Origin of the sequence: Mesorhizobium norvegicum (assembly GCF_004919685.1) — a bacterium.
GTDB classification, from domain to species: domain Bacteria; phylum Pseudomonadota; class Alphaproteobacteria; order Rhizobiales; family Rhizobiaceae; genus Mesorhizobium; species Mesorhizobium norvegicum.
In genome coordinates, this window is record NZ_SMYZ01000086.1 from 57,520 (window position 1) to 103,564 (window position 46,045).

General features: G+C 58.5%; 35 protein-coding genes, 3 pseudogenes and 1 riboswitch (1 of these 39 cut by a window edge). Of the genes and pseudogenes, 29 read left to right on the plus strand and 9 right to left on the minus strand.

The window, feature by feature from the left end:
* The 15 genes from FCU66_RS32210 to FCU66_RS32280 all read left to right on the plus strand — a co-directional run.
* Nucleotides 1-579: the 3' end of an aldehyde dehydrogenase family protein gene (locus FCU66_RS32210; RefSeq protein ID WP_136617781.1), read on the plus strand. It extends 891 nt beyond the left edge of the window; 579 of the gene's 1,470 nt are visible here — the last part of the coding sequence; its start codon lies off the left edge, out of view; it ends in the stop codon at nt 577-579.
* A gap of 40 nt (nt 580-619) precedes the next feature.
* Nucleotides 620-1,828 (plus strand): sialidase family protein, encoded by a 1,209-nt coding sequence (locus tag FCU66_RS32215; RefSeq protein WP_168991854.1) that lies wholly within the window; start codon nt 620-622, stop codon nt 1,826-1,828.
* Between the two features lie 42 nt (nt 1,829-1,870).
* Nucleotides 1,871-3,022 carry an exo-alpha-sialidase gene (locus tag FCU66_RS32220; protein WP_168991853.1) on the plus strand — a complete coding sequence of 384 codons (1,152 nt, stop codon included), beginning with the start codon at nt 1,871-1,873 and terminating at the stop codon, nt 3,020-3,022.
* Nucleotides 3,009-4,124, plus strand: a complete 1,116-nt coding sequence (locus FCU66_RS32225) for an ABC transporter ATP-binding protein (protein WP_136617778.1) — start codon at nt 3,009-3,011, stop codon at nt 4,122-4,124. Before FCU66_RS32220 ends, FCU66_RS32225 begins: the two co-directional genes overlap by 14 nt.
* A gap of 112 nt (nt 4,125-4,236) precedes the next feature.
* Nucleotides 4,237-5,199, plus strand: coding sequence for a dihydrodipicolinate synthase family protein (locus FCU66_RS32230; protein WP_136617777.1), 963 nt, complete (start codon nt 4,237-4,239; stop codon nt 5,197-5,199).
* A gap of 63 nt (nt 5,200-5,262) precedes the next feature.
* Complete coding sequence (locus tag FCU66_RS32235) at nt 5,263-6,261, plus strand: ABC transporter substrate-binding protein (RefSeq protein WP_136617776.1); 999 nt, start codon at nt 5,263-5,265, stop codon at nt 6,259-6,261.
* 68 nt (nt 6,262-6,329) lie between these two features.
* A complete protein-coding gene (locus FCU66_RS32240; protein WP_136617775.1) occupies nt 6,330-7,097 on the plus strand; it encodes an ABC transporter ATP-binding protein in 768 nt (255 codons plus the stop codon).
* A 49-nt stretch (nt 7,098-7,146) separates the two neighbouring features.
* Complete coding sequence (locus FCU66_RS32245) at nt 7,147-7,890, plus strand: ABC transporter permease (protein WP_136617774.1); 744 nt, start codon at nt 7,147-7,149, stop codon at nt 7,888-7,890.
* Nucleotides 7,891-7,920: 30 nt separating this feature from the next.
* Nucleotides 7,921-9,426: an aldehyde dehydrogenase gene (locus FCU66_RS32250; RefSeq protein WP_136617773.1), complete on the plus strand. Its 1,506-nt coding sequence runs from the start codon at nt 7,921-7,923 to the stop codon at nt 9,424-9,426.
* Nucleotides 9,423-10,331 (plus strand): D-2-hydroxyacid dehydrogenase, encoded by a 909-nt coding sequence (locus FCU66_RS32255; protein ID WP_136617772.1) that lies wholly within the window; start codon nt 9,423-9,425, stop codon nt 10,329-10,331. The genes FCU66_RS32250 and FCU66_RS32255 overlap by 4 nt, the downstream gene beginning before the upstream one ends.
* Nucleotides 10,331-11,530: a mandelate racemase/muconate lactonizing enzyme family protein gene (locus FCU66_RS32260; RefSeq protein WP_136617771.1), complete on the plus strand. Its 1,200-nt coding sequence runs from the start codon at nt 10,331-10,333 to the stop codon at nt 11,528-11,530. The genes FCU66_RS32255 and FCU66_RS32260 overlap by 1 nt, the downstream gene beginning before the upstream one ends.
* A 249-nt stretch (nt 11,531-11,779) precedes the next feature.
* Nucleotides 11,780-11,992 (plus strand): hypothetical protein, encoded by a 213-nt coding sequence (locus tag FCU66_RS32265; protein ID WP_136617770.1) that lies wholly within the window; start codon nt 11,780-11,782, stop codon nt 11,990-11,992.
* Between the two features lie 453 nt (nt 11,993-12,445).
* On the plus strand, nt 12,446-12,952 hold the full coding sequence (locus FCU66_RS32270; protein ID WP_136617769.1) for a hypothetical protein: 507 nt from the start codon (nt 12,446-12,448) through the stop codon (nt 12,950-12,952).
* 289 nt (nt 12,953-13,241) lie between these two features.
* Nucleotides 13,242-15,368 (plus strand): putative bifunctional diguanylate cyclase/phosphodiesterase, encoded by a 2,127-nt coding sequence (locus FCU66_RS32275; RefSeq protein ID WP_168991852.1) that lies wholly within the window; start codon nt 13,242-13,244, stop codon nt 15,366-15,368.
* A gap of 292 nt (nt 15,369-15,660) precedes the next feature.
* A riboswitch (TPP riboswitch) is annotated at nt 15,661-15,774 on the minus strand.
* Nucleotides 15,775-16,067: 293 nt separating this feature from the next.
* The gene (locus FCU66_RS32280) at nt 16,068-18,932 is read left to right on the plus strand and encodes an EAL domain-containing protein (RefSeq protein WP_246094122.1); all 2,865 of its coding nucleotides are present in this window, start codon (nt 16,068-16,070) and stop codon (nt 18,930-18,932) included.
* Between the two features lie 1,067 nt (nt 18,933-19,999).
* Here the strand turns inward: FCU66_RS32280 and FCU66_RS41415 are convergent.
* From FCU66_RS41415 to FCU66_RS32295, 3 genes are all read right to left on the minus strand, one after another.
* Nucleotides 20,000-20,164: a hypothetical protein gene (locus tag FCU66_RS41415; protein WP_168991851.1), complete on the minus strand. Its 165-nt coding sequence runs from the start codon at nt 20,162-20,164 to the stop codon at nt 20,000-20,002.
* Nucleotides 20,165-20,309: 145 nt separating this feature from the next.
* Nucleotides 20,310-20,501 (minus strand): hypothetical protein, encoded by a 192-nt coding sequence (locus FCU66_RS32290; RefSeq protein ID WP_136617767.1) that lies wholly within the window; start codon nt 20,499-20,501, stop codon nt 20,310-20,312.
* A gap of 4 nt (nt 20,502-20,505) precedes the next feature.
* Nucleotides 20,506-20,679: a hypothetical protein gene (locus FCU66_RS32295; RefSeq protein ID WP_246094123.1), complete on the minus strand. Its 174-nt coding sequence runs from the start codon at nt 20,677-20,679 to the stop codon at nt 20,506-20,508.
* Between the two features lie 696 nt (nt 20,680-21,375).
* Here FCU66_RS32295 and FCU66_RS32300 point away from each other — a divergent pair.
* The 3 genes from FCU66_RS32300 to FCU66_RS32315 all read left to right on the plus strand — a co-directional run bounded on the left by FCU66_RS32300 (nt 21,376) and on the right by FCU66_RS32315 (nt 24,830).
* The gene (locus FCU66_RS32300; protein ID WP_136617765.1) at nt 21,376-21,597 is read left to right on the plus strand and encodes a hypothetical protein; all 222 of its coding nucleotides are present in this window, start codon (nt 21,376-21,378) and stop codon (nt 21,595-21,597) included.
* Nucleotides 21,598-22,214: 617 nt separating this feature from the next.
* Entirely contained in the window at nt 22,215-22,970 is a 756-nt protein-coding gene (locus FCU66_RS32310) for a GGDEF domain-containing protein (RefSeq protein WP_136617764.1), read from the plus strand.
* A gap of 324 nt (nt 22,971-23,294) precedes the next feature.
* A complete protein-coding gene (locus FCU66_RS32315; RefSeq protein ID WP_136617827.1) occupies nt 23,295-24,830 on the plus strand; it encodes an FAD-dependent oxidoreductase in 1,536 nt (511 codons plus the stop codon).
* Between the two features lie 654 nt (nt 24,831-25,484).
* On the opposite strand, the gene FCU66_RS32320 is transcribed toward FCU66_RS32315, so the two are convergent.
* Both FCU66_RS32320 and FCU66_RS32325 read right to left on the minus strand, forming a co-directional pair.
* A complete protein-coding gene (locus tag FCU66_RS32320) occupies nt 25,485-26,012 on the minus strand; it encodes a Ros/MucR family transcriptional regulator (protein ID WP_136617763.1) in 528 nt (175 codons plus the stop codon).
* 492 nt (nt 26,013-26,504) lie between these two features.
* Nucleotides 26,505-29,165 (minus strand): bifunctional diguanylate cyclase/phosphodiesterase, encoded by a 2,661-nt coding sequence (locus tag FCU66_RS32325; protein WP_136617762.1) that lies wholly within the window; start codon nt 29,163-29,165, stop codon nt 26,505-26,507.
* 485 nt (nt 29,166-29,650) lie between these two features.
* On the opposite strand from FCU66_RS32325, the pseudogene FCU66_RS32330 reads away from it, so the two are divergent.
* Together FCU66_RS32330 and FCU66_RS32335 are read left to right on the plus strand one after the other, a co-directional pair.
* Nucleotides 29,651-30,725: pseudogene (locus tag FCU66_RS32330) on the plus strand (dihydrolipoyl dehydrogenase family protein).
* Between the two features lie 264 nt (nt 30,726-30,989).
* Entirely contained in the window at nt 30,990-31,295 is a 306-nt protein-coding gene (locus FCU66_RS32335; protein WP_136617761.1) for a hypothetical protein, read from the plus strand.
* A 135-nt stretch (nt 31,296-31,430) separates the two neighbouring features.
* Here FCU66_RS32335 and FCU66_RS32340 read toward each other — a convergent pair whose 3' ends face one another.
* A complete protein-coding gene (locus FCU66_RS32340) occupies nt 31,431-32,006 on the minus strand; it encodes a cation transporter dimerization domain-containing protein (protein WP_246094124.1) in 576 nt (191 codons plus the stop codon).
* On the opposite strand from FCU66_RS32340, the gene FCU66_RS32345 reads away from it, so the two are divergent.
* The gene (locus FCU66_RS32345; RefSeq protein WP_342778230.1) at nt 31,950-32,510 is read left to right on the plus strand and encodes a DUF4172 domain-containing protein; all 561 of its coding nucleotides are present in this window, start codon (nt 31,950-31,952) and stop codon (nt 32,508-32,510) included. The genes FCU66_RS32340 and FCU66_RS32345 overlap by 57 nt on opposite strands.
* 158 nt (nt 32,511-32,668) lie before the next feature.
* On the plus strand, nt 32,669-33,469 hold the full coding sequence (locus FCU66_RS32350) for a GGDEF domain-containing protein (RefSeq protein ID WP_136617759.1): 801 nt from the start codon (nt 32,669-32,671) through the stop codon (nt 33,467-33,469).
* Nucleotides 33,470-33,555: 86 nt separating this feature from the next.
* On the opposite strand, the gene FCU66_RS32355 is transcribed toward FCU66_RS32350, so the two are convergent.
* The 3 genes and pseudogenes from FCU66_RS32355 to FCU66_RS42345 all read right to left on the minus strand — a co-directional run.
* Nucleotides 33,556-33,753: a hypothetical protein gene (locus FCU66_RS32355; protein WP_246094125.1), complete on the minus strand. Its 198-nt coding sequence runs from the start codon at nt 33,751-33,753 to the stop codon at nt 33,556-33,558.
* 494 nt (nt 33,754-34,247) lie between these two features.
* On the minus strand, nt 34,248-34,460 hold the full coding sequence (locus FCU66_RS32360) for a hypothetical protein (RefSeq protein ID WP_136617758.1): 213 nt from the start codon (nt 34,458-34,460) through the stop codon (nt 34,248-34,250).
* A 417-nt stretch (nt 34,461-34,877) separates the two neighbouring features.
* Nucleotides 34,878-35,017: pseudogene (locus FCU66_RS42345) on the minus strand (helix-turn-helix domain-containing protein); the annotation flags it as partial.
* A gap of 467 nt (nt 35,018-35,484) precedes the next feature.
* On the opposite strand from FCU66_RS42345, the gene FCU66_RS32365 reads away from it, so the two are divergent.
* The 7 genes and pseudogenes from FCU66_RS32365 (at nt 35,485) to FCU66_RS32395 (ending at nt 45,862) form a co-directional block, all read left to right on the plus strand.
* Entirely contained in the window at nt 35,485-37,359 is a 1,875-nt protein-coding gene (locus FCU66_RS32365) for a bifunctional diguanylate cyclase/phosphodiesterase (protein WP_246094126.1), read from the plus strand.
* A gap of 434 nt (nt 37,360-37,793) precedes the next feature.
* A pseudogene (locus tag FCU66_RS32370) lies at nt 37,794-38,044 on the plus strand (IS21 family transposase); the annotation flags it as partial.
* An 878-nt stretch (nt 38,045-38,922) separates the two neighbouring features.
* Complete coding sequence (locus FCU66_RS32375) at nt 38,923-39,789, plus strand: class I SAM-dependent methyltransferase (RefSeq protein WP_136617756.1); 867 nt, start codon at nt 38,923-38,925, stop codon at nt 39,787-39,789.
* Between the two features lie 524 nt (nt 39,790-40,313).
* Nucleotides 40,314-42,965 (plus strand): bifunctional diguanylate cyclase/phosphodiesterase, encoded by a 2,652-nt coding sequence (locus FCU66_RS32380; RefSeq protein ID WP_425462879.1) that lies wholly within the window; start codon nt 40,314-40,316, stop codon nt 42,963-42,965.
* A 391-nt stretch (nt 42,966-43,356) separates the two neighbouring features.
* Entirely contained in the window at nt 43,357-44,313 is a 957-nt protein-coding gene (locus tag FCU66_RS32385) for an IS1595 family transposase (RefSeq protein WP_136617755.1), read from the plus strand.
* Between the two features lie 199 nt (nt 44,314-44,512).
* Complete coding sequence (locus tag FCU66_RS32390) at nt 44,513-45,217, plus strand: hypothetical protein (protein WP_136617754.1); 705 nt, start codon at nt 44,513-44,515, stop codon at nt 45,215-45,217.
* A 183-nt stretch (nt 45,218-45,400) separates the two neighbouring features.
* Entirely contained in the window at nt 45,401-45,862 is a 462-nt protein-coding gene (locus FCU66_RS32395) for a hypothetical protein (protein WP_136617753.1), read from the plus strand.
* The last annotated feature ends 183 nt before the right edge of the window (nt 45,863-46,045 follow it).

Below are 46,045 nucleotides of genomic sequence, written 5' to 3' on the forward strand. Positions count from 1 at the left end.
TCGTCGCGGTTCCTGCTGCATCGATCGATCCGCGAGGAATTCCTCGACCGGCTGGCGCAGGGCGCGGCCAGGCTTACCGTCGGCCGGGGCCTCGACAATTGCGATCTCGGACCGCTGGTTTCGAAGGAGCAGCATGCCAAGGTACGATCCTACATCGACGGGGGCCGCGCATCGGGAGCGACAGTGCGGCTCGGTGGCGGTCGTCCGAAAGGGCTCGAGACCGGCTATTTCGTCGAGCCGACCATTTTCGATGGCGTCGATCCGGCAAGCGCGCTGGCCCGCGAAGAGATCTTCGGTCCCGTCGCCGTGGCGCTGTCCTTCGATACCGCCGACGAGGCGCTCGCCATGACCAATGGCCTCGGCTTCGGGCTCGTCGCCGGCGTCTACAGCCGCGACATCTCGCGCGCCCTGACATTTGCCCGCGACGTCGAGGCCGGCTCGGTCTGGATCAATGGCTGGTTCATCGGCGGCGTCCAGGCGCCGACCGGCGGCATCAAGGACAGCGGGGTCGGCCGCGAGCGCGGATTGCCCGGCATCCGCAACTACCTCAGCATCAAAAACATCGGAATTCGGCTGTAGGCCGAAAAAACCAACACATCCCAAAAGAGGAAATCAGGGAATGACTGTTATGAAAGACGTTGAGCACTTCACGATCTTCAAGGACCCGGCGCATTGCGTCAACCAGATCGCGACGCGGCTTCTGAAGAACGGCGATATACTCGCCGTGTTCAACGAAGAGCGTTTCCCCTTCCATCACGACAGCGGCCAGACGCTGATGACCCGCTCCAAGGATGGCGGCAAGACCTGGAGCCCGCCAAAGGTCGTGCTGCCGTGGTCCGAAACGCAAGGCAATTGGGACTGCGGCATCTGCGAAACGCAGGATGGCACGCTCATCGTCAATCTGACCATCACCGGCTTCTTCAAGCGCGGCATCAAGCCCGAACAGCCGTCATGGAGCTCGCATCCCAACACCAAGGAATGGGGCGACTGGACCTGGGCCTACAAGACGCAGGCCTGGCTCGGCACCTTCGTCGTCAAGTCGAAGGACGGCGGCGAGACATGGACCCAGCCTATCCCCGTCAATGTCCGCCCGCTCAAGCATGGCGGCTGCCGCCTCGGCTGCTGGGAGTTGCCGAACGGCTCGCTGCTCATGGGCCTCTATGGTCGTATCCATGGCTATGAGGAAGAAGGCGAGGGCGAAAGCACACGTTCGGCGCTGATGCGCTCGGACGACGGCGGCGACAATTGGGAGTACTTCTCGACGCTGGGCTACGACCCGGCCAGCATCATCGACTATGAGGAGCCCGGCCTGGTCCGGCTCGCGGACGGCAGGCTGGTCTGTTTCATGCGCACGCATGTCAACCCGACCAGCGACGCCAAGAACATGGTGATGACAATCTCGGAGGATGACGGCTTCTCCTGGACGCCGCCGAAGTGGACCAACATCTGGGGCTATCCGCCGGAGATCATCGCTCTTCAGGATGGTCGCTATCTGATGGTCTACGGCTATCGCCGGCCGCCTTACGGCGTACGCGCGATCATCTCGGACAACGGCGTCACCTGGGATGTGAAGAGCGAGTTCGTCATCCGCGAAGGCGGCGTGCCCGGCCTAACCGTGACGGAGACGCCCGGATCTAGCCGCATGGCGCCGGCCTCAGGCAAGATCGAGGGCGGCGATGTCGACTGGAATCATCCCGGCGTCTATCAACACATCGGCTACCCAAGCGTCGTCCAGACGCAGGATGGCGCGATCGTCTGCTCGTACCATGAGTGGAGCGACGACCCGAAGCCGCTGCAATATGTCCGTTGCACGCGCTTCCGGATCTGAGCTCCGACGATGAAATCCGGCGCGGCAGCCTTGATACCTCGAATGGATCATCAGACGATCCATTGCGATCCGCATGCATACAGCGCGCATCCGCATCTCGCTGTTGCGGCCAACGACAATTGGCTGCTGGTATTCACGCAGTCGCGCCGCCGTGCCGGGATCCTGCATCCACCGCAGGACCCGCTCTACTGCAACATGCTGATGCGATCGGCGGACGAGGGGAGAAGCTGGTCGGCGCCTTCCGTCGTCCCTGGCTTCGGCTGGCAAGGCGTGGAATGCGCCGGGCTTACCCCGTTGCGCTCCGGTGTCGTGTTGCTGAATCAGTGGCGCTTCGACTGGCATACGCTTGCTCATGCGCAAGCCAACCTTGCACCTGACGCATATGCGGGGCCGGAAGAATTGATGGGAGCGGAGGCCATGGCGGCCGAGCTTCAGGATTGGACGCCCCAGAGGACAGCGCTTGTTGAACACTATCCCTGGGCGCGCGGCGGCGGGCAGACATGGGTTCATCGTTCGCTTGACGGCGGAAACACCTTCATCGCCTCGAAGCGCATCGACACGACGCCTTTCAGCGGCGGCTACGGTATGCGTGGCGGCATCGAGGTCGACAGCGAGATCATGTTGCCGCTTTGTGACGTGCCTAACTATGCCGCCGTCTTCACCGTGCGGTCAGGCGATGGCGGCCAGAGCTGGTCCGAGCCGCTCCTTGTCGCGGCGGGCGAGGGGCATGCCTTCGAGGAACCGGCACCCATCCTGCTGCGCGACGGCCGCATCGTCATGCTCTTGCGCGACAATGTCTCGCGCATCCTGCATGTCGTCAGTTCCAATGATGGAGGTGTCTCGTGGAGCGCCCCGTCGCCGACCGGGATCGAAGACTATCCGGCCGATATGGTGGAACTCGACGACGACCGCATCGCCTGTGTCGCCGGCAGGCGGCGCGCGCCTTTCGGCATTGCGCTCTACATCTCTCAAGACAAGGGAAACAGCTGGAATTCGGCCAGTCCCTACATGGTCCGCTCAGACCTTCCCAACCGGGATCTGGGCTATCCATCGCTGGCGCTGCGCGCCGATGGCAGCCTCTACGTTGTCTACTACGCGCAGGATTCCCAAGGCGTCACGGGCATCCATGCCAGCGTTCTCGTGCCCGACGCTGACGGCAGGCACCAGGAAGGACTTGCTTATGGCCAAGGTTGAGCTTTCGGGCGTCTCCAAGAAATACGGCGAGAAGATCATTATCCCCGGCGTCGATCTGACGATCGAGCATGGTGAATTCCTGGTCTTCATCGGGCCGTCGGGCTGCGGAAAATCGACGTTGCTTCGCATGATCTGCGGCCTGGAGCCGATCAGTGGCGGCACGGTTGCCATCGGCGGCAAGCCGATGCGCGGCGTGCCGCCGGCAAATCGCGGCGTGGCCATGGTGTTCCAGAGCTATGCGCTCTACCCGCATAAGACGGTCGCCGAGAACATGGCCTTCTCCCTGCTGATGCAAGGCATGCCGAAAGCCGAGCGCGACAGAAGGGTCGCCGCCGTCGCCGACACGCTTCAGCTTGGCCCGTTGCTGGGCCGGCTTCCCAAGGAGCTTTCCGGAGGACAGCGGCAGCGCGTGGCGATCGGCCGGGCGATCGTGCGTGAGCCCGAAGTGTTCCTGTTCGACGAGCCGCTGTCGAACCTCGATGCCGAACTTCGCGTCCAGATGCGGCTCGAACTCGCCAAGCTGCACAGAAGCCTTGGTGCCACGATGATCTACGTCACGCACGATCAGACCGAGGCGATGACGCTGGCCGACCGGATCGTGGTGTTGCGCGATGGCGTGATCGAGCAGTTTGGAACGCCGGCACAGATCTACGACGCGCCCTGCAACCGGTTCGTCGCCGGCTTCATGGGTTCGCCCAAGATGAGTTTTCTCGAGGCGTTCGTTGAGAGGCAGGAAGGCACGCGCCTGACGCTGCAGATCGCGGGAACGACCGGCGGCAGCGTGGAACTGGACCTGGCGCAGCCGATGGCGCTGTCAGGCAGCGTGACCGTTGGCATCCGGCCCGAGCATTTCAACACGCACCGTACGGCCGGTCCGCGGCTGCAGGCCGACGTCGAATTTGTCGAGCGGCTCGGCGGCGAGAGCTTCCTGCATGCGCCGACGCATCCGGCAGGCACGCTGATCATGCGCCAGGGCGATGAGGAAGCAAGAAGCGTCGGGACAGGAAAATGCGAGATCGGGGTTGATTGGCGCAAGGCGCATCTGTTTGCCCGGGACGGCAGAACGATACCGCTCACACGGGAACTCCAGGGGCGGGACTGATCCTGGCCCTGCGCTCAGCTTCGTCAACCCGACGGCGCGTGCGAAGGTCAACGCGAAACATACAGAGCCGCGGGCGACGGCGACGGTGCCGGCCTGCATGAGGGAGACGACTGTGGACTTTGAAAAATTGAAATCGCGTCTGGCGGGATGCTACGTAACAATACCAACGCCGTTCGAGGACAGCGCTGGCTTTCCGGTCGATCACCAGGCGATCAGGGTCTATGTCCGCTTCCTGATCGACAATGGCCTGAACACCGAATATGCCACGCTCCTGGCGGGCGGGGCGGCTGGCGACTTTTCGACGATGTCGTTCGAGGAGCGGATCGGCGTTGGCGAAACCGTTGTCCACGAAGCGCAGGGGCGCGTTCCCCTTGCCTTCGGCGGGCAATCGACCAGCACGCTGGAACTGGTGCGGTTGGCGCAAGCGGCGCAGTCGATGGGGTTCGACTTCCTGCAGGTGTCCTGCCCGTTCTATTTCACTCACACGGAAGCCGATTTCGAGGAGTTCGTCATGGCCGCGGCCAAGGCGGCGCCGAACATCGGCATCATCGTCTACAACACATTCTGGACCTCGACGAGCCTGTCGTTCGGCATGATCGATCGTCTGGCAAAGATCGAGAACGTGGTGGGCCTGAAATGGGCGACGCCGCGAACGGACGCGATGGAGTTTGAGGACGTCACCTCGAATTTTTCCAAACGCTTCACGATCATCGACAACAATCTGTTCTTTCCCTATTCGGCGATGCCGTCGCTGGGTGCGCAGGCGTTCGAGGTGCATCTGTGCAACTACTGGCCCGAATGGGGCATCAAGCTCATCGACGAAGTCAAGGCGGAGAACTACCCCGAGATCGCGCGGATGATGGTGGAAGAGGCCATGCCCTTCTACAAACTGTGGGTCGAGATCGAGAAAGGCTACACGAGCGGTGACGGCTATCTCGACAAATTGTGCATGGAACTGATCGGACTGCCTTCGAGCCGCTGCCGCCCGCCAACACGCGACATTCGTGAAAACTATCGTGCCAAGACGCTTGCCATGATGCGGGCCGCGGGCGTGCCGCGCCTCGTGGCCAAGTAGACAATGCAAGCCGACAATGCCGGGAACATAACAAGAAGCAACAAATCAACAGGAGCGACCGCTATGACCAATTTCAGGAATTTGATGTTTGGAGCCGTGGCAACCACCATGCTGCTCGTCGGCGCCGCCAAGGCGGCCGACGATGTGAAGCTGCGCCTCAACTGGATGTACTACGGCTCCCATGCCGGCTTCGCCCTCGGCAAGGTGAAGGGGTTCTACAAGGATGCCGGCATCAACCTCGACATCCGTTCAGGCAACGGTTCGGGCTCGGCGCACCGCCTGGTCGCCAATGGCGACAGCGACTTTTCCTATGGCTCGTGCGGATCGATGGTGAACCTTGCCTCGCAGGGCGCCGCGCTGATCTCGGTAGCGGTGATCGACGCCATGGGGGCGGATGCGGTACTGGTTCGCCCCGACGCGGGCATCACCAAGATTTCCGACCTCAAGGGCAAGAAGCTGCTCACCACATCCAATGCCGGCGTCAACACGTTCTTCCCGATCGTACTGTCCACGGCCGGCCTTTCGCCTTCCGACATCACACTCACCAATGTCCCCGACGGCGCGCTCGTGTCGAGTTATCTGCAAGGCGCCGGTGATACGGTGGGCATGCTTGGCGGCATCGACGACAAGCCGGCCGAGATCAAGAAGAACGGCGGCGCCGCTCCGGTGATCTTTCCTTATTCGAGCTATGGCGTGAACCAGATCGGATATTGCATCGTGGCGCGCAAGGAGATGGTCGCGAAAAACCCGGATCTCGTGAAACGCTTCGTGCAGGCGACCATCAAGTCCTACAAGGCGGCCGAGGCCAATCCGGATGCCGCGATCGCGGCGATCGGCGACATCGTCGGCGGAACGATGAACGAGGACGAGGGCAAGGCGCAGGCGCGCGCGGTGCTCGATGTGACGCTCAGCCTTCTCTATTCGGCCGCTAACAAGGACAAGACGCTTGGCTTGAACGTGCCGTCGGATTGGGAAAGCATGGTGACGCTGATGAAGAAGTACAATGACCTCGACGCCAAGGTCGAGGCCACGCAATTCTACACTAACGACTTCGTCAAGTAATTGGCGGGCCGGAGTGGCTTGCCGTCACTCCGGTCCTCACTTCCGGCCGGGACCAGATTGAACCGTCGATGAATCCGCTTATCGAACTTACAGGCGTGCAGAAGGTGTTCGGGGCAGGCCCCGGCGCCCTGCATGCCTTCGGGCCGGTCGACATGAAGATCGAGAAGGGCGAGTTCGTCTCGCTGCTCGGTCCGTCAGGCTGCGGAAAATCGACCCTCATGCTGATGATCGCCGGGTTGCTGGAGCCCTCCGGCGGACGCATCGAGATCGACGGGCGCATAGTCGCCGGGCCGCAGACCGACATCGGCATCATGTTTCAGGACAACACGTTGGTGCCATGGCGCACGGTGCGGGGCAACATCGAGCTGCAGCTGGAACTGCGAGGCCTGTCGCCAGCCGCCCACCGCGCAAGCGTGGACGAGTTGCTCGCTTCGGTCCACCTCGAGGATTTTCAACGACGCTACCCGCACGAACTGTCCGGCGGGATGCAGCAGCGCGCCGCGTTCTGCCAGGCATTGGTGCATCAGCCCGCAACCATGCTGCTAGACGAGCCGCTCGGCAAGCTCGACGCGATGACTCGGGAAGCAATCCGCACCGATCTGCAGGCGCTGTGGATACAGCGCCATCCGACCGTTGTGTTCGTCACCCACTCGATCGAGGAGGCTATCCAGCTCTCCACCCACGTCGCCATCATCACGCCGCGCCCCGGACGCGTCGAACGGATCATTTCCGTCGATCTGCCTTATCCGCGCGATTTCGAGGTCAAGAGCAGCCCGCAATTCATCGGCTACGTCCGGCAGGCACAGGAGATATTTCGCGGTTATGGCGTCCTCTGATCGACCCTCTCCACCGGAGCGCGCCGTCCGCTGGATTGCGCGGTCATGGATGTCGATCGCCTTCTTCGCGGCGTTCTTCCTGATCTGGGAATATTCCATCGTCTGGTTCGGAATCCCGCGCTACATCCTGACGCCCCCATCGGTGGTCGTCACCAAGGGCTGGGCGGATATTGACCGGCTGCTCTACTACACCTGGATCACCGGCGTGGAGGTCGTGCTGGGTTATGCGGTGGCGGTGATACTGGCGCTACCGCTCGGTCTCGCCATCGCATTCTCGTCCATCCTGCGCCGCACGATCTATCCGTTTGTCGTCTGCGTCGAAATGGTACCCAAGATCGCCTTCGCGCCGCTCTTCATCTCCTGGCTGGGTTTCGGCCTGCTGCCCAAGGTGATCATCGTCTTCCTGGTCTGTTTCTTTCCCATCGTGCTCAACGCCATTCTCGCGTTCAGTTCGCTCAGCGAGGAACTGTCGCGCTTCAGCGTCTCGACCGGCGCGAATGCATGGCGCACCTTCGTCAAGGTCCGGCTGCCGGCAGCGCTGCCGCAATGCTTCGTCGGCTTCAAATACGCCGCGATCAACGCGACAGTCGGCGCTGCCATCGCGGAGTTCATCGGCTCAGACCAGGGGCTCGGCTTCTACATCCAGATCGTCACCGGCAACATGCGTCCGGACCTTGCCTTTGCAGGCATTTTTTTCCTGACAATCCTCGGCCTGGCTTTGTTCGGCCTGGTCACGCTCGCCGAGCGCCTTCTCATTCCCTGGCACATTTCGCTGCGACGCCAGTCGCACTGACCTCTCAATGCATCCGACGGAGACATAGACGTGACCCTGACCAAAGACAGCGCCCACGCACTCGCTTCCAAGCTGGCCCCGAACGGCCTTGCGTTCATCGACGGCAAGTTCGCCGCGGCAGCGGACGGCGCGACTTTCGACACCATCAACCCGGCGACCGGCAAGGTCATCGCAGCTGTGGCGCACTGCGGCGGCACCGATGTCGACCGCGCCGTCAAGGCTGCCCGCAAATCCTTCGACGACGGCGTCTGGTCGCGCGGGGCTCCCGAGTTTCGCAAGGAAGCGCTGTTGCGGCTCGCCGACCTCGTACGCGCCAATGCCGACGAACTCGTCGTTCTCGAAAGCATCGACAGCGGCAAGACCATCACCGACTGCGCCAACGAGATCGGGCGAGAGGTTCCGAACTTCTTTCAGTGGTATGGCGAACTGGCCGACAAGTCTTTCGGCAAGGTCGCGCCGACCGGAGAGAATGCCTTGGCCCTCATCGTCAAGGAGCCTGCCGGCGTCGTCGGTCTCGTCCTGCCATGGAATTTCCCGCTGCTGATGGCAGCCTGGAAGATGGCGCCCGCGCTCGCTGCCGGCTGCTCCGTTCTGGTGAAGCCCGCCGAGCAGACGCCGTTGTCCGTCCTGCGCCTCGCCGAACTCGCGCAGGAAGCCGGCATTCCGGACGGCGTGCTCAACGTGTTGCCCGGTCTCGGCGAAACCACGGGTCAGGCGATCGGCCGTCATCCCGATATCGACATCGTTTCCTTTACCGGATCGACCGAGGTCGGCGGTTATTTCCTGCGCTACGCCGGCGAGAGCAATCTCAAGGTGATTGGCCTGGAGATGGGTGGCAAAAGCCCGTTCATCGTGCTGGATGATGCCGATCTTACTGACGATCTGATCGAGCATGCCGCGATGTCCGCCTTCTGGAATGGTGGCCAGAACTGTTCCGCGAACATGCGGCAGCTTGTCGACCGCAGTCTGGCCGAGGAGTTCGCTCATCGCGTCACCGTCCGCGCCAAGGCATTCCGTGTCGGCGATCCACTCGACCCGGCGACCAATATTGGCGCCATGGTCACCGCCGAACACCGGACTCGCGTGATGGGCTATATCGAGCGCGGATCGGCCGAAGGTGCCCGCTTGCTGACCGGCGGCGGCTCGACGGGGCCAGGCTACTTCATCGAGCCCGCTGTCTTTGCCGATATGACGCCCACGATGAGCATCGCTCGCGAGGAGATATTTGGCCCTGTCCTCGGCGTCCTGCCGGTCGCTGGAATGGAGATGGCGCTTCAGATCGCACGCGATACCGACTACGGCTTGCACGCGACCGTGTTTACCAAGGATATCGACCGCGCCATCCACATGGCGCGGCGGCTGCCCTGCGGGACGGTCTCCGTCAACGGCTTTTCGGAAGGTGACGTCAAGACGCCCTTTGGCGGCTACAAGCGCTCCGGCTCGCTTGCCCGCGACAACGGCACCGAGGCCATGGATCAGTATCTGCAGACCAAGACGATCTGGATCAGTACCGCGCAGCCCTCGGTGTCCCTATGATGGATATTGCGGTCTGCGGCGCATTTGCTGACGAGCAGGTCGCGCGGCTCAGGGACGGCGCGGGTGATATTCCGGTCAGGTTGATGGAGGCCGAAGCCGACTGCCACAGCGCCATCGTTTTCGGCAATCCCGAGCCTGGCAAGGTTGCGGCAAACCCGAACCTGCGCTGGCTGCAACTGGAATCGGTGGGGTTCGGAGAATATGCGGGCCTCGACTGGAAACGCAGCCACGGTGAAACGCTGGTTACCAACCTTGCCGGCTTCTTTGCCAACCCGGTCGCTGAATCGGCGCTTGCCGGCATTCTCGCGCTCTATCGGGGTATCGACCGTCTGGTGCTTCTCCAGGCGGGCAAACAGTGGCTTGGCGATCCCTTGCGCACGCACTTGCGCGTGTTGCGCGGGGCGCGCGTCGTCCTGTTCGGCTATGGCGCGATCAACCGGCGGCTAGCTGAACTGCTGGCGCCATTCGGCTGCGCGATCACGCCGATCACGCGAGACGGTATCGCGGGGCTCGACAAGGCGCTTGCCGAGGCCGATCTGGTTGTGTGCACCGCACCTGCCACCCCCGCCACGTCGGGTCTTTTCGACGCCGTCCGACTGGCCAACTTGCCTCCAGGAGCGACCTTCTGCAATTTCGGACGTGGCTCGATCCTGGAAGAGGACGCGCTTGCCGACGCGCTTGAGCGAGGCCGGCTTGGCGGCGCCGTGATCGACGTGACCCGCGATGAACCCTTGCCTGCTGGGCACAGGTTCTGGACCTGCCCAAACATCATCCTAACGCAGCACTCAGGCGGCGGAACGACGGATGAGCTCGATCGCAAGATAGGTGTCTTCCTGGCCAACCTGGCGTGCTTTCGCGCCGGCACGCCACTCGAGGGCATCGTCGATTTTTCACGAGGATACTAATGGCCAAGATCACCAACATCCGCTGCGTCCTGTTATCGTCGGCCTACGCCGATGCGGACGATCCGGAAATCAAGGAATGCTTCCCCAATGGGCCCAAACGCACCATTGGCATGGTGGAGGTCACGCTGGACAATGGCGTGACCGGACTGGGCGAAGGTTACCTCGCCGTCTTCGCACCGCTGGTGTTCCAGGCGATCGTTGACCTTTGCCGTCCGCAGGTGATCGGCCGCGATGGCTTCGACATTGATCGCCGGGTCAAGGATCTTCGCAGCCTTTGCGATTACTGGTCGCTTCAAGGGGCCGCGCGCCACGTCATCGCGGCCTTCGAGATTGCGTTACAGGATGCCAAAGCCAAAAGCCTCGGTGTGCCCGTCTACACGCTTCTCGGTGGGGCGCAGGCCCAATCGATCCAGATCTACGGCTCGGGCGGCTGTTGCGATGCCAAGGAGCAGTTCCTGCGTGAGTTGGATATGCTGGGTTCGCTCGGTATCGAGATCTACAAGATCCGTTCGGTCAAGCGCGATATCCTGCGCACGGCCTGGGTGCTGGAAGAGGCCGGGCGACGCGGCATCAAGGTTGGCGTCGATATGTGCCAAAACCTTGCCGATCCGCCGCAGGCGGTAGACGATGTGGTGGCCTTCGTAGCGGCCGTCCACGCCATCACCGACCGGCGCATGGTGTTTGTCGAGGAAGCGCTTGGCCCTGACCAGCCTGATGCTTTTCGTGAACTGCGCGGCCGTATCGATGTGCCGGTCTGCGGCGGCGAGATTGTCACCACGCCCAAGGAGATGATCGAGCGCATCAACGCCGACGTCTATGACTTCGTCCAGCCCGACGCCTCGGTGATGGGCGGAATTTCGGCGGTCATGGACGTGTTCGAGGCGGCAAGGGCTAGGGGCACCGACGTTGTGGTGCATGCGTGGGGCGGTGCCGCCGCGATCATGGCCAGCTATCACGCGGCCTTCGCCGCGGGCGGAAAGCTGGTCGAATATCCGATGCTGTATTTTCCACTCGGCGCCGAGATGATCGGCGACCAGGGGCGCATCGAGGGTGGCCGCCTGATCCGCCCGAGCGCGCCAGGACTCGGTCTGACGCTCACCCCCGAGATGGAAGCGCGCTATCCTTTCGATGAAATGGCTGTCTATTCCTGCGTGCTGACGGACTGGGGCCCGCCACCGGACAGCTATTGGCGAGATTGACCCATTAGCCTCGTTATAAAATCCCAGTCACCTCGCTCAAGACAAGCGGAGGATCGGAGACTGGAGGGCCGCTCCTGTTTGGTCCCAGCAGTACGGACCCAAGATGCGAGCACAGTGGCGAGCGAGTGCCCGGCGGCGCTGGCGGCATTCAGTGCAGCCGCCAGCTTTTGGCGGAGGGGGCCGGCAACATTATTTCTCGCGAACGCGTTTATGATCTCGAAAGGGACGGTTTTCCTCTGGAGGCTGAACATGCATAGCTTCGAAATGATTGATCTGCTTTGCGTGGTCGAGGCCTGCAAACGCGATCGCGCGGTCGGGAATTTCGTGTCGATGGCTGAGGGCGTGGAGGAGTTGAGGGTGCTGACCGGCGATTTCATGTCATCGGACGACGTGGCGGCGAACGCCCTCTCGACGGTAGCTCTTGCGCGGGGCTGCTCGGTTTTGTTCGACGAACGGTGCTGAAATCCTTTCCTCACCAATCGTAGCGGCCCGACAGCCAGGGGGCTTGGCGGGCGGGCTGGCGGGCCTAACCGGCGAGGTTGGGGAAGTACACGCCGACTAGGGGCAGACCGAAGGCGATTTTGAAAAGGGCGAGCCCGACAGCACGGCCGATGCATTAGCCCTGATCGCGGCGGTGGTCCGTAGCGCCATAGACACTTTCTAGAAACTGAAGCCGGAGTATTCGCGCCGCAGCTTATGCCAGTCGCGCCACGGCGTGGGAGCAGAACTAACGCTCCCTCGCGCCGGATTGATGCGAGTAGACAGATAATACGCTTGGCTCAGCGTACGGCAAATATGCTCACCGACGCTGTCGGCACCTATTTTTTGCTGGAATTGTCTGCAGCGAGTTTGCGAGGCATCATAGCATCAGCGCCGGGAAATATAATCCGCCTGATTGAGTGAAGGGTTTGGCAAATGGGTGGCTTCATCCCGGTTGGATTCCGGAAAATTAATGAGTTCGCGGCGAACAACGGGGTGGAGAAAGTGGGGGCATTGCTTGTCGCTGGAGAGCTTGAGGCTTTTCGCTTAAATCCATCGGGCGAACTATTTCCCATCGAGCGCGCGGTTTGGAGCGGGCCTATAGCGACAGACATACTGTCGTTCGGAAAGGTCAATGGTCGGCATCTAGGCAAGTATTCACCAGAGAGTGGAGAGGTTGTCTTAGTCAGGGTGCCGAAAAAGGCGCCAAGGCCCATGGGGCCGGTGACTAATAAGGGAGGGCGGCCTACAAAATATGATTGGATTGCAGCCGCGGCGTTCTGCGCCATGTTCGTAGTTGAGAATGAATACCCACAACATCGCCGCACGCTTTCTGATGAGCTTGAGCGTTGGTTCTTAACCAACTGTCCTTCCCGGCCCGATCGCCGCGACATCGAAAGATTCGTTGACACAATGTACAAGAGCCGTCCGGTAAAACTCTAGGTCACCCGACGTTCACCGTTGTTCCCGATGGTTTCGGTCGCGGCGCTGTCGGATTGAGCCTACGGGCGCATCCTCGGGAATGTCAGCAACTGCGGCAAACCAATCCCTTTTCAAGAGCAGCTGCGGCTTCGAGATTGACGGCTCATGGTCATTGCCGGGCCGTTTCACCAATTTGCCGCTAGAGGTGAGCGACCAAGACCACAGAACAGTAAAGAGGGAATTCTTAACTTGCCGCGTGCAACCTTAAGTGGGGGTAGCCTTTTTTCGGCTAATGCCTTCAGGGGATGTCATGCGTTCGACGCTCTCGCTTCGAGCATTGCTTACGCTGTTCACTACGGCGTTTGTCGTGATTGTGCTCGGTCTGGCGGTATATGCCTCGTTGAGGTTGGTTGAAATTCAAAGCACGACCGCTGCCGTTGGCAAAAAATGGCTGCCATCGATGCAGACACTCTACCAGCTTGATGATCGCGTTACTGAATTCAGGATGTCCGAGATTTATCGTGCGCTAGCGCCCGACCAAAAAACAAAGGATCAGATAGAGTCGATGGCCGACGACCACCGGCGCGCCATCGAATATCTTGAAGACGATTATGCGACTGCCCTGGGCCAGAGCCACGGGTCGGACCTTGACCCATTCCGGCTGCAACTCACAGCTTATCTTGCGCTACATGACGCGTGGACAGGAGACCGCGCCAGCGGTGCGGCTGACATGCCGGCTCGAAATGACAGTGCGTCGGAACGACTCTTTCAAAGCACTGTCGATTCCCTAGATCGACAGATAGATCGCAACAAATCCGAGGCGCGAACAGCGGTGAATGACGCCGCGCAGATCGTGCACAACACACTGCTAATAATGCTTGCGATATCTGGCGCTGCTACTCTTTTCGCGATTTGGATTTTAGTCTGCGTTCGTCAAAAAATCACGGGTCCGTTGGGTGCAATAACCCAAGCGCTTTCCGGTCTTGCTGGCGGAAACCGTGACGTTCGAGTCCCGGAAATCAATCGTAGTGATGAAATCGGCGACATGGCAAAGGCATTTGACGTCTTTCGGGCTAACGCGCTCGCTCTGGAACATGCTCACGAGGCGACGCAGGCGGCTCAGGAACAAGCCCAGGCGCTGGCGCGACATGATCCCATGACAGGTTTGCCAAATCGTCGAGTTTTCTTTGGCGATCTGGAATCTGCCGTTGCCCGTGCGAAGCAAGGTTCTACGATCTGCTCGGTGCTCATGGTCGATCTTGATCGATTTAAGCCGATCAACGACCTGCAAGGCCACCCGGTCGGCGATCTCGTCTTGTGCGAAGTTGCAAGTCGCCTCCGTGAGGCTGAGGGAAAGAACCACACGGTCGCTCGTCTGGGTGGCGACGAGTTTGCGATTATCATCGAGACGGACGTGCCGACGCACCGCGAGGTTGTGCTCCGCCTGGCCGGCAAAGTGCTCACAGCTATCAGGGAACCCATCACTGCCGCCGCAAGCAGAGTCGAGATAAGCGCGAGCATCGGCATCGCATCCTGCCCAGGTGACGGGGATGATCCCGAAAGCCTGTTACGCGCGGCTGACATCGCAATGTATCGAGCAAAGCGCGACGGCAGTGACACGTTCCGCTTCTTTGAACAGAGCATGGATGAAGAGCTGCGAGGACAAGCATCTCTTGAGATGGACTTTAGGACGGCGCTTGCCGCAGGAGAGATAGAGCCTCACTATCAACCCCTTGTCGATATGCGAGATCGCAGCATTTACGGATTTGAAATGCTGGCTCGATGGCAGCATGCAGTGCGCGGGTCGGTTCCCCCTGACGTGTTTATCCCGATTGCAGAGCATCTTGGTCTTATTGGCGATCTCACGTGGTCGATACTTCGCAGGGCATGCCAGGATGCTAAACAATGGCCTGAGAACACTACCGTGGCTCTCAATGTATCACCCATACAACTAAGAGACGCTGCCTTTCCGACCCAAATTCTCGCGATCTTGAACCAAGAGGGCTTCCCTCCCGCGCGTTTAGAAATCGAAATTACTGAGACCGCACTTATAAGTGACATCGAAACCGCCAAGTTGGTCCTGAGGGCCTTAAAGGTGATAGGAATAAAGGTGTCGCTCGATGATTTCGGCACAGGGTATTCAAGCCTCTACCATTTGCGCGAACTGAAGTTCGACAAAATCAAGATCGACCGCTCATTTGTTCAATCGATGCCGCTAAACAGTGAAAGCGAGAAGATCGTCGATGCAATCCTGAGCCTGGCAAAAAGTCTTGGTCTCCCAACTGTGGCCGAAGGCATTGAGGACCCTGACGTACTTGGGCAGCTGACCGCAATGGGATGCGATTTTGGCCAAGGATACTATTTCGGCAAGGCTATGACGGCGGAAAAGGCGAGTGAATTGCTTTGCAAGCACAAAAATGATGAATTGGTAGCTTAGCCTGCTTCAGCAGAGATCGGCGCAACTAGAATATGGGCCTGATTCCTTGCTTAACGACAACGGCAAGTCGGAGGACCATTTGGTGATGGCTGCGGTCCTCCTCGCTTCGATCAAAGACGGGACGCCTCGGCTGATCTGCTGATCTGCTACCAGGGACATAGACGAAGCGACGGCAATCGGTGAAATGTCGAGGCTGCGATGAACGTTAGTTCGGCTCAATCGCGATTGTGCTTCGCTGCTCGTCTCACTAACGCGCTGTGGTGGGGGATGCGCAGGCGCTCCGCCAGATCCCCGCAAAGCGCTTGCATCGTCCCTACGCCAGTATGAACTGGATCAGGTTCAACGGGTCACGGTGCCGCGAACCAGCAGCATTTCAGCCCTTAGCGGGGCTCCCCTGATGAATGCGTCAAATTGAACGGTCGCCGCCATATTTGTGAAATGCATCCGGCGCGGTCGCTGCCCGATGGTGATCGGTTATGCGCTGAGGCGGTGTCGATCAATTCGGCAGCAAGCATAGGCACTGGCAGGGTCGAGTTTCAGGCGAAATGCGCCAGACGCGCTATCAACCTTTTGGACGGCGGTCCTGATTGACCTTGACGTTCAATCCGACCGGCTATCGACCAGTCGCGTCGCCGCAGAGCCAAGAACAGCCTGACGGCGATAGCTTACTCTCAACAACTTGCCTGGGCATATTCGGATGTGCCCAGCATTGAGGCCGATTCATCTGCAATTAGTACATCTGGAATATTCTTCGCCACTTCCAGTCTGCAAGGCAGCTCTCTTTGCTTTGCTCCAAGCGCCAAACCGGAGGAACTCTGTTTGGTCACGAAATCATCCAGGCAAGCCGACGAAGCACCCGAGTCGGCGGGTCTGGCCGCCCTGACAAAATTGGCGGCCGTCTCGCATGAAATCCTCGAGCGCGAGCTTCAGGCCACGATCGCCGCGCTCAAGGGGCAGGCGCTTCGTTTCGAGACGTTGATCAACAACATCTCGCAAGGTATCTGCTTTTTCGACGTTGATGAACGGCTGATCCTGTCCAACCGTCGCTATGCGGAGATCTACCGCATTGCGCCCGAGCAAATGCAGCCGGGCCTGACACTGGGTGAAATCGTCGAACGCCGCATCGCTGCCAGGACATCCGCTATGGCTGCCGACGCCTATCTCGCATTGGCGCGGTCGGTCAATTCGAGCACGGCTGCGAGAACCTGGATGGCCAATCTTGCCGACGGCCGGACAATTCAGATCTGCCACCAACCTATGCCCGATGGCGGTTGGGTGGCCACGCATGAGGACATTACGGAACTCACCGCGAATCGTCTGATCGCGGACGAGCGCATCTCGCTGCAGACGCTAATCGACTGGGTGCCCGATTACCTGTGGGTCAAGGACGCTGAAAGCCGCTTCGTCGTGGTCAACAGCGCCCTTGCGTCCGACAGTGGCCGGGAGAAGACAAGCGACATGATCGGTTTGACCGATTTTGATCTCCATGCCCCGGAACTTGCGCAGAAATTTCGCCTGATCGAGCAGAACGTCGTCAACAGCGGACAACCGATGATCGACGAGGAAGAGTTCATCGTAGATGCCTTGGGCGCCGGCAAATGGCTCTCGTCGACGAAGGTACCGTTGCGCAATCTTGAGAACGAGATTTTCGGTCTTGTCGGCATCGCCCATGACATCACTGCCCGAAAGCAGGCTGACGTCCTTCGAAACGGGCAGGCGCATATCCTGGAAATGATCGCGATGAGCGCTCCGCTCGAGGACGTGCTCGACCACCTCATGCGCCTCGTTGAATCCCAGCTGACGGGCATATTCGGTTCCGTCTTGCTGCTCGACAAGGACGGCAGCCATTTGCGGCACGGTGCGGCGCCGAGCCTGGCGAAAGACTATACGAGCGCGATCGACGGGATCGCCATCGGTCCCAAGGTGGGATCCTGCGGAACCGCCGTCTACCGGCGGGAGCCGGTCATTGTCGCCGACATCATGCAGGATCCCCTGTGGGAGGATTACCGTGAACTGGTGGCCGCCCACGGCTATCGTTCGTGCTGGTCGACACCGATCCTGTCACATCAGGGCGCCGTGTTGGGTGTCTTTGCGATGTATTCGATGACGGTGCGCGAACCGATAGAGTCCGAGACGCGGCTCATTGATTTCACGACCCGCATCGCCGGGATCGCCATCGAACGCAAACTGGCTGAAGATCAGATCCACTTCATGGCCAATCATGATGTGCTTACCGGGCTTCCCAATCGCGCCTTGCTGGGGGATCGGCTCTCGCAAGCCGTCCTGTACGCAAAGCGGTACGACCGCGGGGTGACGGTGGTGTTCATCGATCTGGACAATTTCAAGCTCGTCAACGACACGCTCGGCCACAATGCCGGAGACGAACTCCTGAAGATTGTCGCCAGCCGCATGGTCGAATGCGTAAGGGCGACCGACACCGTTGTGCGACTTGGTGGCGATGAATTTGTCATCGTCCTGTTCGATCAACCGACGAATGTCGATCTCATCTCGGAGACCTTGCAAAAGATCCGCACAGCGATTGCAGAGCCGGTTCATCTCGGAGAGCATCAATTGCGAACAACAGCCAGCATCGGCATCGCGAACTACCCCAAGGATGGCGCGAACCCGGAAGCACTCCTGGCCAATGCCGATGCAGCCATGTATCGGGCGAAAGAGTTCGGCCGCGACAATTTCCAGTTTTACGCTCCCGAATTCAACTCAAGGGCGCATGAAAAATTCGTGCTTCAGGAGGAGTTGCGAAACGCCCTAGCCCGCTCGGAATTCGCGCTGCTCTATCAGCCGCAGGTCGATCTTCGCTCAGGGCGCGTCTTTGCGGTAGAAGCGTTGATCCGCTGGAACCATCCGACACTGGGCGTGGTAGCGCCGATGACGTTCATCCCGACGGCCGAGGAGACAGGTCTGATCGTGCCGATCGGCGACTGGGTTCTGCATGAAGCCTGCCGGCAGAACAAGGCCTGGCAGGATGCGGGTCTGCCGCCGATGACTGTTTGTGTGAATGTGTCGGCACGGCAATTCAGGGAAAGGAACCTGGTCGGTCGCGTCGTCAATGCACTCAGGGACAGCGGTCTGGAGGCCAGATATCTGGAGCTGGAGGTGACCGAAAGCCTTATCATGCAGGATATCGAATTGGCGGTCGCCACGATGAACGAACTGCAAGGCCTGGGCGTTCAGATCTCGATCGACGATTTCGGAACGGGCTATTCCAGCCTCAGTGCACTCAAGACCTTTCCAGTTGCGCGGCTAAAGATCGACAAGTCCTTCATCAACGACGTCGCCGACGACGAGAACGATCAGGCTGTTGCCAGCGCCGTGATTTCGTTGGGTCAAAAGCTGAATATGAGGGTCATTGCCGAAGGCGTCGAAACAGACGATCAAGTGGCCTTCCTGCTCAAAAACAATTGCGATGAAATGCAAGGCTATCACTTCAGCAAACCAGTCTCTGCCCGGGACATCGAGAATTTGCTCGATCAGAGCGACTACATTGACCGAGCATCTGATGGGCCCGGGGCTGACGATGGTTCTAATTCCGAGGCTGCCAGTTAACGATCTTTCGCCCGCATCAATCTCTGATCCAGAGCGGGAAGCAGATTGTTGAAGCCGGTGATCCCCATCGCGTCGCGTATGTTAATTCCGACGTCGCGGACCACATCGGAGAGATCGTGCTCCTTTGGCGGCTCAGCAACAATCCTGGCGCAATTGCTTTTCGTCTCCCCATTCACCTTGGCCGATGGGGGTACCTTGTTGTACGGGAATGATAGAACTAAATTTTTATTATATTTGTTTTATCTGATTTTTGAAATAATCATCCATGTTGTATCCAAACATGCTTCATGGTGAAATCTATGCCCCGGCTTGCTCGTTGTCAGGACAGCACTGCTTGGAATTCGCAATTGCCGCAATTTAAAGGGAGGCCTCGAATGACAAGAATGTTCAAATGTCTCGCTGGCAGCCTTGCGAGCGGAGCTGTTCTCGCACTGCTATGCATGCCAGCCAATGCAGCTGGAATTAGTATAGGCGGCGTCGGGGGCGTATCCGTCGGTGGCGGGAGCGCTAGCGCCAACGTCGGCGGTTCCGGTACACCGGCCAACGGTAGTGCCAATGCCTCAATCGGTGACAACAGCGCCAACGCGACTGCCTCAATCGGCAGCTCTGGCGTGACGCCTGCTGTCGGGGGAACAAACGGGGTTGCCAATGTAACACTCGGGACCGATAACGCCACCGCAGCGGTCGGAACCGGGACCAATCTGGGTGTCGGCGTTGGCGTCGGGACCGCTCCACCGACCATCGGGACTCCCATCCCAATCTGCCTGGCATCGCTGCCAACGTCTCGAGCGGCCAGCTGGCGCGGATGAAGAAGCGCTGCGTCGATTGTCATCAACAACGAGGGCACGTATGATAACGACCTGCGTCAACTTTGCCTGCAACTGGCTCGGCGCTGAAGAGGAGATCTAAAACCTCCTGGAGCTGCTGACACTCCAGCTTCGAAGGAGGAGGCCCGCCGCGCCGAAAGGCGCGGCGGGCTTTTCGTGAGATGGCGCAATGTCCAGCGTGTCCATGATGCGCGACCTGCGACGCGGCTCTAATGTGATATTGTGTGTTTGACGCCGGTCTCAGGTTACTTGCGGTGGCGGCCTGCAAATTTTTTCAGCTTGGTCCAGCGCAGCAGCCGGATCCTTTGCGGTTTGGCTTTTCATGATCTTTGCCGCAGTGTCGATCAGACAGGCCACATAATCATCTTCCTGGTCGGCAATCTCCCTATTGATGACGCTCACCATTCCCAGCAATGCTGTTGCCACTACTATAGGGACGACTTGCTGTGGTCGTGGTTTTGCAGCTCGGCCTGTTCGTTCGCGGAGCCTCGTCCAGATTAACGATGCCATTTTTTGCCTGTCTAAGCTGGGATACTGAACTGCCCTTCGGTCAATTGCCGTTGCCATATCGGCGTTCGAGCGCATCGGCAATGCGCTCACAGAGGAGCTCTGCCGTAACGGCAGTGAGGTGGAGACGAACGCGGCCGCTTTCGAGGTCGACCAGTGTCACACAGACCCCGGAATCAGAATATCCACCGAGATCGAGGACGTCATTGACGACGAAGTCGATTGTCTCATCCACTTGTTCACTCCTGACTGCTGGTCGGCTGTATCGGTGGCTCGCCAGGAAGGCCGAGCCTATTTCGGTGGCTGTGTGCGAAATTCTCGGCGTGAACCTGCGTCTTGAACACTTGAACTGTTGCCTTGCCGTCCTCAACGATGCGAACGATCCATTGGTCATCGACGTGTTTGACCAGCACGTCGTTTGGTTCTCCAGCCACCATCCCCGTCCTCATTATCGGCGCCTCAACGCGAGATTTTTCGCGCGTCTTTCGGGGATGAACCCGCCTACTTGACGTTGCGTCAATCTAAGATTTTGTGATGGCAGTTCCAAGTCAAATTGATGGTGCGGACGAACCAGCATCCACAGGGCCAGAGCGCGCGATTTTTTACTCTAGCAGCGCGTTTGCTCCTCCGACGTTCGGTTTCGCGTGTTAAGCCTGCATTAATTATCCACAGCTAATGTCAATGACGGACGCGTATTCAGTCCTTTGTGCAAAACCCGCCGCTCTTCCTTCAAGAGCGGCGGGTTTTTCTTTCGGCGTTGAAGCCCCGCAACAGCGCTAACCGCAGCGATACGTCCGGGCCTCGCCAACGCTGCGGCTTACGAAGCCGTAAGTCGCCAAGCCGTTCGCAAAAAAGCCAAATCGCCATGCCCTCGCAGGGCATTGGCGGACTCCAAAGCGCTTGAGAGAAGCCCGCCGCCGCCCGCCGGTTTTTTGTCGGATCTGATCGCCGGCCCTGCCAGGGCGAGCCTTCCTTGAGAGCTACGCAACAAAACCCGGCTCTACTGGCTATTGCTATAACATTTCACCCGTTGGCTTCGGTGGGTTATTCGTTCGAAGGCGGGCTTGCCAGTGTTCTGCTCGTGCGCAATATTTTGCCTTGGAGAAATGATGCGCGAATTACCAATAGATATCGATGCTGATGTTGTGTTGGCTCTTGGGCAGGCGCTCGACGATCATGCAAAGATGGCATCTGTCTCGATTGCGGATCTTGTAAAGCAAATCCGCACCGACTTTGTCACACCGCTAAGCGACGACGATATAGAAGAGCTGGTCATCGAAATGGCGGCATCGCGCGGTCTTGCCGTCCTGCTAGATCGGCATGTGGATTGAAGCATCCGGGAACCGAATCGTTTGCCGCGATTGGAATCGCGCTCTTGTACGAGTTCGCTCATGCGTTTCGACGCATGTCGGCAGGGCCGGCACCTGCTACAAATATCCGGCTCCTCTCGACCATGGACATCCCGACAGCGGTCCTAAGGAGCCCGGCTGGCCCGTACCGACGTAGCTCCTTCATACCGTCAACTTGCACTAAGAAGCGGCGATGCGCACACCGAAGATGCGGGCTGGCGCGAGGTAGCGAAGCTCGTCCTGCGCATCGATCCTGACAAGGGGCCTGAGCGTGCTTTCTGGGCTTGGGAGGCTTATCTGGCCCATGCGCGCTGGATAACGACGAATGGGCATCGATACCTTCTGGCTGGTGACGCACTGCGCTGAGACTCGACGTCTCACTTGACCGGCCAAGGAACGACGGCCCGTCATCCGAAGGTGGCGGGTTTTTGTAGCTCGCCGTCGAGGACGCCAGGTGCCCCCGGTCGGGCGGCCCAGCAGATAGAAAATAAGTGACTGCTAAAATTATCGTCATGCATTTAATGGCGGCGTAATGTAGCCAGAACAATCTTGGTCCGACTGGCAACTTCCTGTCTAGCGCTAATTTCTAAAGAAACAAAATGACGCCGCGCACCAAGCGTATTCTGGGCAAGTCACTAGTCGTGACGATAATTGCAGTCGTCGCGACCTTCGGCCTGTCGTTTACGGCCAGACTTGCGTTGCACATGCCGATCGACTGGCTGAGTTGGGTGGAATGTACGTTCATTCCCATTCTGATCGGAATGCCAGTCAGTGCCTACATTTTCGCCCAATCGGAAACGATCCAGGAGACTTGTGATAAGCTGGAGAAGTCACATACGGCCCTGAAAGAGGCGCACGACAGGCTGACCTTCGTAACCAGCCATGACCCGATGACGGGGCTTCTTAGTCGCGGTGAATTCATCGCAAGGATGGACCGGAAACGCGATGAACGAGAATGCGATACGCTTCTCCTGATCGATCCAGATCACTTTTCCTCAATCAATGACCAGCACGGGCATTCCAAGGGTGACGAGGCATTGGTTCGGATCGCAAAGGCGCTCGTCTATATGACGCGCCCTGGTGACTCAATTGGCCGCCTTGGTGGGGAAGAGTTTGGGGTCCTGCTGCGAGACGTTCGCAAAGAGCAGGCGACTACCAATGCGGAGAACATACGTCGGCATATCGAGGGGATCCCCTGGGTAAAAGGGCAACAAGACGACGTAAAGGTGACTGTCAGCATCGGTGGTGCAGAAATCCCTTGCGAAGCAGATGCTCAGGATGCCCTCCGCGCTGCGGGACGGTGCGTTTTTGAAGCGAAACAAAGTGGGCGGAACCGCGTTTCGTTCGACCATTAACCGGCCAAATTGCTAGACATTGCAGGCTGAAAAACACGGCCCGGTTTTGGATGGCCGGCAGCCCAAGTATGAATACCCCTCAATCAAGTGGGGCTGCTAACTGGGGTATATAGCAAGTGACTACTCGTGAGTTTCCATGCTTGGTCACGATCGCAGTACTCTAACGTCCCGATCAACTACGCACGCTACTGCCTATTAAATTCGTTTGCAGGATGTCCAGAATGGCGAGAAACTACCGCTGAATTCCAAGGCTGTCTTAGAGGAATTCCAACTTCTCGACCGCAAAAGGCGCTTCCGATCCCGGATCGCCAAAGGGAGAAGGCAATGGCCCAAGACCAAGGCAAGCCGACAGGACCGGATCTGCTTCAGGGCATTGCGCTTGCGGACCTTCCTGACGGCGGCAAGCTGGTCGGCCACTGCGGCGACGACCAGGTGCTGATCGTGCGCCGCGGAACCGAGGTGTTCGCGGTCAGCGCGACATGCACGCATTACGGCGGGCCGCTCGTCGACGGCCTTGTGACGGATGATGCCGTCCGCTGCCCCTGGCACCATGCGTGCTTCGATCTGCGAACGGGCGAAGCGTTGCACGCTCCTGCCTTCAATCCTCTTGCCTGCTGGGCGGTCGAACAGCGGGATGGCCGGATATTCGTCGGCGAGAAACGCAAACGGACGGCTCCGAAACCACGCTCCGGGGGCTCCCGCCAGGTCCCCGAGAATATCGTTATCGTAGGCGGCGGCGCGGCAGGGTTCGCAGCGGCCGAAATGCTGCGGCGCGAGCAGTTCCAGGGCGGCATCATCATGCTCAGCGACGACCAATCGCCACCCGTCGACCGACCGAACCTCTCCAAGGACTACCTCGCCGGAAAGGCGCCGGAGGACTGGATTCCGCTCCGCGGGGAGAAATTCTATTCCAAGAACAACATCGACCTGCGTCTCGCCATGAAAGCCGTGCACGTCGACACCCGGTCGCGAGAGGTCGTCCTCGCGGATGAAGGCAGGGTTCCTTACGACAGGCTACTGCTTGCGACCGGGGCCGAACCTGTCCGCCTGGCCATCCCCGGCACCGACCTGCCGCACGTCCACACGCTGCGCTCGTTCGCAGACTGCAAGGCTATCATCGAGCGAGCCGCCACCGCACGCCGCGCGATCGTGCTTGGCGCCAGTTTCATTGGGCTCGAAGTTGCGGCGGCTCTGCGTGCACGCGATATCGAGGTTCATGTCGTGGCGCCGGACAAACGGCCCATGGAGCGCGTCCTGGGTCCGCAGATGGGTGACTTCATCCGCGCATTACATGAAGAGCATGGCGTCGTATTCCATCTGGAGGAAACGGCGAGCAGCATCGACGGCAGGAAGGCTGAACTCAGCAGCGGCGTCACCCTGTCGGCGGATTTAGTCGTCGTCGGCATCGGCGTACGGCCGCGGATCGTGCTTGCCGAAGCGTCGGGGCTGGTCGTTGACCGCGGCGTCGTCGTGAACGCTTTTCTGGAAACGAGCGTGACAGGCGTCTTCGCGGCCGGCGACATTGCGCGGTGGCTAGATCCTCACAGTGGCGAGAACATTCGGGTCGAACATTGGGTGGTTGCCGAGAGGCAGGGGCAGACAGCGGCGCTCAACATGCTTGGACATCGCGAGAAATTCGTCGCTGTCCCGTTCTTCTGGAGCCAGCATTATGACGTCCCGATCAACTACGTCGGCCATGCCGAGCGATGGGACGAGATCGAGACAGAGGGCAACATCGCCGCCAGGGACTGTCTGCTGCGATTCAAGCGCGAGGGACGCACACTGGCTGCGGCCTCGATTTTCCGGGATGTCGAAAGCCTTGAGGCCGAGGTGGCCATGGAGCACTGGACTTCGGCCTAATGCCGCAAGAGAGCAGCAAGCGGAGCAGATCCAGGATGCCCGAAGGATGTTGATCGTAAAAACGGGGTCCCCGGCACGTGCCCGAAAGGGCAGGGAAAGGTTGACGCGACGCCAATCGCTGACCGTCTCACGATCGTCGATCACATCGGCGAACTCGAAGACGCCAGGTACAGTCAGAACCCGCGAAGGATGGAGCCGAACAAGAACTCGATCACGCCATGGGTCGGTCACACGACCGCACCAATCAGCGTAACAACCGACTTCCACACGTGCCACCCCTAGGGTCCAATGGCGCGGCCTCACTGGGGCCTGTCATGACGTACGCGTGGGCGAGGGGACGTGATCTACCCAATGTGTGATGAGGTTCCAGCGGCCTTGATCAATTCGTCCTCGTCCCTCACTCCAAGTTGGTAAGCGACAACTATTTCCTCCGCTATGATTTCCGCCACCAACGAATGGTCATCTACCAGACGCTGACAACATGCCACGTCGAACGCACGACTCAATAGGGCCAACTCCTTGGCACTCAGGATGCCGCATTTTAGTGCTTTGGGCGCCGAGTGAATCCGACGTGCAAGAAGCGCCGCCGCAAAAGGCGGGGCTTCTTCCTGTTCAGGTTCGCCTTTGAGTGGGCTCTCGGTCAGTTGCAGAAAGCTACTTTTTGACGGGTGCCTTGCGAGCTTTCGCCACACGCGGCTCTACGGCCGCCGCGGTCGTCTTCATTGGTGCTGCACGCGCGGCACGTTTTGGGCTTTCTGCCACGGCTAGTGTCATCGCCGGCTTGCGCCCTAGCCCTATTGATTTCGCCAGGGCGGAGCGGGCAGCCGCGTAACTCGCCGTTACCATCGGATAATCTGAGGGCAGGTTCCATTTCTGCCGGTACTCGTCGGGGCTTAGATTGTGCGTTGCAATGTGGCGCTTCAGGGATTTGAACTTCTTTCCGTCTTCCAGGCAGATGATGTAATCCGGCGTCACCGACTTCCTGATCGACACCGCCGGTTCCGGCTTGACTGGGGCCGGGGCCAGAGGCGTGCCGAAGCGTTGCAGGGCGGCATGGATATCGCCGATCAGCTTCGGCAACTCGCCGGGCGGCAACGGATTGTTCGAGACATAGGCGGAGACGATGTCTGCAGCGATCGATACGAGATCGGTCTGGTCGTCTTTCTCGGGAGAAACGATCATGGAGTTTTCCTCTTATGGGGCACACTGAACACGTGTGATTTGCCTGTTTCGTCGATCAAGCAAACAATTCGTGATCCCTCAGCAATCCTTATTCTTTGCGAATATCAAGCCGGCAAGCTTCGCTTCCACGCTTTGGTCGGCTGCGGCGGGAATTCCGAACAGCACTTGAGGTACCGAAGTGGTAATGCGTGGCTGTTTTAGCTGAAGCGGAGCGTCGCCTGCAAACTGGCTTTCGAGAGTTCAAACGGCCTTAGGAATGATCACTTCGGGTCCACTAACGATCCGGAGCTTCCCGAGGTCGGGCTTTCGGCTTGAGCGGTGGGATGAATTTCGCGCGGAAGCCCATCTCGGGACGCTTTTCGAACGCGGTCGTCCGGTCAGACTGACTCCTCCTCTGATATTCAGAAAGAACGACTTTTGCCCGAGGACGAGAAGGCTCTTGTGAAGCGCCTGGCATCGGCCGGGGATGCTCGTCGCCGGCGTGCGTCGATCTCAGGATGCCGCGAGCATTCGCGGGCTGCTTAAAAACTTCATGATCCCATGTGCACTCATCGGTCGGCTGAGCGCATAGCCTTGCAAGATGTCGCAGCCCAAATCCTTGAGGATCTTGGCCTGCTGCATTGTCTCCACACCTTCGGCGATGACTTCCACCCCCAAGGACCTGCCAATCTGCACAATCGATTGTACGACCTCTCGCTGCTGGGCTGACTCGGCGATTGGACTAATTAGCTGGCGTGCGATTTTCAGCCGTTGCGGTTGAAGTTTGAGCAAGCTGACAATCGACGCGTGGCCGGTGCCGAAATCGTCAATTTCGATGTCGATTCCAAGTTCCTTGATCTGGTTGACGTTCCAGACCATGAGCTCATCGTTGTCGTCGAGGAAGATTGACTCTAGAAGCTCGAACGAAACGGTCCCTGGTTTTATTGAAAGTGACGTCAGGCTGTTGATCAGTTCCTCGTCCTGTAACCGTTTCGCGGAGACGTTCACCGAAGCGCGCGGAACCAGCAGCCCGGCCCTCTGCCACTGATCAAAGTCGTGGAGAGTTTGTTCGAGTACCAGTCGGTCAATAATCGAAACGACATTCAACTCTTCCGCAATCTTCAGGAACCCGGCTGGCGTCTGAAGACCATCGGTCGGATGGTTCCAGCGCGCCAGCGCCTCAACGCCGGCGACCTCTAACGTTTTCGCGTCGAACTGCAGCTGGTAGTGCGGAACAAATTCGTTGCGTTCCAACCCGCCGAGGATCTCATCGGCGACCCGTTTGGTCCGAACGATCTCAGACTGGAGATCTTCGGTGAAGAACTCATACCGATTACGTCCGCGGCTCTTGGCTCGGTAGAGGGCTATGTCCGCGTTGACCATCAGGCGTGGGCCGTCGATGGGCCCCTCCACATCGACCGCGATGCCGATGCTGACCCCGATACGACATTGGTGGTCCTTATAGGGAACAGGCTCTCGCAATCGCTGTATGATACGCTCGGCCAACTGCTTGAGTTGGCCTATTGAGATGTCGTTTCTGCAGACGACGACAAACTCATCGCCTCCGACTCGGGCAACGAAATCTGCTGGCCGAATAGTCGATGTTAGCACATTCGCGGTATGGATCAGCACGGCGTCGCCGACGGCATGGCCGAGTGTGTCATTGATCTGCTTAAAACGATCAAGATCAAGATGCAGAAGCGCGGCGCCGCTGCCAGCCGTTGACCCCGTGGCGGCGTGACTATCGAGCATGGTGTCGAGGTTGCGGCGGTTTGGAAGGCCGGTCAGCGTATCGTGAAGCGCTGTATGCTCATTGCGCGCCGTCGCCGCCTCGAGCTCAGCATGCCTCGTTTCGGCGAGGTCCTTTGCCTGTTCCAACTCCCGCGTCAGGGCCACATCCGCCGTCACGTCCCATTCCGCTCCAACCATTTTGTGGTCGATACCGTCCTTGTAACTCTTGGCGCGCGCGCGGAGGTGTCGAACACCTCCGTCGAGAAGTATTACGCGATATTCGGAAGAGTATATGCCGGTGGCGACCCCCTGCACGAAATCCCGCTTAGCCTGCTCAAGATCGTCGGGGTGGATCGATCTTGACCACTCCTCGAAGGTCCTCGGTTCGCCATCCGCCGGCTTTCCATAGATTTCGTTCAGGCGGTCGTCCCAGTATATGATGTCCGAGTCGAGATCCTGTTCCCAGACGCCAATCTGCGAGGCACTAAGCGCAAGTTCCAGCCTCTCCGAAAGCTGTGCAAGCCGTCGTTCGCTGCGGCGCAGATCGGTGTAATGCTTATGCCGTTGCTCGAAAAGCCGCCCTGCAATGACAATCGGAACCACGACCAGAGCGCCGCCGATGAGCATTGCCAATCGCAAAATCCAGGCATTACGGGGCGTGGCATTCCAACCAGCCTTGGGAATAGCGGAAATCTGCCACGATCCTGTTGGCAACCGCACCTCGGCCGTGACGGGATTGTCTTCCATCACGTGCGCGGGGCCGTAAAATCGCGCGCCGCTTTGGCCCAGAGCGTCCTTGCCGGTCAGAGCGATCTCGATCGGCAATTTCTTGTCTAGAAGACCGCTGTCCTCGTACAGTTTCTGAATGTCGATTACGGCGGCCACGATGCCCCAGAACGTCTCGGTCGGCCGATCACGGTCAAGGAAGACAGGGAATCTCCCGATAAATGCCTGACCTCCTTGTTTGAGCTCCACGGGACCAGCCAAAACCAATTGTTTGGTATCGCGTGCCCGAAGTACAGCTTCACGCTGCTTTTCATCCTTGCGAAAATCCAGCCCAACAGCCTTTTCATTGCCTTCCATCGGATACATCAACGAGATGACCAGGCCGGGGGCAGCGGCAATGTTTCTGAGGTGTGTTTTCTCGCGAAAGAGGCTCTCTGCCAGCTTGGCAAAGCGGGCTTGGCTCATATTCGGTTCGGTAACGATCGTTGCGATGAGACCACGCGCCAGTTGAAGGTCTCCATTGACATTGCCCTCGAGATTGGCGCGGACGAGGTTCATCTCCTTCGCAACGTCAACGCGCAATGCCTGTTCGGCAACAATGCTGCTTTGATGGTCGGCAAAAAGTCCCGCGATCAACAGCACGACAACGGCTATCGCCGCCGGAAGACTGGTCCAGGCCATCACGGTCCGGAAGCGCTGATGAAGTGCAAATGGCATGGTGGGCTCTCGGTCGGCCTAACTTCCGATTGGTGCAGGATATAGGAGCAGACTTAATCGAATCTTGGTGCCCCTATTCAAAATTTAGAAAAGGCGCATAGAGAGACCCTCGCTTATCTGGCAGTCCGGATGATCCATGAGGAAAGCGCGTCGGCACTTGTTTTGCGGTGCGTGAGACCTTTTCAACGGCATCCGCCAAGAACAGTCATTCGGTTTCGTGGTTCTATGCCCGCGTTGGCTTGCTTACGGCATTCGGCGGCGGTGAAGCTGAACTTGCTTGAACCTTAAGTCCGGCGCGTCAATGCCTGAAGAGGCGCCGGGCTTACGACCGGCATATCGCGGCCGAGCACCTTGTCGAGCTGGAGCCAACGGAGAAGCCAGCGGATCAGCGTCCGCTCGCCTTCGATGGTCAGGTTCCTATCTTTCATTTCACGCCGGCACTGCGCCAGGCGAAATACGCCGACCTTCTCCCGGAATACAACAATGTGGCCTATCGCGAAGGCCGTGCGCGGCTCGTTGACGGCGGCGTCGAGGTAGATGGACAGCGTCTCAGCTCGGAGCGCATCATAATTGCGACGGGCGCGCGGCCCGCGCTGCCCGATATTCCTGGCATTGCGGAAGTCGCAGCTCTCGACAGCACAACCGCATTGTCGCTGAAGGAACTGCCGCGTTCGATGGTCGTAATTGGCGGCGGCTACACCGGAGCCGAACTCGCCCAGACCTTCGCACGCGTTGGCGTCGCAGTGACGCTCGTCTTCCGCAGCCGGCTTCTGCCCGAGGCTGAGCCGGAGATCGGGCAGGCGCTGGCGGCCTATCTGGCCAATGAAGGGATCTCGGTCGTGAGTGGCGTGACCTCCGAGTCTGTCCGGAAAACCGATGATGGCGGTGTGATGCTCGCGATTATCCGGAACGGCCGCCCGGACGTATTGACCGCCGGACGGATACTCGTAGCGACGGGGCGAACGCCGAACACTGAGGACCTCGGACTTGCCGAGGCGGAGGTTGCGCAGACATCCTCCGGCGCAATCGTCGTCGACGATCGTATGCGCACCTCGAAGACAGGCGTCTATGCTGCCGGCGACGTGACGGGGAAGGACCAGTTCGTCTATATGGCGGCTTATGGCGCGAAACTTGCGGCCAGGAATGCTCTGAACGGCAACAGCCTCCGCTATGACAACGGCGCAATGCCGGCCGTGGTTTTTACTGATCCGCAGGTAGCGAGCGTCGGTTTGACAGAGGCGCAAGCCCGTGGCGCCGGGCATGCCGTGCGGACCTCGGTGCTTTCGCTCGACAATTTGCCGCGCGCTCGCGGCCCGCGATACAGGGGGGCTGATCAAGCTCGTCGCGGACGGGACAACCCGCAAGCTGCTGGGCGCGCATATTCTCGCACCTGAGGGTGCCGACAGCATCCAGACCGCAACGCTGACTATCTGCTGCGGTCTCACGATCGATGATCTGGCGGAGACGGTCTTCCCATACCTCACGACCGTCGAGGGCCTGAAGCTCGCGGCTCAGGCGTTCGACAGGGATGTGAGCAAACTGTCCTGCTGCGCCAGGTAACGGCGACAGCTGGTGTCAAAGGCCTCCAGTCGCTGACGGGCTGAGCAAAGGACCGCATTCTTCGGCAGATGAACGACTATCGCGCGACCTCATACTGGATACTGGATGGTGCTGGCGGATGTAACAGTGAGCCTTCTGTGACGAATACCTAATTTTCGGATCATGTCTGCCGCCTTGGCATTAAACGGCGACGGGCAACCGCCAACGGCACAACACGCATTCCACTCTCACGGACCAAAAGTTGCATCAACACAGGAGGAAGTAATGAACGTTATGAAACTCGCAGGTCTGGTCTGCCTCATCGGTCTTTCGGCGACACCCGTCCTGGCCGACGACGCAATGGGCACGATGTCGATGATGAAGGGCGGCGAAGTCGTCGCCATAATGCCGGACGGCCACATGGGAACGATGATGATGAAGTCCGGCGACAAGATGATGGGCGAGATGATGAAGATGTCGAAGCCCCTCGATCATTGTTTCATGATGATGACCGGAGCAGACGGCAAGACCTATGTGGTCGACACGTCTACGCCAGAGGCCAAGAAAGCTTGCGAAAAGACGGCGATGTAGCACCCGATCCACGCCGAAGCCGTCTGTGGTCGACGGCTTCGACGGCGGAAGGCGCTGGTCCAATCACAGCTTTCGCGCGGAAGGATTCCACATCAGAAGTTGCCAGCCGGCAGGATCGCAGGCTGGGGGAGTTTGTCATCCTGGCTCGGCATGCCCGATGACGCGAACGATGTCCGGATGCCGGATGCGTGTTTCGCGCTCGAGTGTATCGACATTGTCGTGAACCGTCTGGACATCCAGCGCCGGGTCCGCATGGCAATGATAGGTGACGACAAGGCCCGCGGATGTCTGCCGCACGCGGACGTCATGGATGTCCCGGATCGTAGCGCTCGTCGCGGCGACGGCGTCGATCGACACAGCGATCGCCGCGATGACCGCGGCGGGCGCATCCTCTCCAGCCAGATGTGACACCGCGAGCGGCTCGATGTGAGTCTCGACTTCGACGTCGGCGCCGAGTTCGTCCCGGATCGCCGCCTCGAATTTCGAGGCAACGGCATGAGCCGCAAGGAGAGTCATCCGGCCGTCGACCTCGATATCGAGCCCAATGGATAACCGATCGCCGATGTCCTGGACGGTGATATGGTGGACAGGCAGGCGGCGCTTGGCAGCGGTGAGCATGATCCGGTCCAGCACCGTCTCGTTGTCTGGCCCAGGTTGGACTGGAGCAGCCAGGACCTCGCCGAGCAACTGGCTGCCGTTCGGCTTCGCCAAGGCCGCCTCCTTGGGCGAATGGATGCGCTTGGTTTCGATCTGCGGGCCGAAGCCGTTCTGCAGACATTGACCGAAGATGTCCTCAAATCCAGTGAGATCGAAGGTGAGGTACTCGACAAGGAGCAAGTTCGCTCCTCCATTGCCCGTCGTCTCGGCATCGATATTGGTGCTCTCGCGCCTGTCGATCGCCGCATTGAATGCGTCGTCGAGATGATGCTCGACGCTACCCAGAATTATACAACCCCGCTGACCGATGAACGGCTATTCGCCTGGCATGCCGCGCTGTTTCCGACCGGGCGTAGCGGCATGACGAAGATCATTGTCGGCGCCTGGCGCAACGAGAGCTCCGGGTCCCATGCAGGTGGTCTCCGGTCCGATCGGACGCGAGAAAGTGCATTACGAGGCGCTCGCCGGGAGATGGGCTTCGACGCCTGGCGAGTTTGCCCTTACAGTGAATCGGGGAAGGAGGCCCGGCAGACGATCGAGGGGTGCAGCCGGGCCTGACCGGCGTCTTGCGGAACCGGCTGACACATACTTGCAGTGTCGAACCGCAAACGCATACTTGCCTGGCACGGTCACTCACGCGTCTGTGCCTCAAAGACCAGAGTGATTTTATGCGACTTGGTAACGGCCTGTTCAGCGCCAAGGGCTAAACAAGGAATATGACGCCGCGCACCAAACGTATTCTGGGCAAATCCTTAGTCGTGACCGTAATTGCAGTCGTCGCGACCTTCGGTCTGTCATTTACGGCGAGAGTTGCGCTGCAGATGCCAATCGACTGGCTGAGTTGGGTGGAATGCACCCTCATCCCCATTTTCATTGGAATGCCCGTCGCTTCCTACATCTTCAACCAATCCGAAACGATCCAGGATACATGTGACAAGTTGGAGAAGTCGCATACAGCCCTCAAAGAGGCGCACGACAGGCTGACCTTTGTAACCAGCCACGACCAGATGACGGGGCTCCTCAGCCGCGGTGAATTCATCGCTAGGATGGACAGAAGGCGCGACGAAGGAGAATACGACACGCTTCTCCTGATCGATCCGGATCACTTCTCCTCAATCAATGACGAGCACGGACATTCCAAGGGTGACGAGACTTTGCTTCGGGTTGCAAAGGCGCTCGTCTATACGACCCGCCCCGGTGACTCAATTGGCCGCCTTGGTGGCGAAGAGTTTGGGGTCTTGCTGCGAGACTTGCGCAAAGACCGGGCGATTACTATTGCGGAGAACATTCGTCGGCATATCGAGGGGCTTCCCTGGATCAAAGGGCAACAAGACGGCGTGAAGGTGACTGTCAGCATCGGTGGTGCAGAAATCCCTCGCGATGCAGATACTCAGGATGTCCTACGCGCTGCGTGGCGGTGCCTTTTTGAAGCGAAACAACGGGGGCGGAACCGCGTTTCGTTCGACTATCAGTCATCTAGGTCGCAAGGTTTGGTGAGCGAAACACCCAGCAGATAAATAGGCCTACCGTTGCCAATAAGTAGCGCCTAGCAGACCAAAAGCGATAGGCAGACGAGTTATATGGCACGTGCACGCCAGTAGCTTCAGGCGATTCCTTTAGCCTTCCTGTCGCTCAAGTCCAGGTTATTGAGTTCATACAGTATGTCGTCGGCCTCTAGCAGCTTCAGGCCAACCAACAGAACGCCGTCGAGAATCGCCGGCTGCCCCGTGAACATGTCGATGATCGACCAGGTCCCGCTATGTTCTCGCTGCATGTTGTAGCGCTTGGTGATCTTGGTCATTGTCTGCGCCCTGGCTGATCTCGCCCCATAAAGATCCAATGGCACCGCATCGAAAGCACGGAACGGGCCGGGAGGCGTTCAAGACATTTTATGGCGTTGTGCCCGGTGCCTACGACCACACCGGGCCTAGTTTGCCAAACGAGAGTGTCATCAAACGCCCAGCCCGGCAAAATTACTCGGTCGTTTGTAAAGAAACCATAAAGGCGGTAGCGCTCCCGGTTGCAGGTAGGAGCGAAGCGAGACCACCTGCATTCGTTGTTTTCGATGATCCCGGCCTCGCTTTCGGGCGCTTGACCCGCCTACGGCACCCGCTTTGCCAGGCTTACCCCCAGCGCATGGCGCCTTGGCTTCCAGCCATACCGGCGCCTCGAAACGCTAGGCCTATTAACCGGTCATTCACCATACCGCTATAAGCTTCTCAACGCTGCGGCTGTGTTTGTGTACCGCAGTGCCCTGGCGGCAAGACGATGTTGCTAGCGGGCCTAGGTCGTATTCTAGGAATTCTCGCCATACCGGCATTCCAGGGCGTTGGCAATTCGCTCGCAGAGCAGCTCACCCATGCCGATTTTTAGGTGAAGACGGACGCGACTTCCTTGCGCATCAACCAATGTCACTACAACGCCTAGATCCGTGTATTCAGCAACGTTGAGAACGTCGTTGACAATGAAGTCGGGCGCTTCTCCGGCCGCCTCGGAAATGTCATTCACAGCTCTCTCCTCAATCAACACCGATCGTCAATGGGCGGCTTGCCGGGGGGCCTTAATCGTTGGCCTTCGGCGAAGTGCTCCGCGGCGGCCTGGTTCTCAAACGTCTGCAGGATTACCCTTGCCTCCTTCGGCAATCTGAACCGTCCACGTCCCCTATTTGACTCGCACGCCATCTGTTCTCGCCGGCCACAATTCCGGTCCCCATGTCACAATCGCTGAAATGAAATAGGGCACACGCTAAGCACGACCAGACAAGCGGTTGATCGGGGGGCGAATTTTGAATCGACACACTGGCGTTGGAGCATCTCTTGGCGGATTGATCAGCCCGCCATCCAGGGTCGAAGAGATCACCCCAAGGGTGAAGCGCTAGATCCAGCCTAGGCGGACCTATCCATGACGACGGCCAACAAGGCTGCTCGGGTAGAGGATTGCTTTGCCGATCTTGAGGAACGAGGGCCGATGCGCGTGCAACGCCAGTTGCGAAGCGTCCCTTTGCCCAGCTGTCCGCGGTAGCGAGCGATGACTTCTTCAGGAGTGAGGTGGTTCGGGTCAGACACGGGCGCAATAGATAGCAGGAATATGCAACAGCTTGTTGCACATCTGTGGCCCTCAGATCGACATCTTGCGGAGAATGCAGGCGGCAATCTCCGCATTTGTGCGGAATATCTCTTGCGCTTGCGGAGAATGAATTCCTAAATCTGCGAGCAAACCCGACTGGCCACGGTTCCAATGGGGGCCACGACGTGCTCGCGGCGCCGCGGCGGTGCGCCACAACCAGGGCCGGTATTGCTTGTTTGAGTAGCAGAGAGGTGACGAACGCTGCCGATCTTGATCGCTCTCCCAAAACAAATTTCTGGCAGCTCTAACATTAGCAAAGGCAATAGCTCGCAGGATCGGGCGTTGGCGCCGATTTGACAAACACGGAAGGAGACCTGGCGCCTGGCCTGCTCAATTTGTCCAGAACTTCAACATATTTTAATAACTTCAACGTGACCTAGTCCTCGCTACGTCATTGAGGATTGCTGTGAACGAAAATCCAAATATGCACATGTTGGCTCTTCAGAACGAAATTCTGGAGGCTATTGCTACGGGCATGCAGTTCGACGCTGTCGCGGAACTCTTGTGCCGCCGCGCCGAGGGGCTTGCCCCGACCGCAATCTGTTCAATCCTGTCTGTCGGCGTCGACGGGCGTTTGCATCCCGTCGCCGCCCCAAGCCTTCCAAAACATTACTCCGATGCGTTGGAAGGTCTTGCGATTGGTCCGGGCGTCGGATCTTGCGGCACAGCGGCTTACTTCGGAAAACCAATTGAGGTCGTTGACATCTCCACCGATCCGTTGTGGACGCCGTTCACCGGATTGGCCCTTCCTCTTGGTCTGATGGCTTGCTGGTCAAGCCCCATTAAGGCCAGCGAGGGGCGTGTTGTTGCTACATTCGCCTTTTACTATCGCACGAAACGCGGTCCAAGCGATCTGGAGCGGCTGATCGTCCAAACCTGCGTCAATCTGTGCGCGATTGCCCTCGCGCAGATGGAAATCCAGAAGAAAAACCATCAACTGGCGTTCTACGACCAGCTCACGGGCTTGTCGAACCGACGCTGTTTCGACGATTTCATCAACCGCAAGCCACGTACCGGTTCGACATCCTTCGGGTTGATCCTGCTCGATATCGACCATCTCAAATTCATCAACGACACGATGGGACACATGGTGGGCGACGCCCTCATAAAGGAAGTCGCATCACGATTGCGATACGCGAAATTGGCTTTAGCCTGTCGTCTCGGAGGCGATGAATTCGCCATTGTCGTTGATCCATGTCCGGACCATACTGCCCTATCCGTCGTGGTGTCCGCCCTTCGCAACGCCATGAGGGAACCTTTCCATAGCGACGGAAACACGATCGTCCCTCAGGTAACGATGGGTGGCGTGGTGTACGGTATTGACGGTACGAATGCCGATTTGCTTCGTCAAAATGCAGACTTTGCCCTCTATCACGCCAAAGAGACGAACCGCGGCGGTTATATTCAATTCGAGCCCGGCCTTCGCACGGCAATCACCTGCCGGATAGAAACGATCAGAGATGTTGACCAGGCGCTCGCCGACAAGCGGGTCGTCGCTTATTATCAACCACTCGTTCGCCTCGACACCGGAGAAATCATCGGGCTCGAGGCGTTGGCTCGCATCAAAACGACCGACGGCCGTATTGTCGCGGCCGGCGACTTTGAGGCAGCGCTCTCGGATCGGGAAGTTGCCTGCCGTCTGACTGACAGCATACTCTCACAGATCGCGAACGACGTTCGATCCTGGATCGCGAACGGCATTCCATTCCAGCACGTCGGCATCAATTTGTCGGCCGCCGATTTCAGACGAAACGATCTTGAAACCCGTCTTTCGAAAGCCTTCGATGCAGCCAAAGTGTCATTGAAGCACGTTGTGCTCGAGGTCACCGAGACCGTGCTCATGGGCGATCCGGGCAACGACACGGTCCGAGCTGTGGAGCGTCTTCGAGAAAAAGGAATGCTTGTTGCGCTCGATGACTTTGGAACTGGATATGCGTCGCTGACGCATCTTCTCAGTTTTCCGGTCGACATCATCAAAATCGACAAGTCCTTCGTCGATCGCATGCTGATCGACCGTCCAAGCGAGGTGATTGTCGAAGCGCTGATCGACATTGCGCGAAAACTGGGCAAGAAAATTATCGCAGAAGGCATCGAGTGCTCTGCGCAGCATGAGCGTCTCCGCGAACTCGGCTGTACATTCGGTCAAGGCTTTCATTTTGCCCGACCCGCAGATGCTTTGACCACCACGCGTCTGCTACGAAGCTTTGCTCAAAAGCTGCCATTCGAGCCAGATCAGCGCCGTCAGACGGAACGCAACTTTCCCACCACGGCAATCGCATAGACGGAAGTGCCAGGACGGCTCTTGTCTCAGCGTCGACTGGGTCGTCACTCGCACACCCCCGATTTGCTACCTTTCCCTGCGGCGCCGTCCCATCGCCTCGGCCATGAAGTCGCTCAGGCCGCCGACATTGTCTTCGATCGCCTTGACCGTGAGCCCCTTCGCCACCGCGTCTTGGCCGCACCTCTTGGCGAGACGCGCAGCGATCGGGGCAGCGGGCCGCCTTCCGCGTTCCGCGGCTTGTCGAAGATGTTGTCGTCGATCCATTTCTCAAGAAAGTTCGAGGCGGCGATGGACATCTGCTTTCCCCTCTTCACAGCATGGTCGGCCGGCCTTCGATGAAACTGATGAAGGCGACTTCAAGGTCCCCAACCTCATCTTCCAGTCTGGCCACTTGGGGGGCGGCTGGGAATCTCTGCCGTGGAAGTCTATGCCGCCGTCTGTTCGGGTTGAGCCGGGAGACGGTCTCGAAGATGTGCCGTTTCTCGTTGCTGCCGGGCGGTCGGAAACGAAGCCGGTGACGAGGCCGAAGCTCGGTTCTCTGTTGCCTGTGATCGACGTGGTCCTGGAAGCAGACCGGACCCGTCCGATAAAGCAGCGTCATTCGGCGATACGGATTTTTAGGTGGCGCCGCGACGAGCACAGATTTGGTGGCGGCTACACGGTCGTGAAGGACTATGTGCGGATCGCGTGACGGGCGCGGAAAACCAAATGTCCGCTCTATGGCGCAATATCGGTCGTTCAGCAGGCCCGTCGGAAGTTGCAGAGACCCGAGATCGCGACCGCGTTGCGAGACGGGGACTAGATATTTCTTGCCCTCGCAATGACCCTGTGAGTGATGGGTTAGGGCTACTTTCTCCGCCGTCAGGCAGGGGGCGAGTGCAACTCGTAAGTACCTAACTTCAAACGAAAGATAGGTCGAAAGGTGTTCAAGGATGATCCATCGTGGCCGTGGGCACGGAGAGGGACTGTTGTGCACCAGAATATGGTGGATATAATAGTTAGATCTATCAGACACTTAACAGATCATGGGGAGAGAAGGGGTCGTTAACTGGGGCATGTATCTGGTGACCACTCGTGATCTTTCACGTTCCAGCATGGGGGAATTTACTCAGTACCCTGACGTCCCGATTAGCCACGGATTCCGAAACGCTCGTCGTCTCGATCGCAACGAACAGCCGGCATCTGTGTACGGAGCGGCCCCGCGTTCTGGTGCTACTTAGTTGACGTGCGTATCGAGTTCGTCGAGATCGCTTGGTGCGAGGGTATCGTCCTCCAGAAGGTTCCCCCAGGCCGACAGGTTGTCAGCCCGAAGCCGCGGAAGGTGAGCTCAGGCAAGCTGTCCGGCAGCCGTCTTCGGGTCTTCATCCTGGACCCTCATGGACTTCGTTCGATCCAACGTACGCCGTCACCTCAAAAACCGGCGCCATCTCTGCGGGTTATGGCCCTGCGACTTGGGCGGCGCACCGCCCGCCCGGCCCGGATTTGACGTGCGACCCTTTCGCTGCAAAGATATATTAACGATTTGTTTACCAAGCGTCAGTCACCGCTGGGATTGGGGGGAATTTGAAACCGTTTCTGGGTGCAAACCGCCTCAACTGGGATGATCGGGCCGAACTGCATTCGACCGACACAACGGGTAGCTACCAGATCGAAAATGTGCTGGCAGGCGGATCCAATCTCTATGAACTGGAAACGAGCGAGGTCGGTGATATTGTCGGCAAGGATATCGTCCATTTGCAATGTCATATCGGGCTCGACACGATCAGCTTGAAGAATCTCGGCGCGGGCAGCGTGACCGGCCTCGACTTTTCACCGACGGCGATCGCAGCTGCGCGCGATTTCGCCGCGAAGGCAGGCACTGATGTGCGCTTCGTGGAAGCGCCACTATTCGAGGCAGTCGAAGCGCTCGGCCGGACCTTTGACATCGCTTACGTTACCTGGGGTTCGGTAAACTGGCTGGACGACGTGTTCCGCTGGGCGCGGGTTGTTGCCGATCTCCTGCGACCCGGCGGCCGGCTCTATATGGCCGAGGGCCATCCGTTGATGTTCCAGTGTGATCGCAAGGCCGCGGCGCTGGAGTTCAAACACGACTGGCGAACGCCAATAGCTCGGCCACTCGCCTGGAACGAGGAACTGACCTACACCGGCGACGACCGCATCTTGAAACATCCTCGCTATTATGAGTGGATTCATCCGATCAGTGACGTGGTGAACGCGCTGATTTCAGCGGGGCTGACGCTGGATTTTCTGAATGAGCATGACACGGTTTCGTGGCAACACTTTTCATTTGCAGTAAGGGCCGGCAAGGATATGTACGGCTTGCCAAAGAACTCTCCCAAGATACCAATGGCCTATTCCATAGGCGCGACGAAGCGTAGTGTCGGCAAGGTGCCATACCTTGTCGCTCCCAAGGTGATCGAGGGACACTAGCAGCGACTGAATCGGCCCTTAATGTTGAGCTACAGTCAATCGAGTTTCGCACCGTCATCGCTCTGTCAATGTTCATGACGATGCCTGGCGCTTCGAGTCCACCACCCTACGGTTCGATGCGAGCCACGGCCCTCGGTCTCCGGCGAGTAGAGGTTTCCTAAAGGGCAGCCCCCCAGTCGCTCCAATGCTCACCGCTAGCCGGTGGACCGGCTGGAAACGGCATGGTCTCCGAGGCTGAGAGCTGCTCGAGCGCTGAATGCCGATGGCGGCGAGCCCATCCTGGCCGTTCCGGCGCGGACGGTGGTGTCGACACTGTAACCGGAGACAATGGCCGTAAGCAGCGCGAAGATGTCAAGTGAAGCCGGCGGCTAGTTCCAACGACTCCGGCGGCGACCCGAGAACGACATCAACGGTCGGACAGTGCAAAGTTTTCAGGACTGTGAAGTTCAAAATTAATTAATGAAAGCTAATGTTCCATCGTCAGCTAGACCCGAGAACTTGAATAGCACTTGAGGAAACGCCTATTGGCTCTTTTCGGCGCCCGGTTCGGCGATATAAAGACAGCCATTTTTTCGTCGGCAAATATTCCGGCGGCGGTGGCGGTTTTAGTTATTGCCATCAGCGCAGCGTATGCGGACCATCAGAACAAAATCGTCTCGGACCAAGCCGCCCGTGCTGATGTCCTGGCCAAAGTCAATCTCATCCGCGCCAAGCTCGAAGGGAACATCAACGGAAACCTTCAACTCGTGCGTGGACTGGTCGCGACAGTCGTGACTGAACCATACATGGGACAGCAGCGCTTTGCCTCGCTCGCAAGCAATCTGTTTGGTGACGACTCGCAATTGCGCAATATTGCAGGTGCGCCCGATCTGGTCGTCTCCTTGATGTACCCGCTAAAGGGCAACGAGAAAGCGGTTGGGCTCGACTACCGCAAGGACGATCGGCAGCGTGAGGCCGCGCTACGAGCGCGAGACGAGCGCAAGCTGATTCTTGCCGGTCCCGTCGACCTGAAGCAGGGAGGCCAAGGCTTCATCGGTCGTTTTCCGGTTTTCGTGCCGAGTGCGGGCAACACTGAAAGATTCTGGGGCATCATTTCCGCCGTTGTGGATGTGCAGCGCCTCTACAAGGCGAGCGGCCTGTTTGACGATGATCTCGGGATTGACGTCGCGCTCATCGGAGAAGACGCCCTCGGCCCAAGCGGAGATCAATTCTTCGGCGATGTGGGCGTCCGCAAAAGCAATCCAGTGACGGCCGAAGTTCTGCTGCCGTCCGGTTCGTGGCAGATCGCAGCCATTCCCAAAAACGGTTGGTCTTCGACGTCCAACAACGCGTGGTTCTTGCGCGCGATCATGGCGGCGGCCGGGGCGCTGGTTGTGATCCCATTCCTGGTCACAGGTCGTCTGATTGGCGAGAGGCAGCGCAACTATGCGGAACTGCGTCGACTGTCGAGACGCCTGGAACTCGCTCTGGAGGCGTCGACCATTGGCGTTTGGGAACACGATCTCGCGACCAATGACCTTACGTGGGATGCCCGCGTCAATGAAATATTCGGCAAACCACCCGAGGGGCGCCGCGGATACTCAGACTGGGCGGGCGCGATCCACCCGCTGGATTTGGCTGGCGCCCATGCAGATTTCGACAGCGCCGTGGCCAGCCGCGGATCATACTCGTCAGAGTATCGGATTATTCGTCCGGATGGTGAGATTCGCCATATCCGATCCAAGGCGACCATATACCAAGTCGGGAACGACACGCCCAAAATGATTGGCGCGGAATGGGATGTGACAGCCGATGTCCTGCTACACAACGATCTGGTTCGCGCAAAGCAGCTATCCGAGTCGAAAAATGCAGAACTCGAATTGGCCAAGGCGCGCATAGAGCACATTGCGCTTCACGATTCGCTGACCGGTTTGCCCAATCGGCGTTACCTCGACCAGGTACTGGAAGAGTACGCAGCAAACGCCAGGCGCGACGGCGGTTATGCGGCGCTGCTTCACATCGATCTGGATCGGTTCAAGCACATCAATGATACGCTTGGCCACGCCGCGGGTGACGCAATGCTGGTTCACGCGTCAAATATCCTCCGATCCGTGGTCGACGATGGCGGATTCGTTGCTCGAATCGGAGGAGACGAATTCGTCGTACTGTGCACGGTGCATGACGATATCAAGCAGCTGGCGCTGCTGGCTGACCGCGTTATCAGCCAGATGAGCGAACCCGTTTACTACCAGGGCCACCGATGCCGTTTTGGGGTTAGCGTGGGAATTGCAGTCGACAACGGAAAAGGCGTCGAAGCCAAGCACCTGCTGGTGAACGCCGACATCGCGCTTTACCGAGCAAAGAGCCGTGGGCGCAATCGACATGAATTCTTTACTGAGGCGATGCAAAGCGAAATCGTCGACACAAAGCGGATTGCCGACGAAATTCTTGGCGGCCTTGAGCGCAAGGAGTTCATTGCCTTCTACCAGCCCCAATTTGACGCAAAGACGCTCGAAATTGTTGGAGTTGAGGCCTTGGCGCGGTGGAGACATCCAGAGAAGGGTATTTTGGTGCCCGATGTCTTCCTAAGTATCGCGGAAGAACTGAATGTCCTCTCGACGATTGACCGAATCATATTGAAGCAATCGCTTTCGGATTTCAAAGAATGGTTTGCCGACGATCTTCGTATTCCACGGGTATCAGTCAACGTTTCGGCGCGACGCCTTCAAGATGATGAACTCATAAAGAGCCTGACGGAATTAAATATCAAGAAAGGAACTGTTTCTTTCGAGCTTGTCGAATCTATATTCCTTGACAAGAATGATGATTTGGTTACTTGGAATGTCGAGCAGATCAAGCAACTCGGCATCGATATAGAGATAGATGATTTTGGTACGGGCTACGCCTCCATAGTCAGCCTGCTCAAGCTGCAGCCTCGCCGACTGAAGATAGATAGGCAACTGGTCATCCCAATTGTCAAATCGCCGCAACGAAGGCAGGTTGTCTCGTCGATCATTGAAATCGGCAAGTCCTTGGGTATCGAAGTCATAGCGGAAGGCGTTGAGACGATGGAGCACGCACGGGTACTCAACGGCCTGGGCTGCGACATACTGCAGGGGTATGCCTTTGGGCATGCGCTGGATTCCAACGGCTTAAAGGCCTTTGTTCGCTCTCGGCGCTTGCGCGCGGCCAGCTAAGTGTCAGGCCGGCGTTTGACTGGCACGATTGGGTCGGCTGAGAGCGTTCTTCGTACCCCGCCCTGCCGGGAGCAACGCGATAGAAGACGACAGCCGCTCGGACGCTGATGATCGAAATCACTAAATTGCCCACATCGCCTTGATGTTGGCGTTGAAATATTTTGCGGCCAATGTAAACACGATCCAATCCCGAAATAAGATCTTACATGCCCGACGTGTCATAGTTAATAGACAGCGCTTTGTTTGGGTTCTTAAATGACTTTGTCATCAGCCATTGAACGGGCGCTGGCACTTGAAAGCGCTCATCATTTTCCCGCCCCAGCGGGAGCCCAATTATATACTTGACATAGCTAACTCCTAGGAGGATAAATGAATCCAAGGAGTTAGACCGATGAACCTCACCGCAACCATGTTCCACGACAACGACGCAGCCCGCGAGCACCTTGAAGCAATCCGCTGGGCCGATGGCGTCTATTGCCCGCATTGCGGCAACACGGATGGTGAGACAATCCGCAAGCTCGCTGGCAAGTCCACGCGTCCCGGCCTGTTTCAGTGCAACGCTTGCCGGGAACATTTCACCGTGACCGTTGGCACCGTTATGGAACGCTCGAAGATCCCGCTCTGCAAATGGGTTCTCGGCTTCCATCTCTACGCTTCGTCCAAGAAAGGCATGAGCGCGCACCAGCTGCACCGTATGCTTGGCGTCACCTACAAGACCGCTTGGTTCATGGCGCACCGCATCCGCGAAGCCATGAAGGAAGACGTGAAGTCGTCTGGTCCACTTGGCGGCGAAGGCAAGATCGTAGAAGCCGACGAGACCTATTTCGGGCCGAAGGACAGGGTTGTGAAGCGCACCATTCGCGGCAAGCCCTCCAACTCGTCCAAGCGTTCTATCGTGGCGCTGGTCGAACGTGGCGGCTCTGTCCGTTCCTTCCATGTCGAGCGTGCCACGAAGGCGTCTGTCCGCGACGTGCTGGTCCGCAATGCCGACCGCAAATCGACGCTCATGACCGACGAGTCCAACTTCTACCCGATCACCGGACAGGAGTTCGCCGACCACGCTACGGTCAAGCACACTGGAGGCGAATACGTTCGCTATGAGGCCGACCGCATCGTCCACACGAACACCATCGAAAACGTGTTCTCAGTCTTCAAGCGCGGCATGGTCGGCGTCTATCAGCATTGCGGCGAGGCTCACTTGCACCGCTACTTGGCCGAGTTCGATTTCCGCTACAATCGCCGCGCCGCCCTTGGCGTTACCGATAGCGAGCGGTCAGACGATTTGATCCGGGGCACGTCAGGCAAACGCCTGACCTATCAACAAACTGACGAAACCGCTTACGCTTAAGCAGAAAGCGGCGGCATTCATGCACTGGCGGAAACGTCAGCGCTTTCGATCCGAAGATTGACTCTTCTTGTCCTTTGGCTTCCCCTTCGTCTCGTGCTTGGACGGAGGGGTTTTCAATGCACGGCGCAACGCATCATCGCGACGTTTGGCGACTACGCTGTCTGGTTCCTGGGTTTCGTGCGTTTTCGCGTTCTCGGACATGAAGACCACCAAACAGTTTCCTATGGGCTACAAGAGCCTTTCACCGCTGAAAAACTTCAGCGACACCCAGCTTCAGCAAATCGGAAGCGTAGCGATACTCTACAACGAGACTGAGGCACTATTGCACCAAATGGTCGGCGATTGCATCGCCTATCCAGCGTCGAAACTGGAAATCACAAGCCGAATAAACGGCACCGATGGTCTCAAGGAAATCCTTCTTTCCGCGCTCGGCGCCACCGAAAACGATCCAAAGATGATTGCTCTATACCAAGCGACCTTAGGCGGATTTTCCGAAGGCAAGCAGTTTCGCGACGCCGTGGTTCACTCGACAATCTGGGACAACAAATACCGAATTGGAAAGCTACGCGGTCGACGGGGCAAGGTGGACAACGTCTTGCTTTCTGAGGAAGCCTTGGGATGGCTTGTGCGCTACCTTTCGGCTCTATTTGAAGAGATGAAAGCCATGTTATGGCTGATCCAGTTCCCGATTATGTACAAAACCAAAATTAGGTTCGGCGGCCATCCAAGCGGTCTAACCAAATCACAGTCCGAACCAGATTTTCAAGAAGCGATTTCTCAACTCCGACAACGTCAGACTGATCGGCAATCTCTGCTGCCACCTCCAAAATTCGATGATCAAGCGCCATATCTCGCAACGTCGGCAGGGAAGCTTCCGCATTGGGCGATAAAGTCGCCAAGATAGAATCCAATGTCTCGGTCATAGGAACTTTCCTAAATTCCGTGACGTGCCGGCCTGTCGCTAAAATCGATAGCAGCAAGATTCGGCTATGTCACGTATATAATTAGGAATATGTTCCTTATTTCAGCGTGATCTGGAGCAACAAAGGACCATGGCTCGGCGTCAATCGCGCTGGCCGGCGAAGCTATGGCAAAGACAGCGGAAGACAATTTTCGGATCGAGGTCTGGGATCGCGAGGAGCAGGCTTTGTCAGAGACCATTTCGCGCTCCCCCGATTCAACCGTGAGCCAGGCGGCCTGGCAGGCCGCCATCCGGCGCCGGCCGGGCATGTTGCTGATCCACTACAACAGTCGGCATGTGATGGAGAAAATCCTGACGCCGGGCGAGGTGAAGATACCGCCCCAGACCATCATCGATGGCAGTGTCCATGCCGGCCTCGATGTGGCGCTCGGCGATCTTCGCGAGTGGCATGTGTTACGGGCCTGGTGCAGATCCTGCTCGCACCATGCAACGGTAAAACCCGCCGGGCTCATCCAGCGCTATGGAAAAGGCGCTCTGTTCAGCTCGGTCGAGCGCGCGCTTTTCTGCACGAGTTGTGACAGGGGCGGGCCTGTCCGGCTAGAAATTCACAAGCTGCCACGCAATTGAGGAGAGCCGAAGCGAGCAAGACCTGATTGATTCCTTCAGGCAAACTCTCCGCTCTATCGGCCAATCCTATCGTCGCCGATCAGCGGCGAGACTGTCGAGAACGGGAAATGCGCGCGAACGATGCCGGCCGCATCCATATCCTGAATGCAAACCATGCGGACCGCCGCGGACGGGGACAGTCGG

Excerpts from the sequence above, each read along its gene's own strand:
- FCU66_RS32215 (WP_168991854.1), top strand. The coding sequence starts at position 620 with ATGACTGTTATGAAAGACGTTGAGCACTTCACGATCTTCAAGGACCCG.
- FCU66_RS32220 (WP_168991853.1), top strand. The coding sequence starts at position 1,871 with ATGGATCATCAGACGATCCATTGCGATCCGCATGCATACAGCGCGCAT.
- FCU66_RS32225 (WP_136617778.1), top strand. The coding sequence starts at position 3,009 with ATGGCCAAGGTTGAGCTTTCGGGCGTCTCCAAGAAATACGGCGAGAAG.
- FCU66_RS32235 (WP_136617776.1), top strand. The coding sequence starts at position 5,263 with ATGACCAATTTCAGGAATTTGATGTTTGGAGCCGTGGCAACCACCATG.
- FCU66_RS32240 (WP_136617775.1), top strand. The coding sequence starts at position 6,330 with ATGAATCCGCTTATCGAACTTACAGGCGTGCAGAAGGTGTTCGGGGCA.
- FCU66_RS32245 (WP_136617774.1), top strand. The coding sequence starts at position 7,147 with ATGTCGATCGCCTTCTTCGCGGCGTTCTTCCTGATCTGGGAATATTCC.
- FCU66_RS32255 (WP_136617772.1), top strand. The coding sequence starts at position 9,423 with ATGATGGATATTGCGGTCTGCGGCGCATTTGCTGACGAGCAGGTCGCG.
- FCU66_RS32260 (WP_136617771.1), top strand. The coding sequence starts at position 10,331 with ATGGCCAAGATCACCAACATCCGCTGCGTCCTGTTATCGTCGGCCTAC.
- FCU66_RS32265 (WP_136617770.1), top strand. The coding sequence starts at position 11,780 with ATGCATAGCTTCGAAATGATTGATCTGCTTTGCGTGGTCGAGGCCTGC.
- FCU66_RS32270 (WP_136617769.1), top strand. The coding sequence starts at position 12,446 with ATGGGTGGCTTCATCCCGGTTGGATTCCGGAAAATTAATGAGTTCGCG.
- FCU66_RS32275 (WP_168991852.1), top strand. The coding sequence starts at position 13,242 with ATGCGTTCGACGCTCTCGCTTCGAGCATTGCTTACGCTGTTCACTACG.
- FCU66_RS41415 (WP_168991851.1), bottom strand. The coding sequence starts at position 20,164 with ATGGTGAGCGTCATCAATAGGGAGATTGCCGACCAGGAAGATGATTAT.
- FCU66_RS32300 (WP_136617765.1), top strand. The coding sequence starts at position 21,376 with ATGCGCGAATTACCAATAGATATCGATGCTGATGTTGTGTTGGCTCTT.
- FCU66_RS32310 (WP_136617764.1), top strand. The coding sequence starts at position 22,215 with ATGACGCCGCGCACCAAGCGTATTCTGGGCAAGTCACTAGTCGTGACG.
- FCU66_RS32315 (WP_136617827.1), top strand. The coding sequence starts at position 23,295 with ATGGCCCAAGACCAAGGCAAGCCGACAGGACCGGATCTGCTTCAGGGC.
- FCU66_RS32320 (WP_136617763.1), bottom strand. The coding sequence starts at position 26,012 with ATGATCGTTTCTCCCGAGAAAGACGACCAGACCGATCTCGTATCGATC.
- FCU66_RS32325 (WP_136617762.1), bottom strand. The coding sequence starts at position 29,165 with ATGCCATTTGCACTTCATCAGCGCTTCCGGACCGTGATGGCCTGGACC.
- FCU66_RS32335 (WP_136617761.1), top strand. The coding sequence starts at position 30,990 with ATGAACGTTATGAAACTCGCAGGTCTGGTCTGCCTCATCGGTCTTTCG.
- FCU66_RS32350 (WP_136617759.1), top strand. The coding sequence starts at position 32,669 with ATGACGCCGCGCACCAAACGTATTCTGGGCAAATCCTTAGTCGTGACC.
- FCU66_RS32355 (WP_246094125.1), bottom strand. The coding sequence starts at position 33,753 with ATGACCAAGATCACCAAGCGCTACAACATGCAGCGAGAACATAGCGGG.
- FCU66_RS32385 (WP_136617755.1), top strand. The coding sequence starts at position 43,357 with ATGAACCTCACCGCAACCATGTTCCACGACAACGACGCAGCCCGCGAG.
- FCU66_RS32390 (WP_136617754.1), top strand. The coding sequence starts at position 44,513 with ATGAAGACCACCAAACAGTTTCCTATGGGCTACAAGAGCCTTTCACCG.
- FCU66_RS32395 (WP_136617753.1), top strand. The coding sequence starts at position 45,401 with ATGGCAAAGACAGCGGAAGACAATTTTCGGATCGAGGTCTGGGATCGC.